Source organism: Kutzneria sp. CA-103260, from assembly GCF_018263855.1.
Taxonomy (GTDB): domain Bacteria; phylum Actinomycetota; class Actinomycetes; order Mycobacteriales; family Pseudonocardiaceae; genus Kutzneria.
The window spans coordinates 10,413,652-10,471,322 of record NZ_CP073318.1 but is presented as its reverse complement, the minus strand read 5'-3'; the positions used below and the strand labels follow the sequence as shown (position 1 = coordinate 10,471,322).

Here is a 57,671-nt window from a genome sequence, read left to right as displayed (position 1 = left end):
CGGCCCGGGCCAGCCCGCCGACGCCCTTGGCCACGAAGCCCCAGCTGGCCTTGGCCGGCGCGGAGCCGCCCCGCTTGGACGACGTCGCCTTGCCCCGGGGCTTGGTCGCGGGGCGGGGCTTGGACGTGCTCCTGCCACGCGTGGAGCTCCGCTTCGAAGTCGTCGTCCGGCCGGCCATGCCCCTACGGTAGCCCTTTCACTTCCGTCACATACGTCACGCCGGGACAAGTCGCTGATCAACACTGGCCCGGTGACGACCGCCCGACTCCGCGCCACCGTGGCCAGCCTGCTGTCCGCCATCGCCTTCGGCTTCTCCGGCCTGCCGGCCAAGGTCGCCTACGACGCCGGCTTCACGCCGTTGCAGGTCACGGCGGTGCGCATCGTGTTGACGGCGATCGTGCTGCTCGCCTTCGTCGTGCCGTTCACCGGCCTGCCCAAGCTGGGTTCGTGGCGGCTGGTGCTGGGCTACGCGGTGCTCGGCGTGATCGGCAGCCCGTTGCTGTACTTCGTGGCGGTGTCGCGGATCCCGGTCGGCGTGGCGATGGTGCTGGAGTTCCTGGCCCCGGTGCTGGTGGCGCTGTGGATCCGGTTCGTGCGGCGGACCCGGCTGCCGGCGTCGATGTGGTGGGGTACGGCGCTGGCCCTGATCGGCCTGGCGATGATCGCCCAGCTCTTCAACGGCGTCAGCTTCGACCTGGTCGGCACGCTCGCCGGCCTCGGCGCGGCCGTCGGCACGGCGGCGTACTACCTGCTCGGCGAGCATGCCGCCAAGGACGGCGACCCGATGGCCCTGACCACCGGCGGCATGGTCGTCGGCGCGGTGCTGATCAGCATCGTCAGCCCGCCGTGGACGCTGCCCTGGCACGCCATGACCACGCCGACGGCGCTGGGCCCGGTGTGGCTGGGTCTGGCGCTGTTGGCCCTGGTCAGCACCGCTTTCGCCTACGTCGCCGGCATCCTGGCGCTGCGGCACCTGCCGTCGGCGGCGGCCTCCGTGCTGGGTCTGGTGGAGCCGCTGGTCGCCACGCTGGCGGCCTGGCTGATCCTCGGCCAGGTGCTCAACGTCGTGCAGATCGTCGGCGCGGTGGTGCTGCTGGCCGGCGCCGCCATCGTGCAGGTCGCCTCCGGCCGTCGCATCGAACCCGACACCCCTCCAACGCTGTGAAGGGGGCATTCCTGGCGTTGAGCGCTAGGAATGCCCCCTTCCGAGCAGGATCAGACCGGGATGACCGTGGGGATGATCATCGGGCGGCGGCGGTAGGACTCGGCGACCCAGCGGCCGACGACCCGGCGCACAGCCTGGGCGATGCGGTGGGTGTCGGTGATGCCCTCCGCCTCGGTCCGGGACAGTTCCATCTCCACCAGCGGCACGACCTGGTCCAGCGCCTTGGGGTCGTCGGAGAAGCCCCGGCCGGAGATGGTCGGCGGGGCGACGGCCCGGCCGGTGGCGGTGTCCACGGCGACGGTGATGCTGATGAAGCCGCCTTCGCCCAAGATGAGCCGGTCGGACAGGGTGGACTCGCCGACGTCGCCGACGGACAGGCCGTCCACGTAGACGTGCCCGACCTCGACCCGGCCGGAGATGGCGGCCTTGCCGTCGACCAGGTCGACGACCACGCCGTCCTCGGCGATGACCACCTGCTCGGCGGCCACTCCGGTGCGGATGGCCAGCTCGGCGTTGGCCCGCAGGTGCTTCCACTCGCCGTGCACCGGCATGACGTTGCTGGGCCGCACTGCGTTGTACAGGAACAGCAGCTCGCCGGCGGCGGCGTGGCCGGACACGTGCACCTTGGCGTTGCCCTGGTGCACCACGTGCGCGCCCAGCCGGACCAGGCCGTTGACCACGCCGAACACGGCGGTCTCGTTGCCGGGGATCATGGAGCTGGCCAGCACCACGGTGTCGCCGGAGCGGATGGAGATCTGCCGGTGCTCGCCGCGGGCCATCCGGGACAGCGCCGACAGCGGCTCGCCCTGCGACCCGGTCGAGACGAACAACACCTCGTCCTCGGGCATCAGCATGGCCTGGTCCAGGTCGACCAGCAGCCCGTCGGGCACGTGCAGCAGCCCCAGCTCGGCGGCGATGCCCATGTTGCGAACCATGGACCGGCCGACCAGCGCGACCCGGCGGCCGTGCTTCACGGCGACGTCCAGGATCTGCTGCACCCGGTGCACGTGGCTGGCGAAGCAGGCCACGATCACCCGCTGCGTCGCCTTGCGGATCACCTGGTCCAGCACCGGCCCGATCTCACGCTCGGGGGTGACGAAGCCGGGCACCTCGGCGTTGGTGGAGTCGACCAGGAACAGGTCCACGCCCTCGTCGCCGAGCCGGTGGAAGCCGGCCAGGTCGGTCAGCCGGCCGTCCAGCGGCAGCTGGTCCAGCTTGATGTCGCCGGTGTGCAGCACCAGGCCGGCCGCGGTGCGGATGGCGATCGCGATGGCGTCCGGGATGGAGTGGTTGACCGCGAAGTACTCCAGCTCGAACGGCCCGTGCTGGGTGCGCTCGCCCTCGGTCACCTCGACCAGCCGCGGCGTGAGCCGGTGCTCCTTGCACTTGGCGGCCAGCAGCGCCAGCGTGAACTTGGAGCCGATCACCGGCACGTCGGGCCGGTTGCGCAGCAGGAACGGCGCGGCGCCGATGTGGTCCTCGTGGCCGTGCGTGAGGACGATGGCCTCGATGTCGTCGAGCCGGTCCTCGATGGCCCGGAAGTCGGGCAGGATCAGGTCGACACCGGGCTGCATGTCCTCGGGGAACAGCACGCCGCAGTCCACGATGAGCAGCCGGCCGGCGTGCTCGAACACGGTCATGTTGCGGCCGACCTCGCCGATGCCGCCCAGGGCGACGATGCGCAGGCCGCCGTCGGCCAGCGGCGGCGGGTTGTTCGAGGGTCGCGAAGGAATGATCACATCGGTCACGCGGCCACCTCCAGGCCGACGCCGCGCAGCACGGCGGCGAGAGTCTCGGTCTGCTCCGACGTCGCGGCCGGCAGCGGCAGCCGCGGCTCGCCGACCTCCAGGCCGGTCAGCCGCAGCGCGGTCTTGGCGAAGATCACGCCGCCGCCGATGGCGCCCATGGCGCGGTGCAGCGGCAGCAGTTCGGTGTGCACGGCCCGGGCGACGGCCAGGTCGCCGGCGTCGACGGCGTCCACCATGGCCCGCAGCCGGTCGCCCACGACGTGCCCGATCACGCTGACCATGCCGACCGCCCCCAGAGCGAGCCAGGCCAGGTTCAGCGGGTCGTCACCGGAGTAGTAGGCGAGGTCGGTGCCGGCCATGACCTCGCTGCCGGCCAGCAGGTCGCCCTTGGCGTCCTTCACGGCCACGATCCTGGGGTGCTCGGCCAGCCGGCGCAGCGTGTCGACCTCGATCGGCACGATCGTGCGCGGCGGGATGTCATAGAGCATCACCGGCAGGCCGGTGGCGTCGGCCACCGCCGTGAAGTGCGCGTACACGCCGGCCTGGGGCGGCCGCGAGTAGTACGGCGTCACGGTCAGCACGCCGTGCGCGCCGGCCTTCTCGATCATCTGCACCTGGCGCACCGAGTGCGCGGTGTCGTAGCTGCCGGCGCCGGAGACCACGGTCGCGCGGTCGCCGACCGCGTCCACCACGGCCCGGACCAGCTCGACCTTCTCGCTCTCGGTGGTGGTCGGCGACTCGCCGGTGGTGCCGTTCACCACGATGCCGTCATGGCCCCGGTCCACCAGGCGGTTCGCCAGCTCCTGGGCTTTGTCCAGGTCGAGTCCGCCATCCCGGTCGAACGGCGTGATCATGGCGGTGAGCACCCGGCCGAAGGGCGGTCTCGGTGCTGTGGTGGAACTCCCGGTCATGGCGATGACGCTACCGGAGACCCGCCCACGACCAGGACATGGAGGTCAGATGCCCGCAAGCGCGCGGACCGCGAGGCCCCGCCGCCGCACAGAAGAGTGCGAGCCCCGGCACCGATGTATCGCCCGCACGCCGGATTCGGACACCGCTAACACAAGAGAGCGCGAGGCCCCGCCGATGCTTCGCCTGGTTGGCGGATTTCGCCCGCCGCCACCCACGCGCCCCACCACCCAAGCCGGATGCGGCGGGCGAAATCCGGCAAGGGCGAGGCATCGGCCCCCAAAGGGGCCGAGCCCGCCCTGCCGGAGGCGGGGCAGAAAACTCAGATGCCTCGGTTGAGGCCTTTGACCCGTGCCACGGCCGACTGCTCGCCGTCGAACTCCAGGCGGACCTGGTCCCGGCCGGACAGGAACAGCACCAGTTCGCCGGGCTCGCCGGTGATGGTGACGGTGTTCGGGCCGCGCTTGGCCGCCACCTCGCTGCCGTTGGGCCGGCGCAGCACCACGCCGACCGGGCTGTTGCGGAAGGTGAGCTTGCTGCTGCGGGACAGCATCTTCCACAGGGCGGCGTCGCGGACCGGCTCGGGCGCCCGCGGCTCCCAGTCGGGCTGGGCCCGGCGCAGGTCCTCCAGGTGCACGAACAGCTCGACGGTGTTGGCCAGCTCATCGAAGCCGGGGATGCCGAACGGGGACAGCTTCGGCGGCCCGCTGCGGACCAGGTCGACGAGCTTGGGCCACGGCTTGGCGGCGTAGGAGTCCTGCACGCGCTGGGTGTGCGGGGCGAACGCCTTGATCATGATGCCGGGCGAGGCGTCGATCCGACGTTCCCGCACGGCCAGGTGCGCGGCCAGGTCGCGGGCGTTCCAGCCCTCGCACAGGGTCGGCGCGTCCGGGCCCAGGTCCTCGAACGCCTCGCAGATCAGCCGGCGCTCCTCGCTCGCGACACCCACGGCTCAGCCCTCCGTGACGAACGGGCTGGAGGCCACCTCGGTGCCGTCGGGCAGGGTGGAGATGGTGAAGTCCTCGAACACGTTGCCCGCGGCCGTCTTCAGCTGGCGCAGGCACTCGATGGCCAGCGCGCGGATCTCGACGTCGGCCGCCTCGCTGGCGCGCATCGCGATGAAGTGCCGCCAGGCCCGGTAGTTGCCGGTGACCACGATGCGGGTCTCGGTGGCGTTGGGCAGCACCGCGCGGGCCGCCTGCCGGGCCTGCTTGCGGCGCAGCGTGCCGCTGGGCACGTCGGCGAACTTCTTCTCCAGGCCTTCCAGCAGCTCGGTGTACGCCTTGACGCTGGCCTCGGCGGCGGCCAGGAACTTGGCGTGCAGCTCCGGGTCCTCGGCGATGACGTCGGGCTCGACCATCGCGGCGTCCCGCTCGGGCACGTAGCGCTGGGACAGCTGCGAGTAGGAGAAGTGCCGGTGCCGGATCAGCTCGTGGGTCAGCGACCGGGACAGGCCCGACAGGTAGAAGCTGACCGAGCCGTGCTCCAGCACGGACAGGTGGCCGATCTCGATGATGTGCCGGATGTAGCCGGCGTTGGTCGCGGTCGCCGGGTTCGGCTTGGACCAGGACTGGTAGCACGCGCGGCCGGCGAACTCGGCCAGCGCCTGGCCACCGTCCTCGTCGGTCGTCCACGGCACGTCCGCCGGCGGGAAGAACTCCGTCTTGGCGATGAGCTGCACCTTCAGCGGCACCGTCTCGGTCACGAGCCTTGTCTCCTACTCCACGGGCGGTTCTCCCGAGCGTAGACGACCGGGGCCGTGACATCATGGCGACACCACCAATGACGCCATCACCCTTGACTGACGTCAAGGGTGATGTCATCGTGGCGTCATGGATCTCACGCCGTACATCGCAACGTTGCGCGAGGACCTCACGACCGCCGCCGCAGCCGGGGACGACCAGACCCGACGCACCGCAGCCGTGCTGTCCGCCGCGCTGGAGCCGGCCGTCCGGCTGGCCATCATGAACGCGCTGTCCGACCTCGCCGCCGAGGTCACCGCGTCGCTCGACGACCACGTCGTCAGCCTGCGGCTGGACGGCCGGGACGTGCAGGTGGTGGTCACCGCCACCGCTCCGTCCGACGAGCCCGGTGCCGACGAGGAGGAGCCGGCCGCCGCCTTCGTGGGCGACCCGCAGGGCGACATCAGCCGCATCACCGTGCGCCTGATCGAGGAGCTCAAGGCCAAGGCCGAGCAGGCCGCGGCCGCGCAGGGACAGTCGCTGAACGCCTTCGTGTCGCAGGCCGTGCAGGGGGCGCTGAACAACCAGCGCCGCGGCGGGCACGGGCGGGGCCGCAACCGCGGCGGCCAGTGGTGGGACGGGAACCAGAACTGGGGCGGCCGCGGCGGGGACCGCGGCTGGCCGGGGTGGAACGACCAGGGCGGCCCGGGTCAAGGTGGCTCTGGGCAGGGACGTGGCGGCGGCCATGGCGGCTCCCGCGTCAGCGGCTGGGTCGAGGGCTGAGGGGTGGAGACGATGACCGAGAACGTGCCCGGCGACACCGGGCTCGTCCGCGAGGAAGAGTTCGAGGCGACCGGTCCGATCGAGATCGACGTCGCCGTCGGGGCCGGCCGGATCGAGGTGCGGCTGTCCGACCGGTCGGGCGTGCGGGTCGCCGTGCGCCACGACGACGACGCCGCCGACCAGTGGGTGCCCGGCCTGTCCGGGCTGCTCAACTGGGTCAACGGGCAGTTCGGCACGGGCACCGAGACCTCGCCCGACGACGCCGTGCGGCAGACCCGCGTCGACCTGACCGGCAGCCGGCTGGTCGTGCGCACGCCCAAGCCGCTGCCCATGCGCGGGGTGCCGCTGGCGATCGTCATCGAGGCGCCCAACGGCTCGCACGTGGAGTCCAAGAGCGGGTCCGCGTCCCTGGTCACCACCGGGTCGGCCGGGCGGCTCAACGTCATCAGCGGCACCGGTGACGTCAGCGTCGACCGCGCCGACGGCGTCGCCAGCGTCAACAGCGGCTCCGCCGCCGTCCGGCTCGGCCCGATGATGGGCGGCGTGCGGGTGAAGTCCGGCTCCGGGGACATCGAGGTGTCGTCCGTGGGCGGCCGCAGCGCCCTGTTCACCGGCTCCGGCGACGTGTGGCTGGGGGCCGTGCAGGCTGACGTCATGGTGCGCACCGGCACCGGTGACATCACCGTGGCCGACGCCGCCTGCGGCGCCATCGAACTCGTCACCGGGAGCGGGGAACTGCGGGTCGCCGTGCGGTCCGGCACCGCCGCCATGGTCGACCTCGTGTCGCACGCCGGTCAGGCCCGCAGCGAGCTGGACGTGTCGAACACGCCGCCCAGCAAGGAGTCCAAGCTCACTGTTCGGGGCCGCACCGGCTCCGGCAACGCCGTCATCACCACCGCGGTCGGCTGATTCGGGGTCGGTGTCCGCGTCTCGTCGGGGGGAGGCGGGCGCCGCGCGTCGGCCCTCGGCTCGGGGCCGCCCACGGAGGGGATGGGCGGGCCCGGGCCGGGCCGTTCCCGGAAATGGCTCCGCCCCCGGCGATGGCTCGGGGGCGGAGAAGCAGACCGGGGTGGAGAAATAGCCACAGCCTCGGGGTCGTCCATGAAAGATGGGCGGCCCCGAGGCTGTGTCTCCCCTCCCCCTACGCCGTCATCGTCGCACAGGAGGATTCCCCGTCACCAGGGATTTCACCCCCAGAGAACCGGCAAGTTTTTCCCGCCCGCGCCAAGACGGCCGGCCGGGAAATCCACCCGATGGGGATCAGACCAGGGCCCCGAGGCGAGACGCCAGATCACCCCGCTTTCCGACGATCACGCCGTCAAGACCGAGCCAGTCGGCCATCAGGCGCAGCTCGGCGGCGAGCTCGTGGGCGACCCGGGCGTGGTCGACGCCGGGCTCGGCGAAGGCGCCGGGCACCCGGAGCACGCCGGCGGCGCGGTCGGCCTTGAGGTCGACCCGGGCCACGAGGTCCTCGCCGAGCAGGAACGGGAACACGTAGTAGCCGTGCACGCGCTTGGCCTCGGGCACGTAGATCTCGATCCGGTAGAAGAAGTCGAACAGCCGCTCGGTCCGGCTCCGCTCCCAGATCAGCGGATCGAACGGGCAGAGCAAGGCCCGGGCTTCTACCCGCCGAGGGGTGCGGACGTCGACGTGCCGATACGCCTGGTGCCGCCAGCCCTCGACGGTGACGGGCTCCAGCACGCCTTCCGCCACCAACTCGGCGACGGCCTGCTGCGACCGCTGTGGCTTGAGCCGGTAGTAGTCCCGCAGGTCGGGCTCGGTGGCGACGCCGAGCGCGGCGGCGGACTTGGCGATGAGCTGCCGGGAGGCGTCCTCGGCCGACACCTCGGGCGCGGCCAGCACCTCGGGCGGCAGCACCCGCTCGGTGATGTCGTAGTGCCGCTCGAAGCCGCGCCGGGTGCCGGTGGTCAGCTCGCCGGTGGCGAACAGGTACTCGCAGGCCCGCTTCACGTCGGACCGGTGCCACCAACCACCCGGCGTCCGCTCGCGCTCGACCTTCAGCCCCATCTGCTCCTCCAGCGCGCCGGCGGTGATCGGGCCGAGCTCCTTCACCGCCGTCAGCACCTCCTCGGCCAGGTGGTGCCCGCCCGAGCTCTGCCAGTACTTGCTGGGGTGCTCCTTGTGCTGACGCATCCGCCACCGCAGCAGCGGCCAGTCCGCCACCGGCACGAGGCTCGCCTCGTGCGCCCAGTACTCGACCAGCAGCCGGGGCTTGCGGGCGCTGTGCGACCACGCCGCCTCCTCCAGCAGACTCACCGGATAGCCGCCGAGGCGGCTGAACATCGGGACGTAGTGCGCGCGCACCGCGACGTTCACGGAGTCGAGCTGGATCAGCTGGGTCCTGGCGAGCACCGCTTGTAGGTGTCGCCTGGTCACCGCGCCGGACGGCCGGGGCTGGGCGAACCCCTGCGCGGCGAGGACGGTCCGCCGGGCCGCCAGAGAAGACATGTTGAGCACGAAACTGATGCTGCCACGCACCCCTGACAAAACCGGACCGATAGGTTCTCCGCGTGGCTGAAGCGTCTGTACGACCTGCCGTCCCCGCCGACGTCGAGGAGATCGCCCGGATCCAGCGCGACACCTGGCGCGCCGCCTACGCGGAGCTGGTGCCCGAGGAGGTCCTGGCCGGCCTGGACAACGTGGCGGCGGTCCGCGAGCTGGTGGAGCAGGCCACGGCGGCGGTGCTGGTGGCGACCGAAGGCGAGTGGACGGTGGGCTTCTGCGTGGCCGGCCTGGCCCCGGACAGCGAGGTCGCCGAGGCTGACGGCACGTTGCCGCCGGACGCGGCGACGACGGGCCTGGTGGCGACGCTGCTGGTGGAGCCCCGCTGGGGCCGCCGGGGTCATGGCGGGCGGCTGCTCGCGGCGGCGGCGGAGACGCTGCGGAGCCAGGGCGCGACCAGGGGCGTGAGCTGGGTGCCGGAGGCGGACCGCGCGTCGCTGGCGTTCTACGCCTCGGCCGGCTGGCCGACCGACGGCGTGGTGCGGACGCTGGACGCCGGCGGCCGGCCGCTGCGGGAGGCCCGGGTGACCGGCTCTCTGGATCTGAAACTGATCAGTTCCTGAGCCAGGAACAACCTTTCAGGCGTGAGCGGAGTCGTACCCCCCGACCAGATCGGGCTTGGGGAAGGACATCCGAGTGCGCCTCATCGACTACCCCCGCCGGCACAAGCGGGGCGTGCGCCGGTGGCTGCCCTCGTGGAAGCTGGTGCTGGGGACCTCGGCGACGTTCGCGGTGCTGCTGGTGGCCGGCTTCTTCGTGGCGCTGGCCCAGACCGAGATCCCCAAGCCCAACGAGGACGCGGTGCAGCAGGCCACGATCTTCACCTACGCCGACGCGTCCACCCAGATCAGCCACATCGGCACCAACCGCCGGCCGGTCACCTTCGACCAGATTCCCCTGGTGGTGCGCCAGGCCGTGCTGGCGGCCGAGGACCGCACCTTCTACAGCGACCCGGGCGTCTCCCCGCTGGGACTGCTGCGGGCCCTGAAGAACGACCTGACCAGCAGCGGCGACGGCAACCTGCAGGGCGGCTCGACGATCACCCAGCAGTTCGTCAAGAACTACTACCTCACCCAGCAGCAGACGCTGTCGCGCAAGCTCAGCGAGGTGATGGTGGCGATCAAGCTGGACCAGGAGAAGTCCAAGGACTCCATCCTCACCGACTACCTGAACACCATCTACTTCGCCCGCGGCGCCTACGGCATCGAGTCCGCCTCGCTGGCCTACTTCGGCCAGAGCGTCTCGCAGCTGACCGATCCGGCCAAGGCCGCCTACATCGCCGCGGTCATCCAGTCGCCGTACTACTACGCGACCGCCGACAAGGACCCGAAGGCGGCGAAAGCCTTGCAGGAGCGGTGGAACTACGTGCTGGACGGCATGGTCGGCGAACACGAGCTGTCGGCCCAGCAGCGGGCGACGCTGACCTTCCCGACGCCGGTCAAGTACGAGCCAGACGACATGGGCGGTATGAACGGCTACATGGTCGACGCGGCCATGCAGAACCTGGACCGCATGCACGCGCAGGACCCCACCGTGCCGGACTCCAACACGGTGGCCCAGGGCGGCTACACCGTGGTGACCACGTTCCGCCAGGACTACATGCAGGCGGCCAAGAAGGCCGTCGACGACCGGATGTCCACTTTGGACCCGAACAAGCCCGCCGACCGCAACGTGCACATCGGCATGGCCTCAGTGGACGACAAAACGGGAGCGGTGCTCGGTTTCTACGGCGGCCCCGACTACCTCAAGCAGGGCTTCAACGACGCGTTCTCGGCTGCCGGCCCGCTTGGCGACGACGTGGAGGGCGTGCTGGGCAAGGTGGTGCCGGCCAACCACTACCAGGACGCCGGCATCGACTACATCCCCGGCACCAGGGCGCTGGCCACGACACCGCTGCGGGCCGCGGCGGCGATGAGCTCGATGTCCAGCTACCAGTACAACCAGCCCTTCGAGGTCTCCGAGATCATGCAGCACGGCGTGGTGGTCTGGCGGGCCCAGCCGCAGACCCAGAACTTCTGGGGCGACGAGAGCACGATCGCGCCGGTCCGGCAGGTGACGCCGTTCAAGAGCTCGCTGCGCGGCGCGGACGTGCCCAAGTGGTGGGCCTGGTCGATGCTGGACTACAACGGCGTGACCACGGCGGCCAACATGTTCGCCACCCCGCCGGACGGCAAGGGCAACCGCGCGCTGCTGGGCATGACCGGCGGTTATGAGGCGAACCTGGACCAGGCGCTCTACAACTACATCGGCGCTATCCGAAAGTAGTACCCAGGGTGGACTTAAGCCCACCGGAGATGGGCCCGTAGCACGACTCCGCCGCCACCGCCGCTCCGGTAGCCTCGTTCTGGTCAGAGATCATCCGACCGGGGGAGGGAAGCCGCCATGCTGATGTGGCTGGCGATCTCCCTCGGGGTGGCGGTCGGCTCGGCGCTGTGCCCCCTGGTCAGCGTGGAGCTGTTCCTGATCGCGATGGTCGCCGACGGGCACCACCCGCCGATCGCCTGCTGGATCCTCGGCGCGGTGGTGGCGGTCGGCCAGGTGGTCGGCAAACTGCTCTACTTCTTCGCCGCCCGCGGCCACATCAAGCTGCCGACCTGGTTGCAGCCCAAGCAGAAGTCGAGCCGGCAGACGTGGTGGACCACCGCCTGGGCGCGGATCAGCACCTGGTTCACCGCCCTGCAGGCCCGGTGTGAGCGTCATCCGAAGCTGATGATCGCCACCACCGGCGTGAGCTCCGTGGTCGGCATGCCCCCGTTCATGGCGACCACGGTCCTCGCCGGTGTGGCCCGGATGTCGGTGATCGCCTTCGTGGCGGTCACGCTGGCCGGCCGGTTCATCCGGTTCACCGCACTGGCAGCGTCACCGAACCTGCTGACCCACGTGCTGCCCCACTTCGTGTGATCAGGTCCTGGATGCCGACGACGGCGGCGCCCCGGGCCCACTCGTCGAACGGCAGCGGCCGCACCACCAGCTCGCACGCCGCCGCCGCGCCGAAGGCCTGCGCTGCCAGCGCCTGCCGGATCTGCTCGGCGTACAGGTCGTAGCCGCCGACGGCCTCGCCGGTGAGCACGATCCGCTCCGGCCCGACCAGGTTGGCCACCGCGGCCAGCGCCAGCCCGAGGGCCCGGCCGGCCCGTTCGAACACGGCGTGCACGGCCGGGTCGCCGGCCCGGCCCAGTTCGATCGCCTCCGGCATGGTCAGGTGGCGCCCGACCACCGCGGCACAGCCGGCCAGCACCACCCGGTCGGCGGCCAGCGCCTCCACGCAGCCCCGGCCGCCGCAGTAGCACTCGGGTCCGTCCACGTCGATGGCCACATGGCCGAGCTCGCCGGCCGGCAGCAGCACGTCGTTGACCACCAGCCCGCAGCCGATGCCGGTGCCCGCGGTGACCAGCGCGAACGAGGACACGCCGATGCCGGCGCCGAACCAGTGCTCGGCCACGGTCAGCGCCCGGACGTCGTTCTCGATCAGCGTCGGCAGCCCGGTGGCCGCCGAGACCAGATCGGCCAGCGGCACGTCGCGCCAGTTCAGGAACGGCGAGAAGCGGACCATGCCGGTGTCCCGCAGCACGTCGCCGGCCAGTGAGACGCCGAGGCAGGCCACCTCGTACCCGGCGGCCAGGTGGCAGGCGACCTCGGCGATCACCCCGACCACGTCGGCGACGGACGTCGAGGCCAGCGGCCGGTGCACGACGTCCCTGGTGCCGCCGCACAGGTCGGTGCGCACCGCGATGACCTCGTCGGCGGTGAGCTTCACACCGAGGAAAAACGCCCGGTCAGCGACCACCTGCACGGGCATCGCCGGCCGGCCGAGCCGGGCGGGCAGGCGCTCGTCGGGGCGCTCGGTGAGGTAGCCGGCGTCCACCAGCGGGCGCACCGCCTTGGTCACCGCCGCCGGCGACAGGCCGGTGCGCGCGGTGACCTCGACCCGTGAGATCGGGCCGTGCCGCAGCACCACGGCGAACACCTGAACCGCAGCCGGCACGACGTTGACCATAGCAAACATTATTTCCTTCAGAAATTAACGATCTTGACACCCGGCCGGCGCCGGAGTTTGCTGCCACCAACCCGTCGCCGCCGTGAGTTGAAGCCCCCAATCGATGCGGAGTGCACTGCCCATGCGCCGTTCTCGCTTGATCGTTCTGCTCGCCGCCCTGTGCACCGTGCTCGCGGGGTTCGCACCCGCCCAAGCAGCGAGAACGCCCGGCAAACCGGTGGCGAACACACCGTACCTGGGGTGGAGCAGCTGGAGCCTCCAGTCGACGAAGTACCCGGGCGTGAACACCCAGGGCGACTACAGCTGGCTGACCGAGCAGCACGTGCTCCAGCAGGCCCAGGTGATGGCGACCAAGCTCAAGTCGCACGGCTATGAGTACGTCAACATCGACGCCGGCTGGTGGCGCAAGTGGGACTGGACGCCCGAGTACGACCAGTACGCCCGGCCGCTGACCGACACCGCCCGCTTCCCCGACGGCATGGCCGCCACCGCCCGCAAGATCCACTCCATGGGCCTCAAGGTCGGCATCTACATGCCGGTGGGCATGGAGAAGGAGGCCTACAACGGCGGCAACTCGCCGATCTACGGCGCGCCCGGCTGCCACACCCGTGACGTGGTCTACTCGGACCTGCGCACCACCAACGGCTGGGACAGCTCGTACAAGCTGAACTTCGATAACCCCTGCGCCGGCAAGTGGATCGACTCCATCGCGCAGATGTTCGCCAAGTGGGGCGTGGACTTCCTCAAGCTGGACGGCGTCGGCCCCGGCTCGGACAAGTCCGGCCCCAACTACGACAACACCGCCGACGTGGCCGCGTGGTCCAAGGCCCTGGTCCGCACCGGTCGCAACATCCAGTTCCTGGTGTCCTGGTCGCTCAACCACGACAACATCGACACCTGGCAGCGCTACACCAACGGCTGGCGGGTCGACACCGACGTCGAGTGCTACTGCGACACCCTGGTCACCTGGCAGAACTCCCTGGTCAAGCGCTTCGACGACGTTGTGCCGTGGGTCGACGACGCCGGCCGCGGCGGCTGGAACAACCTCGACTCGCTCGACGTCGGCGTCGGCTCGATGGACGGCCTCACCAACGACGAGCGGCAGCTCTACATGACCTTCTGGGCCATCGAGGCCGCCCCGCTCTACACCGGCGACGACCTGACCAAGCTGGACTCCTACGGCCTTTCACTGCTCACCAACGACGAGGTCATCGCCATCGACCAGGCCGGCCGCGTGGCCAAGCCCGTCGTCGCGCACACCCCGCAGCAGACCTGGTGGATGCGCAACGCCGACGGCTCCTACACCGTCGCTCTGTTCAACCTGGACACCTCGCCCGCCGCCGTGACCGCCAACTGGTCCGACTTCGGCTTCCATGGCAAGGCGACCGTGCGCGACGTGTGGTCGAACCAGCAACTCGGCAAGTACACCGACTCGTTCAGCACCACCCTGGCCCCGCACTCGGCGAAGCTGCTGAAGGTCTGGCGCTGATCAGACCCCCGCGAGTCCCGCCCTCAGGCAACTGAATGTCGAGTTCCGAACTCGACACATGATTGCCCGAGAGCGGGACTCGCGGGGGCTAGGAAGTTTTGAGGCCGACGCCGCCGTAGAAGAGGAAGCGCTCGGGGTGGTCCTCGACCTCGCCCTCGTCGGGGCGCCACTCGGGGACGTAGACCGCGCCCGGCTCGACCATCTCGAAGTCGCCGAACAGGGCGGAGATCTGGGCGCGGGAGCGGTTGAAGGCGGTGTTGGTGCTCTTCGAGTAGAGGTTCACCAACCCCTCCTCCTGCTCCTTGGGCCGGTGGTCGCCGGTGGCGTGGCTGATGGCCAGCATGCTGCCGGGGGCGAGCTTGGCGCGGTAGCGCTCGATGAGCGGCCCGAGGTCGGCGGGTTCGGGCACGAAATGCAGGACGGCCAGCATCAGCAGCAACACGGGCTGGTCAAAGTCGATCATGTCGCGGACGGTCGCGTGGCTGAGGACCTCACCGGGCGAGCGGAGGTCGGCGTCGATCACCATGGCCTGGGGCACGTCGGCCAGCATCAGCTCGCTGTGGGCGACGGCGACGGCCTCGTTGTCCACGTAGACGGTGCGGCTGTCCGGACTGACCTGCAGGGCGATCTCGTGCACGTTGCCCGCGGTCGGAATGCCCGAGCCGATGTCCAGGAACTGGCGGATGCCCTGCTCGGCCGCGAAGGTCACGACCCGGCGCAGGAACTTGCGGTTGGCCCGGCTGGAGACCGTGACCCCCGGCAGCACCTGCTCGGCGCGCCGGGCGAACTCCCGGTCAGCGGCGAAGTTGTGCCCTCCGCCGAGAAAAGCGTCGTACACGCGTGCGGCACTCGGCTTGGTGACGTCGACCTCGGCCGGTACCCAACTCCGTAATCCCACAGCTGCCCCACGACTCTCTGCCCCCGGTAGACCTTACCGGAGATTCCGCCCTCAGCCACCTAGCTCGATCGCCTTGCGCATGGCCTCCCGCGCCCGGCCCCGGTCACCGGCCACGTCGTACGCGTGGGCCAGCCGGAACCACGCCCGCCAGTCCTCGGGGGACTGTTCCACCTCGACTCGTTGCCGAGCGAACCACTCATCGGCGGCGTCCCGGTCGACCCGGCCGGACGGCCGGCGCGGCAGCCCGGAGGTGTCGGGCAGGCCGCCCTCCGCCTCCAGCCGCTTGGCCAGCCGGTTGATCTTGATCCCGTTCTGCCACTGCACGACGACGTACCAGACGCCGATCAGCGGCAGGGCCAGGACGGCGACGCCCAGGCCGACACCGACGACGCCGCCGGCCTGGATCAGCAGCACGGCCCGGTCGGCGAGCAGCACGAAGTAGACGACCAGCGCGGCCGTCAGGGCGATCGCCGTCCACAGAGCCCTCATAACCGTGCCCTCATAGCCCGAGCAGCGAGTCCAGGCCGACGGTCAGCCCCGGCAACGTGGGCACGGTGCGCACGGCCAGCAGCACACCCGGCATGAACGACAGGCGGTCCATCGAGTCGTGCCGGATGGTCAGCGTCTCGCCCTCGCTGCCGAACAGCACCTCCTGGTGCGCGATCAGGCCGGACAGCCGGATCGAGTGCACCCGCACGTCGTCCACCAGCGCGCCGCGGGCCCCGTCGATCTCCTGGCTGGTGGCGTCCGGGCTGGCCGGCAGACCGGCCTCGGCCCGGGCTTCGGCGATCAGCTGCGCGGTGCGCGCGGCGGTGCCCGAGGGGGCGTCCGCCTTGCGCGGGTGGTGCAGCTCGATGACCTCGACGGACTCGTAGTACTTGGCCGCCAGCTGGGAGAACTTCATGGTCAGCACCGCGCCGATGGCGAAGTTCGGGGCGATCAGCACGCCGAGGCCGGGCGAGACGTCCAGCCAGCGGCGCAGCGTCGCCAGCCGCTCCTCGGTGAAGCCGGTGGTGCCGACCACGCAGTGGATGCCCGCGTGCACCGCGAACTCGAGGTTGCCCATCACCACGTCGGGGTGGGTGAAGTCGACGACCACCTCGGCACCCGCGTCGGTCAGCCCCTCCAGCTTGTCCCCCTGGTCGAGGGCGGCCACCAGCTCGGTGTCGGCCGCCCGCTCGACGGCGTTGCAGACCTCGGCGCCCATCTTGCCCTTGGCCCCGAGCACGCCAACGCGAAGAGTCACTTGATCACCTCATGCACCTCGGAGGGCAGGTCGTCACGGTGATCGTAGGGTCCGACCACGGACCCCGAGACGGGGCGTCGCAGCAGCTCCTTGGCCAGCACCGCGACCTGTTCCTCGGTGACCTCGTCGATCTTGGCCAGGGTCTGCTCCACGGTCAGGTGGTCGCCGTAGTTCAGCTCGCCCTTGCCGATGCGGGACATCCGGGAGCTGGTGTCCTCCAGGCCCAGCACCAGACCACCGCGCAGCTGGCCCTTGCCGCGGGCCACCTCGGCCGCGCTCAGGCCGCCCGAGGCCACGTCGTCGAGCACACCGCGGACCACGCCGGCGACCTCGCCCAGCTTGTCCGGGGTGCAGCCGGCGTACACGCAGAGGTTGCCGGTGTCGGCGTACGCGGCCGTGGACGAATACACCTGGTAGGCCAAGCCCCGGCGCTCGCGGACCTCCTGGAACAGCCGCGAGCTCATGCCGCCGCCCAGCGCCGCGTTGAGCACGCCCAGCACGAACCGGCGGTCGTCGTGCCGGTCCAGGCCGCGCATGCCCAGCATCAGGTGGGCCTGCTCGGTGTCGTCGGGGCACAGCACCAGCTCACGGCGCACCGGAATGCGGGCCCGGCCGGCGCGCGGCACAGCCGGCGCGACCTCGCCCTTGAGCCGGTCGCCCAGCAGCTTGCGGGTCAGCCGCAGCACCTGCGCGTGCTCCACGTTGCCGGCCACGGCCAGCACCATGCGCGGCAGCGTGTAGCGCTTCTTGTAGAAGTTGAACAGCGCGTCCCGGCTCATCGCCCCGATGGACTGCTCGGTGCCCAGCACCGGCCGGCCCAGCGGGTGAACGCCCATCAGGGCCTCGCAGAACGCCTCGTGCAGCAGGTCCTCGGGGTCGTCGTCGCGCATGGCGATCTCTTCCAGCACGACGCTGCGCTCGGTCTCCATGTCCCGCTCGGCGCAGACCGCGTGGAACACCACGTCGCTGACCAGGTCCAGGGCCAGCGGCAGGTCCTCGTCCAGCACGTGCGCGTAGAAGCAGGTGTGCTCCTTGGAGGTGAACGCGTTCAGCTCGCCGCCGACCGCGTCGATCTCCTCGGAGATGCCGGCCGAGGTGCGCCGATCGGTGCCCTTGAACAGCAGGTGCTCCAGGTAGTGCGCGGCGCCGGCGACCGGCGGCAGCTCGTCCCGGGACCCGACGTTGACCCAGATGCCCACCGACGCCGAGCGCACGCCGGGGATCTGCTCGGTGACCACGCGCAGGCCACCCGGCAGCACACTGCGCCGGACCGCGCCGCCGCCGGCGGTGCGCTCCAGGGTCAGCGTGCTGCCCGGACGTTGCAGATAGCCAGGACGGCCGCGGGAAACCCCCGCGGCCGTCCTCGTGGTGCGTGCGCTCACTGGGCGGCCGGCTCCGACTGCTCGGTGGCGGGGGCGGCGTCGGTGGACGCGGCGGCCGCCTCGTCCTCCTCCTTGACCAGCACCAGGCTGATCTTGCCGCGGTTGTCGATGTCGGCGATCTCCACGCGGAGCTTGTCGCCGACCTTGACGACGTCCTCGACCTTGGCGATGCGCTTGCCGTTGCCCAGCTTGGAGATGTGCACCAGGCCGTCACGGCCGGGCAGCAGCGAGACGAACGCGCCGAAGGCGGCGGTCTTGACGACCGTGCCCAGGAAGCGCTCGCCCACCTTGGGCAGCTGCGGGTTGGCGATCGCGTTGATCAGGCCGATGGCCGCCTCGGCGGACGGGCCGTCGGCCGCGCCGACATAGATCGTGCCGTCGTCCTCGATGGAGATGTCGGCGCCGGTCTGCTCGGTGATCGAGTTGATCATCTTGCCCTTGGGGCCGATGACCTCGCCGATCTTGTCGACCGGGATGTTGATCGCGGTGACCCGCGGCGCGAACGGGGACATCTCGTCCGGCCGGTCGATGGCCTCCTCGATGACCTCGAGAATGGTCAGCCGGGCGTCGCGGGCCTGGCCCAGCGCCATGGCCAGCACCTCGGACGGGATGCCGTCCAGCTTGGTGTCCAGCTGCAGCGCGGTCACGAAGTCCTTGGTGCCGGCGACCTTGAAGTCCATGTCGCCGAACGCGTCCTCGGCGCCCAGGATGTCGGTCAGCGCGACGTAGCGGGTCTCGCCGTCGACCTCGTCGGACACCAGGCCCATGGCGATGCCGGCGACCGGGGCCTTCAGCGGCACACCGGCGTTGAGCAGCGACATGGTGGAGGCGCAGACCGAGCCCATCGAGGTGGAGCCGTTGGAGCCCAGCGCCTCGGAGACCTGGCGGATCGCGTACGGGAACTCGTCCCGCTTGGGCAGCACCGGCACCAGCGCCCGCTCGGCCAGCGCGCCGTGGCCGATCTCGCGCCGCTTGGGCGAGCCAACCCGGCCGGTCTCACCGGTGGAGAAGGGCGGGAAGTTGTAGTGGTGCAGGTAGCGCTTGTGCGTCTCCGGGGACAGCGAGTCGATCTGCTGCTCCATGCGCAGCATGTTCAGCGTGGTGACACCCAGGATCTGGGTCTCGCCCCGCTCGAACAGCGCCGAGCCGTGAGCCCGCGGGATCAGCGCGACCTCGGCCGACAGCTGCCGGATGTCGGTCAGGCCACGGCCGTCGATGCGGATCTTGTCCCGCAGCACGCGCTGGCGGACCAGCTTCTTGGTCAGCGACCGGAACGCGGCGCCGATCTCCTTCTCGCGGCCCTCGAACTGCTCGGCCAGCTTCTCCAGCGCCGAGGCCTTGACCTCGTCCAACCGGGACTCGCGCTCCTGCTTGCCGGCGATGGTCAGCGCCTGGGCCAGCTCGTCGGTCACCGCGGCGGCCACGGCCTCGAAGGCGTCGGCCTGGTAGGGCAGGTACTGCGGGAACTCGGCGGTCGGCTTGGCGGCCTTCTCGGCCAGTTCCTGCTGGGCCACGCACAGCGCGCGGATGAACGGCTTCGCGGCCTCCAGGCCGGAGGCGACGACCTGCTCGTTGGGCGCCTGGGCGCCCGCGCCGACCAGGTCGATCACGTGCTCGGTGGCCTCGGCCTCGACCATCATGATGGCGACGTCGTCACCGACGATGCGGCCGGCGACCACCATGTCGAAGGTGGCCCGCTCCAGCAGCTCGTAGGTCGGGAAGGCGACCCACTGGCCGTCGATCAGGGCGACGCGCACGCCGCCGATCGGGCCGGAGAACGGCAGGCCGGCCAGCTGGGTGGAGGCGGACGCGGCGTTGATCGCGACCACGTCGTACAGGTCGGCCGGGTTCAGGCTCTGCACGGTGATGACGACCTGGATCTCGTTGCGCAGGCCGTCCACGAAGGACGGGCGCAGCGGGCGGTCGATCAGCCGGCAGGTGAGGATGGCGTCGGTGGAGGGACGGCCCTCGCGGCGGAAGAAGGCGCCGGGGATGCGGCCGACGGCGTACATCCGCTCCTCGACGTCCACCGTCAGCGGGAAGAAGTCGAACTGGTCCTTCGGGTGCTTGGACGCCGTGGTGGCGCTCAGCAGCATGGTCTCGTCGTCCAGGTAGGCGACGGCGCTGCCGGCGGCCTGGCGGGCCAGCCGACCTGTCTCGAAGCGCACCGTGCGCTTGCCGAACACGCCGTTGTCGATCACGGCGGTGGTCTCGTGGACCTCGAAATCGGTCATGTAGTTGGTTCTCCTCGTCAACCGGGAGACACCCGCGGTCCCTGGCGACGAGGCCGGTCTTCGATCGAAGTCCGCGGGATGCTCCCGGGGACCACTACCGAGGACCGGCGTACCCGTACTCGCCGTGCGCCGCTGGCGCCTGTCCCGTTGTTCTCTTGTCTTGGTTACTTGCGGAGAGGGGGAGCGACCGGTGGCCGCTCCCCCTCGCTGCTCATCGACGCAGGCCGAGCCGCTGGATCAGCGACCGGTAACGCTCGATGTCGGTCTTGGTCAGGTAGTTCAGCAGCCGGCGGCGGCGGCCGACCATCAGCAGCAGGCCACGACGGGAGTGGTGGTCGTGCTTGTGGAAACGCAGGTGCTCGGTGAGGTCGCTGATGCGCTTGCTCAGCAGCGCGATCTGGGCCTCGGGAGATCCGGTGTCCCCATCCTTCAAGCCGTACTCGGCGAGAATGGTCTTCTTCTGCTCGGTGGACAGTGCCACTGGTGTTCGCTCTTTCCTGTCGCGGTCGTCCCGTGAGGCCCCCTGGAGAGGGGTTGTCGGTACCGGCCGCCACGGACCGCAGCCGGACCCAAACACCGAGGTTAGCAGGTGTTCACGGGGGGCCGCGCAGCAGCACCGCGTCGAGGGCCGGATAGCGGTACCCGTTCGGGGTCCGCTCGCTTCCCATGAGCACCAGCTCGCTCGACGTCCACCAAGGACCTTTGTAACCCAGAAGTGGGACAGCGTCGATCGATTTGTCTCGCCCCCAGGCCACGGTCAGGTGCGGGATGAAGTCGTGCCGCTCGACGTGGCCGGGCGCGTGGCCCCGGACCGCGGCGGCCGCCGCGGTCAGCGCCTCGTCGGCCTCCACGCCGATCCACAGCACGTCGCCGAAGGTGCCGGCGGAGGCCAGCCGCAGCCGGATCGGGCTCAGGCCGGCGGCTCGCTCCCGCAGCCAGGCGGCGCGGGCCACCGGGTCGTCGCCGTCCCCGTGGAAGCAGAGTGTGATGTGCCACAGGTGCTGGGGAGTCCAGGTGGGACCGTCGACTGTGGCCAGTGCGGCGGCGAGATGCTCGGTCGCGGCGGCGTCGGGGACGAGCGCGGTGAAGAGCCTCAAACCTGGGGGAATGCCGCGCGGCGCAGGAGCTCGGCGAGCCAGGGGTGGGCGTCACGGACCGTGTCGGCGGCGCGGGTCAGCTCCTCCGGGCGGGCCACCCGGCGCAGGGCCTGCACGGCGGCGACGTCGGCGCGGCCGTCGTGCACGGGCAGGGCGTCGCGGTCCACGGTGGGGCGGGACTCCCGCACGTCGTCGAGCGCCTGCTGGATGGCCGGGCGGTCGCCGGCGGCCACGCCGGGGGTGAGGATCTTGCGCTCGAGCATGATCAGCCGGGCCAGCACGGCCGGGTTGCCGATCTTGGCCCGGCGGCCGCTCATCACCTGGCTCAGCATCGGCGCGCTGATGCCCAGCACGTCGGCCAGGTAGGCCTGGGAGATGTCGAACGCCACCACGAGGCGGCGCACCCGGTCGCCGAGCGGCTCGCCGTACCACTCACGTTGCAGCGCCAGGTTGCGCTGGACGATCTTGTGGTCCTCCAAGGGTCCCCCTTGCCCGCCGACAATGTCCGGTTTGCATTCGCACGCGGGCCGATCGTAGCTGATGGCGCGGGGTGGGACGGGCCGTTTCAGGCCAGCAGCCGGCGGGCCTGTTCCACGTCGGCCCGCATCTGCACGACAAGATCGTCGCTGGAGCTGAACTTCAGCTGGCCGCGCAGCCGGGCCACGAAGTCCAGCGCCACCCGCTGGCCGTAGAAGTCCTCGTTGACGTCCATCACGAACGCCTCCACCCGGCGCTCCCGGCCGGAGAAGGTCGGGTTGGTGCCCACCGACACCGCCGCCTCGCGCACCTTGCCGCCCTGGATGAAGCGGCACGCGTAGACGCCGTCGGCCGGCACCGCGGCGAACTTCGGGGTGGACAGGTTGGCCGTCGGGAAGCCGAGGTCGCGGCCCCGGCCGTCGCCGCGCACGACGATGCCCTCCAGCCGGTGCGGACGGCCCAGCGCGTGCTCGGCCGCCACCACGTCGCCGGCGTCGATGCAGGCCCGGATGTAGGTCGAGGAGTAGATCAGGTGGTCCTCGGTGACCAGGCTCTCCCCCTCGGCCGTGAAGCCGAAGCGGCTGCCCAGCGCCCGCAGCAGGTCGACGTCGCCCTGTGCGCCCTTGCCGAAGGTGAAGTTCTCCCCCACCACCACCGCCGCCACGTGCAGCTGCTCCACCAGCAGCTCGTGCACGAAGGCGTCGGCCGGCATCCGGGACAGCTCCGGGGTGAACGGCAGCACGCAGAACACGTCCACGCCGAGCTCCTCGACCAGCTCGGCCCGGCGCTGCAGGGTGGTCAGCTGGGCCGGGTGGCTGCCCGGGCGGACCACCTCGGACGGGTGTGGGTCGAACGTCATCAGCACGCTCGGCAGCTCCCGCTTCGCGGCCAGCTCCACCGCCCGGTTGATGAGTTCCCGGTGGCCGCGGTGCACGCCGTCGAACACGCCGATGGTCAGCACACAGCGACCCCAGCCGCTCGGAAGATGATCGAGTCCACGCCACCGTTGCACTGTGTGAGATTAGCGCCGCCTTCGGCGGCGCGGCGCAGCCGCTCTGATCCGGTGCCTTCGCTTGCCGGATTTCGCCCGCCGCGTCGGCCCCCGTAGTGGGGCGCGTCGGGTGGCGGCGGACGAAATCCGCCAACCACTCCAGGCACCGGCGCGGCTGCGCGCTCTCCAGGTCCGAGACTCAATCCACTGCGAGAACCACCAAGGGCTTTGCCACACCTTCGGTGTCCACGGCCAACGCCAGCGCCCGGCCGTCAGGGCCGAAGACCCCGTACGGGCCGTCGATGCCGGCAGCCGGCAGCTTGCGGCCGTGGGACAGGGCCGCCGCCGAGGGCAGGTCGATGTCGTGTCGCGGGAAGGCGGTGTTCACGGCGTCGGCGAGGTCCAGGGACAGCGCGGGCTCCTCCTCCAGCTGCTCCAGGGTCCGGGCGGTGCGCAGGTCGAACGGGCCGACCCGGGTGCGGCGCAGCGCCACCAGGTGGCCGCCGACGCCCAGCCGCCGGCCCAGGTCCCGGGCCAGGGCCCGGACGTAGGTGCCGGAGGAGCACTCGACCATGACGTCCAGCTCGGTCGCGGTCTCGTCGCGACGGACCAGCAAAAGGTCGAACCGGCTGACGGTGACCGGCCGGGCGGCGAGCTCGACCTCCTCGCCGGCCCGCACCCGGGCGTAGGCCCGCTTGCCGTCCACCTTGACGGCGCTGACCGAGCTGGGCACCTGCTGGATGTCGCCGGTGAGCTCGGCGATGCCGGCCCGCACCTCGCCCTCGTCCACCGCCGACCCGTCGGCCTCGAAGGTGATCTCGCCCTGGGCATCGTCGGTGGTGGTGGCCGCGCCGAGCCGGATGGTGGCCAGGTAGGCCTTGGTGTCCATGGCCAGGTGCCCCAGCAGCTTGGTGGCCCGCTCGACGCCCAGCACCAGCACGCCGGTCGCCATCGGGTCCAGCGTGCCGGCGTGGCCGACCTTGCGGGTGCCCAGGATGCGGCGGGCCCGGGCGACGACGTCGTGCGAGGTCAGCCCGGCGGGCTTGTCCACGACGACCAGGCCGGCGTTGGCCGTGGTGCCGGGGGTGCGCTGGCGGTTCTGCGGGCGGCGATGGCGAAGCGGTTGTGACACAGCGAAATATTGTGTCACGCCGCGACGGGCTCGATGACGTCGTCCCACCGCCGGCGGCGCAACCGCACCGGCACTTCCTCACCGCGGGCGGCGGCGTGCAGCACGATGGCGCGGGCCCGCCGCCACCAGATCGCCACCCGCCAGGTGCCCAGCGCCTGCACCGCCAGGATCGCCAGGAAAGCGACCCGGAAGGCGTTCTGCTCGCCGAGACTGTCGGCCAGACCGAGCAGCACGCCCACGGCCAGCGCGGCGATGGTGGTGGCGACGAAGCCGCCGACGTTGACCACGCCGGTCGCGGTGCTGACGATCCGGTTCGGGTTGTAGTCCTTGGCCAGCGCGAAGCCGACCGACGACGCGGGGCCGCCGAGGGCGAACAGCACGAAGGCGATCACCAGCAGCCACAACGGGATCCGGCCCGGCAGGGCCAGCAGCAGCGTCCACAGCACGCCCGAGGTGACCAGGTAGGCGGCGGCCAGCGGGACCCGCAGCTCGGGGTTGCGGCTGATCAGCGTGCCGACCATCGGGCTGAAGATCAGGCCGCCGATCACCAGCAGGCTCAGCACGGAGCCGGCGGTCTCCACGGACAGCCCCTGGGCCTGCACCAGGTACGGCACACCCCACAGCAGGCCGAGCGTGGTCGGCGCGACCATGGTGCTGAAGTGCACCCAGAACCCGAGGCGGGTGCCGGGGGTCCGCCAGGAGCTGGCGATGCTGCGCACGACCTCGCGCGGCGTGACCCGCTCGACCACCGGCGCGGGCACGCCGCGGGGCAGGTCGCGCAGGCGGGTCGCGGCGATCATGGCGTACGCCGCGGTGGCGGCGCCGGCGACCAGGAAGGTCAGTGTCCAGCCGGCGTTGTGCAGCGCGAGGGTGAGCGGCACCGTGGCGGCGAGGTTGCCGGCCGAGCCGATCATGGCCGACAGCGACATGACCACGGCGTACTGGCGGGCCGGGAAGTGCCCGCCGATCAGGCGCAGCACGCTGATCCAGGTCATGGCGTCGCCGAGGCCGAGCACGGCCCGGGCGACCAGGCCCAGCGGGTAGCTGTCGGCGACCGCGAACAGCACCTGGCCCAGGCCCATGAACACGGCCGCGGCGGCGAGCAGCTTGCGCGGGCCGAAGCGGTCCACCAGCAGGCCGGTGGGCACCTGCATGGCGGCGTACACGAACACCTGCAGCACGGTGAACGTGCTGAGCGCGGCGGGGCCGACGCCGAACCGGTCGGCGGCGGCCAGGCCGGCCACGCCGAGCGAGGATCGGTGGAAGACGGCGAAGAGGTAGACGACGACGGCGGTGATCCAGACCACCCAGGCTTGACGGGTGGCGCGCGAGGCCGGCACGGCTGTCCTTCCGGGGGATGCAGAGGTAGGAGGTCCACACCTTTAATCCGCGCGCGCGTACCCACTGTTAACCGCTTCAGACGTGCACTCCGTCACACGCCGGTGACGGCCCACCGCCCCGATTTCGTCCGCAGCACAACGGCGATCAGCCGCAGCACCATGAAGGCCGACAAACCGGCCCAAATGCCGAGCAGCCCCCAGTGGAACGCCAGCGACAGCCACACCAGCGGCACGAAGCCGACCAGCGCCGTGGCCACCGTCGCCGTGCGCAGGAAGGCCGCGTCGCCGGCACCGAGCAGCACGCCGTCCAGGGCGAACACCACGCCGGCGATCGGTTGCAGCAGCACGAAAAGCCACCAGGCGTGCGGGATCTCGGCCAGCACGCCGGGCGCGGAGGTGAACAGCCGCGGAAGGACGTCGTACAGCGCGCCGAACACCACCGACAGCGCCGCCCCGAACACCAGGCCGTAGCGGGTCACCTGCCAGGCCAGGGACTTCGCCTCGTCGTCACGGCCCGCGCCCAGCGCCGCCCCGACCAGCGACTGCGCGGCGATGGCCAGCGAATCCAGCACCAGGGCCAGGAAGTTCCACAACTGCAACACGATCTGGTGCGCCCCGACCGCGTCGGCGGAGGTGCGCGAGGCCACCGACAGCGCGGAGATGAAGGACAGCTGGAACGCCAGCGTGCGGATCACCAGGTCGCGGCCGAGGCCCAGCTGCGCCTTGATCAAGTGCGGCACCGGCTTCAGCGGCACCTTCTCCTTCACCAGCGCCGTCACGAACAGCGTGGCCGCCACCGTTTGCGCGAACACATTGGCCACGGCCGAACCCTCCAGGCCCCAGCCGAGGGCGTAGACCAGGATCGGGTTCAGCACCACCGAAAGCCCGTTGCCCAGCAGCACGTACACCAGCGGGCGCCTGGTGTCCTGGACGCCGCGCATCCAGCCGTTGCCGGCCATGGTGATCAGCACCATCGGCGCGCCGAACAGGGCGATGCGCAGCCAGCTCACGCCGGCGTCGGCGATGGGTCCCTTGCCCGCCAACAGATCCGCCACTGGCGTGGCCAGCAGCTGGCCCAGGATCAACACCGCCAGGCCGACGCCGACAGCCAGCCAGGTGGCCTGCACGCCCTCCTCGACGGCGTCGCCCCGGCGGCCCGCGCCGTGCAGACGGGCGGTTCGCGATGTGGTGCCGTAGGAGAGGAAGGTCAGCGCGCTGGAGACCTGGGAGAACAACAGGCCGCCCAGGGCCAGGCCGGCCAGTGGCAGCGCGCCGAGGTGGCCGACCACCGCCGTGTCGACGAGCACGTACAGCGGCTCGGCCGCGAGCACACCAAGGGCCGGAACGGCCAGGGAGAACACCTGTCGAGCCGAGCCCGCACGCACCGTCACCAGCACAATGTGCACCGAGCGTCCCTCGGCACGCGAATTATGTGATGGCACTTACGGATCCGTTGTCCCAGTATGTGGCCATGCGCATGCACGCCGACGAGATCGACACCGACCCCGGCCTGGTCCGGCGGCTGCTCGCCGCCCAGTTCCCGCGCTGGGCCGATCTTGCCGTCGAACGCGTCGAATCCGCCGGCACCGACAACGCCATGTACCGCGTCGGCACCGAGCTGGCGGTCCGCCTGCCGCGCATTCCGCGCACGGTCGACTACCTGCGCCGCGAACAGCACTGGCCCACGGTCCTGGCCCCGCAGTTGCCGGTCGAGGTGCCGGTGCCGGTCGCGCTGGGTGAGCCCGGCGACGGCTTTCCACTGCCGTGGACCGTCCTGCGCTGGATCCCCGGCAGCAACCCGGTCGTGGGCCGGCTTGCCGACCCCGAGGCTCTGGCCCTCGACTTGGCCGAGTTCGTCCAGGCCCTGCGCAAGATCGACCCCACCGGCGGTCCGGAACAGCAGCGTGGCGTGCCGCTCAGCACCCCCGGCCGCGATTCCGCCACCCGTGAGGCCATCGCCCAGCTGCACGACGACATCGACACCTCGCGGGCCCTGGCCATCTGGGACCGCGCCATCGCGTTGCCCGAGCCTCCCGGCGTCTTCTGGTCCCACGGCGACCTCGCCCCCGGCAACGTCCTCGTCCGGGACGGCCGCCTCTCCGCCGTGATCGACTTCGGTGGGGCCGGCGTCGGCGACCCCACCGTCGACCTCGTCATCGCCTGGAACCTGTTGCCGCCCAACGCCCGCCAGGTCTTCCGCACCGCCTTGGACGTCGACGACGACACCTGGGAACGCGGCCGCGCGTGGGCCATGTCCATCGCCCTGATCCAGCTGCCCTACTACCGTGACACCAATCCCGGGCTGGTGGCCCTGTCCCGGCACGTGCTGGCCGAGGTGCTGGCGTGAAACCCGTGACCACACAACGGCTTTCGCTGCACCGGGTGAGCATGGACGACCTGGACGAGTTCCTCGCCCTGCACGCCGCGCAGAGCACCCGGTCGCCCGCGATGATCACCCAGCTGCTGCGGGACTTCTGCGCGGTCTGGGACAGCGGCGAGCACGGCTACTGGAAGATCGTGTTCGGCGATCGGGTCGCCGGCTTCGGCGGCGTGAAGCCGAGAACGTGGCGCGGGCGGCCGGTGTGGAACCTGTACTACCGGATCTGGCCGGACCTGCAAGGCAAAGGCATCGCCACGGAGATGGCCGGCAAGGCCATCGCCGTGGCGGCCGAGCTGCACCCGGACTGGCCGGTGCTGGTGGAGACCCGCCCCGACAACGCGGCGGCGATCAAAGTCGCCGAGGGCGTCGGGATGACCAGGCATCCCGACGCCGACGGCTGGGCGGTGCTGCTGACCTAGCGGCCTTCAAGGGACTTCACGTTGCTGCCGAAGCTCCAGCCCTTCGAGCCGTCCCAGTTGACCGACCACGTCATCAGGCCCTTGATGCCGCTGACGCTCTTGTAGGCCTGGGAGACCAGGCTGGTGGACATGTAGCCGCCGCCGGCGCCGGCCTGCGCGGGCAGGCCCGGGACCTGCTTGTCGTAGGGAACCTTGATGGTGGTGCCCTGCACGACCAGGCCGTTGTTCAGGCACTGGGTCTGCACGGTGAAGCCCTGCACGGTGCCGGCCTGGTAGGAGTCGCCGGAGCAGCCGTACATGCTGCCGTTGTAGTACTGCATGTTCAGCCACCACAGGCGGCCGTTGTCGGCGTACTTCTTGATGATCGGCAGGTACGCGCCCCAGATGGAGCCGTAGGTGATGCTGCCGCCGGTGACGTAGGCGGTCTCCGGGGCCATGGTCAGGCCGAAGTTCGACGGCATCTGGGCCAGCACGCCGTCGATGATCCGGATCAGGTTGGACTGCGAGGCCGACAGCGACTTGATGTTGCCGCTGTTGGTCAGGCCGGTCTCGATGTCGATGTCGATGCCGTCGAAGTTGTACTGCTTGAGGATCGGCACGATGGTGCTGACGAACTTGTCGGCCACCGCCGACGAGCTCAGGTCGATGCCGGCGGCCGCGCCGCCGATGGACAGCAGCAGGGTCGCCCCGGCCGCCTTGGCCGCGCAGTTGTCGGCCGGCGTGCCGACCTTCACGCCGGCGTCCATGCCGTCCTGCCACAGCGCCGTGCCGTCCGAGCGGATCACCGGGAAGGCCTCGTTGATCACGTTGTAGCCGTGCTGCGCGATCCGGCTGTCGGTGACCGGTATCCAGCCCAGGCCCGGGTGCACGCCGTTGGCCGCCCCGTCCCAGTTCTCCCAGTAGCCCTGCAGCACCTTGCCGGCGGGCCGGGACTTCACCGCACACGTGTCCGCCTGGGGCGATGCGGGGTTCGCCTGGGCGGACGCCAGACCGAGCGCCGGGACGGCTAGCGCGGCGGCGAGAACTGCCGTCAGGGACCGCGATATCCGACCGAACATGGCCAGCTCCCATCGTCGAGTAATGGCGGCGGCCGGACTGCCGACGATACCCCCGAGCGGTCAGGTGGTCTAGACCAGATTCGGACATTCACCCCCGGCCGACAACACGGCCAGGCCCCAGCTCCCGGAGGCCGACGCATCGCCGCCGCAGCCACATGTGCGCCACATTCGACTCCCAGCGCCACATGTGGACCACATGTGGCGAAAAGTGGCGGCGGGCCGGGGCCCGGGTGGCGGTGGGGGTCAGGTGGCGGCGGGGGCGGTGGCGAGGGCGTCGCGGATGCCGGCGATGACCTCGTCGGCGGTGCCGCGGCCGGTGAAGCCGGCGGCCAGGCGGTGACCGCCGCCGCCGAAGCGGACGGCCACCGAGCGCACGTCGAGGCGGCCGACGGCGCGCAGGGAGACGGTCCAGTCGCCGGTGGGGGTTTCCTTGAGCACGGCGGCGACTTCGGCCTCGGCGGTGGAGCGCACGACGTCGATGACGCTCTCGACTTCCTCGGACCGCACGCCGGCAGAGTCGGTCTGGCGCACGATGGCATGCACGAAACCCAGTCCCTGGGCGGCATCGGGCTCCAGCCGGGCGGCGCCGAGCACGGCGGCGAGCATGCCCAGCCAGGCGAACGGATGGCTGTCCATCAGGCCCCGGATCAGGGCGGCGCCGTCCACCCCGGCCTCCAGCAGCCGAGCGGCCAGGCGGTGGGTCTCGGGCTTGGCGAAGCGGAACGACACGGTGTCGGTGGCGACGCCGGCGTACAGGCAGCGGGCGATGGGCTCGTCGATCTCGACGGCGAGGGCGTCCAGCAGCCGGGCCACGATCACCGCGGTGGCCTCGGCCCGGTCGTCGACCAGGTTGTGCGAGCCGTACCGGGTGTTGGAGACGTGGTGGTCGACCACGAGCGACACCGGGGCCGCGGCGACCCGGTCGCCGAGCGGACCGAGCCGGTCGACGCTGCCGGTGTCCAAGGCGACCAGCAGGTCCGAACGCGGAGGGACGTCAGTCGCGGGCACGAACAGGCCGGCGGAGTCCAGGGATCGCAGCGAGGCCGGGATCTCGGCGGGGTAGCCGAACGAGACACGGACGGTCGCCCCACGCCGTTGCAGGGCCAAGCCCAGCGCGAGGGCGCTGCCCAGGGCGTCGGCGTCGGGGTTGACGTGGGCCAGCAGCGTGACATCGGACGCCGCGGCCAGCAGGGCCGCGGCGTCCGCGACATCGACCTGATCGGATGCGCTCACACCGGCAAGCTACGTCACTCCGAGTCGGACTCCACCTCGCGGGGAGCCTTGTACGGGTCGGCCTCGCCGGCCGGCTGCGCGCCGGAGGCCAGCTGGGCCACCTCGGCGTCCGACTCGCGGGCCTTGGCCAGCAGCTCCTCGATCCGCTTGGAGTCGGTCGGCACGGTGTCGGCGACGAAGGCCAGGGTCGGCGTGAACCGCACCCCGGTCTGCTGCCCCACCATGGTCCGCAGCACACCGGACGCGCTGGTCAGCGCGGCGGTGACGGCGGCGTGGTCCGGAGCGGACTCCAGGTTGTCGCCGAGCACGGTGTAGTACACGGTCGCGTCGTGCAGGTCCGGGGTGACCCGGGCGTCGGTGATGGTGACCCGGGCCAGCCGGGGGTCCTTCACCTCGTGTTCCAGCGCGGACGCCACGATCTGGGCGATCCGCTTGGCGAGCCTGCGGGCGCGGGCCTGGTCGGCCACGGCGCTCCTCCTCATGAGTAGTGACAGAAACTAGTCGTCCTCGGGTCCCAGCAACCGCTGGCGCGCGGACAGGACCTGGAGCTCGGGACGCGAGGACACCAGCCGCTCGCACGCGTCGAGCACGTCTCGGACGTGCCCCGCGTCGGCGGCGACCACCGACACCCCGACCAGGGCGCGGCGGTGCAGGTCCAGGTGACCGGCCTCGGCGACCGAGACCTCGTACTTGCGCCGGATCTCGGCCAGCACCGGCCGGACCACGGAGCGCTTCTCCTTGAGCGAGTGGACGTCGCCGAGCAGCACGTCCATCTCGAGGGCACCGACGAACATGGGCATCACCGTGGGCGGACGCCGAACGGGGCCGGCCGACAGCCGGCCCCGTTGGCGCCACTTGTTCAGTTGCGGGGCTTCTCCCGCATCTCGTACGTCTCGACGATGTCATCGACCCGCAGGTCGCTGTAGTTGCCGAGGGTGAGACCGCACTCGAAGCCCTCGCGGACCTCGGTCACGTCGTCCTTGAAGCGACGCAGCGAGGTGAGGGTCAGGCTCTCCTGGATCACGACGTTGTCGCGGATCAGGCGGGCCTTCGAGTTGCGCTTGAGCTCGCCGGACATCACCAGGCAGCCCGCGATCGTGCCGACCTTGGAGGACTTGAAGACGTCGCGCACCTCGGCCCGGCCGAGCTGCACCTCCTCGTACTCCGGCTTGAGCATGCCCTTGAGGGCCTGCTCGATCTCGTCGATCGCCTGGTAGATGACCGTGTAGTACCGAACCTCGACGCCCTCGCGGTTGGCGAGCTCGGTGGCGCGGCCCTCGGCCCGGACGTTGAAGCCCAGGACGATGGTGTTGTCCGTCGCGGTGGCGAGGTTGATGTCGCTCTCCGTGACACCACCGACGCCGCGGTGCACCACGTGCAGCTCGACGTCGTCGCCGACCTCGATGTTCAACAGGGCCGCTTCCAGCGCCTCGACGGTGCCGGAGTTGTCGCCCTTGATGACCAGGTTGAGCTGGCTGGTCTCCTTCAGCGCGGCGTCCAGGTCCTCCAGGCTGACGCGCTTGCGGCGGGACGCGTTGAGGGCGTTGCGGGTGCGGGCCTGGCGGCGCTCGGCGATCTGCCGGGCCACCCGGTCCTCCTCCACGACCAGGAAGGTGTCGCCGGCCCCGGGCACCGAGGTCAGACCGATCACCTGCACCGGACGCGAGGGCAGCGCCTCGATGACGTCCTCGTTGTGCTCGTCGACCATGCGCCGGACGCGCCCGTAGGCGTCGCCGGCGACGATCGAGTCGCCCACCCGCAGCGTGCCGCGCTGCACCAGGACCGTGGCCACCGGGCCGCGGCCGCGGTCCAGGTGGGCCTCGATCGCGACGCCCTGGGCCTCCATGTTGGGGTTGGCCCGCAGGTCGAGCGCGGCGTCCGCGGTCAGCAGGATCGCCTCCAGCAGCTGGTCGATGTGCAGACCCTGCTTGGCCGAGATGTCGACGAACATGGTGTCGCCGCCGTACTCCTCGGCCACCAGGTTGTACTCGGTCAGCTGCTGGCGGATCTTCTGCGGGTTCGCGCCTTCCTTGTCGATCTTGTTCACCGCGACCACGATCGGCGCGTTGGCCGCCTGGGCGTGGTTGATCGCCTCCACCGTCTGCGGCATGACACCGTCGTCAGCGGCGACGACGATGACCGCGATGTCGGTGGAGTTGGCGCCACGGGCACGCATGGCGGTGAACGCCTCGTGACCCGGGGTGTCGATGAAGGTGATCAGCCGCGGCTGGCCCTCCAGCGAGGTCTCGACCTGGTAGGCGCCGATGTGCTGGGTGATGCCGCCGGCCTCGCCCTCGTGCACGTTGGCCTTGCGGATGGTGTCCAGCAGTCGGGTCTTACCGTGGTCGACGTGACCCATGACGGTCACCACCGGCGGCCGGATCACGAGGTCGTCCTCGCCACCGGCGTCCTCGCCGTAGGTGATGTCGAAGGTCTCCAGCAGCTCGCGGTCCTCCTCCTCGGGGGAGACCACGTTGACCACGTAGTTCATCTCCGAGCCCAGGAGTTCCAGGATCTCGTCGGAGACGGACTGGGTCGCGGTGACCATCTCACCGAGGTGGAACAGCACCTGCACCAACGCCGCCGGGTTCGCGTTGATCTTCTCCGCGAAGTCGGTCAGCGACGCGCCGCGCGGCAGCCGGATGGCCTCGCCGTTGCCCTTGGGCAGACGGACGCCGCCGACGCTGGGCGCCTGCATGTTGTCGAACTCTTGCCGCTTCTGGCGCTTCGACTTGCGGCCACGACGCGCGGGACCACCCGGACGGCCGAACGCGCCCGCGGCGCCGCCGCGACCGCCGGGACCACCCGGACGACCACCGCCACCGCCACCGCGGAAGCCACCGCCGCCGGCCGGAGCGCCGCCGCCACCGCCACCGGGACGGAAGCCGCCACCGCCGCCACCGCCCCCACCGGGACGGAAGCCGCCGCCACCGCCGCCGCCCCCACCGGGGCCACCGCGGAAGCCACCGCCACCGCCGCCGCCACCCTGGCCGCCGCGGAAGCCGCCACCGCCGCCGCCCCCACCGGGACCGCCACGGAAGCCACCGCCGCCGCCACCGGGGCCACGGCCGCCGCCACCCGGACCGCCGCCGGGACGACCGCCACCACCGGCCGGACGGGCCGGTCGGGGCGGCATCATGCCGGGGTTGGGCCGAGGCGGCATGTTGCCCGGAGTCGGGCGGGGACCACGGTCGCCACCGCGGTCGCCGGCCGGACGGTCGCCACGCGGGGCGCGGTCGGGCCGGCCGTCACCGGGACGCGGCCGGTCGCCGCCGCCCTGTGCGGGCGGGCCGGGACGGGGCCCAGCCGGCCGCGGCGCGGGCGCGTTGGAGCCCACACCGAACGGGTTGTTGCCGGGCCGCGGCGCGCGCGGACCGGGCTTGGGGCCCTGCTGGCGCGGCGGCACGGTGCCGCCGTCCTGCGCCGGCCGAGGGCCGGGACGCGGGCCGGGCTTGGCGCCCGGGCCCTGCTGCTGGGGCCTGGACTGCTGGGGCCGGGACGGAGCCTGCGGGCTCGCCGACGCGGCGGCCGGGGCCTGCTGCTGCGGAGCCGGCGCGGGGGCCGGGCTGGACAGCTGGGGCTGCGTCGGAGGCTTCGGAGCCTGCTGCTGCGGAGCCTGGGCCTGCGGGGCCGGGGTCTGCGGCGCGGCCGGAGCCGGGGCGGCCGACGCGGCGGCCGGGGTCTCCTGCTGGGCCGGGCGCGGGCCGGGGCGCGGCCCCGGACGCGGGCCGGGCATCGCCGGACGCTGGCCGGGCATGCCCGGCTTGGGAGTGGGCGCGCTCTGCGGCGCGGAACCGGACCCGGCGGGGGCCGGGCTGGTCTTGGCGGGCGGCGGACCAGGGCGCGGGCCGGGCTTCGGCGCGCCTCCCCTGGACTTGGTGTCGCCCTTCTCGTAGGCGTCCCGCAGCCGGCGGGCCACCGGGGCCTCCACGGTGGAGGACGCGGACTTGACGTACTCGCCCTGTTCGGCGAGCTTGTTCAGCACTTCCTTGCTCGTGACGCCGAGCTCCTTCGCGAGCTCGTGCACTCGGGCCTTGCCTGCCACTGCTCTCCTCGTCTAGGGAGGCCGGGCGGCAAGTACCCGCTCGACCTCGTCCTATCGTCGCGCGATCATGTCTTCAGCTTCACGGCTGACTCATGACGGGTCGACCTGCTTCCTCTACTCATTCGCCGCGGGGGGTTCCCGCGGCATTGCTCCCCAGCTGCACCGACTCGATGTGAGCGGTGAGGACAGCGAGATCGAGCGCCCCTTGGACCCGGAGGGCCCGTGGAAACGCCCGACGACGCTCGGCGGCTCGCAGGCATGCCGGATCGGGATGCATCCACGCGCCCCGACCGGCCAGCCTGCGCCTCGGATCCGGGACCACGGTCTCGTCCCTGACCACCGCGCGCAGCAGCTCGGAGTCCGACGCCTTGGCGCGGCACCCCACGCACGTCCGGACGGGGCCGGTGATCAGGGGTTCCGGTTCTCGACGACGAACCACCAGTGATTCTATCCCCTCGGACTCACTCTGCCGAACCGGATACCTGTCCGGTCGGCGCGACCACCTCGGCATCGCTGCGGATGTCGATGCGCCAGCCGGTCAGCCGAGCCGCCAGCCGGGCGTTCTGGCCCTCCTTGCCGATGGCCAGGGAGAGCTGGAAGTCCGGCACCACGACCCGGGCGGTCTTGGCTCGCTCGTCGAGCACCCGCACCGAGACAACCTTGGCCGGGGACAGGGCATTCCCGACGAAGGTGGCCGAGTCCTCGGAGAAGTCGATGATGTCGATCTTCTCGCCGGCCAGCTCGCTCATCACGTTGCGGACCCGGGCGCCCATCGGGCCGATGCACGCGCCCTTGGCGTTCACGCCGGCCACCGTGGACCGGACCGCGATCTTGGAACGGTGACCCGCCTCACGTGCCACCGCCGGGATCTCCACCGTGCCGTCGGCGATCTCGGGCACCTCCAGCGCGAACAGCCGCCGCACCAGGTTGGGGTGGGTCCGGGACAGGGTGATCTGCGGGCCGCGGGCGCCGCGGGACACGCCGACCACGTAGCACTTGATCCGCTCGCCGTGCTCGTAGCGCTCGCCGGGCACCTGCTCGGCCGGCGGCAGCACGCCCTCGGTGTCACCCACCTGGACCACGACCATGCCGCGCGAGTTGGCGCGGGCGTCGCGCTGCACCACGCCGGCGATGATCTCGCCCTCCTTGGCCGCGAACTCGCCGAAGGTGCGCTCGTGCTCGGCGTCGCGCAGGCGCTGCAGGATGACCTGGCGGGCGGTGGTGGCCGCGATCCGGCCGAAGCCCTCCGGGGTGTCGTCCCACTCCTCGTTGACCACGCCGTCCGGCCCGATGTCCTGGGCCAGCACCCGGACCAGGCCGGTCTTGCGGTCGATGTCCACCCGGGCGTGCGCGATGTGGCCGTCGGTGTGCTTGTAGGCGGTCAGCAGCGCGGTCTCGATGGCCTCGATGACGGTCTCGAAGGGGATGTCCTTGTCCCGCTCGATCGCCCGGAGGGCGGCGATGTCGACGTTCATTCGGACTCCTCCTGACAGCCGCGCTCCAACAGCGCCAACTCCTCGACCGGCGGCTGCCGGAACTCCACTTCCACCACGGCCCGCTCGACGGAACCGTGCGCGACCTCCCGCAGCTGGCCGTCGACCAGCAGCTGGACCGTCTCGTCGGTGACCTTGCCGACCCGGCCGAGGAACTCGACGCCGTCGGCCTGGCGCACCTTGACCAGCCGGAACTTGGCCCGCCGCCAGTGGCGGGGCTGGGTCAGCGGCCGGTCGGTGCCGGGCGAGGTCACCTCGAGCGTGTACGGGCCGGCGAGCACGTGGTCGTGCTCGTCGAGCGCGGCGGCCACCACCCGGCTGGCCTCGGCGATCTCGTCCAGGCCGACGCCCTCCTCGCCGTCGACGACCACCTTGACCAGACGGCGACGTCCAGCCTGCTGCACGTCGAGCAGCTCAAGGTCGAAGCCGATCGCCGAGACGGCCTCCCGGACGACCGGTTCGAGCTGCGCGGTTATCTCCCCGCGCGGCGCGCTGGACACGTTCTCACTCCCCTGGTCGCTGTGTTGCTGCTGTCACCACGCGGACGTGACGACATCGACCGGCGACTTGCTCACCGGTCGTGGTCGCCAAGCGTATCTCGTCACTGAGCCGTCCAGACGCACGCGGACCGGAGTGGGTCGGGTGATTGCTGGCAAGATGACTCACCGTGACCCCTCTGCTCGGCCGCCGGGCCCTGTTGCGCCTCGGCGCGCTCGCGGTCCTCGCCGCGCCCGCCGTCACCGCGTGCACGTCGGAGCCGTCCGCCCCGCCGCCCCCGGACCCGCTGGCCGAGCTGGCCGACGCCGCCGCCGCGGACGCCGCCACGGCCCGCGGACTGGCCGCCCAGTACCCGGCGCTGACGGCCAAGTTCCAGCTGGTCGCCACCAACCGGGACGCCCAGGCCGTCGCGCTCCGCAAGGAGATCGACCGGGCCACGCCGCCGCCCAGCACCTCCTCGTCCGCCGCCCCGAGTACCCCTCAGGCGGCCACCTATCCCAACCAGGCGGCCGCCGTGGCCGGCATGATCGCCTCGCTGGCCGCCGCCCAGGACAAGGCCACCCAGGTGGCGCTGGCCGCGCCGACCTATCGTGCCGGGCTGGTCGGCTCCGTCGTCGCCGGCTGCGCGTGCCTGAAGGAGCTGCTCTCGTGAGCCTGCCGCCCGAGACCGTCGACGCCCTGCAGCGGGCGCTGGCTGCCGAACACGCCGCGATCTGGGTCTACGGCCTGGCCGGAGCCTTCCTGCCGGCCGCGTCGGGCGCCGCCCTGACCAAGGGCGCCGAGGTCCACACCGTCCGCCGCGACGCCACCATCACGACCCTGAAGAGCGCCGGCGCCACGCCCAAGTCCGCCGAACCGGGCTACGGCACGCCGCAGCCGCTGACCAACCAGTCCTCGGCGTTCACGCTGCTGGTGGCGGCCGAGACCGACACGGTGTCGGCCTGGCGGTCGGTGCTGGAGAACACGTCCGATTCGGGGGTCCGCAAGACCGCCCTGGACGCGCTGACCGACGCCGCCGTGCGGGCGATGACCTGGCGCCAGTCCGGCGGCCAGACCCCGTCGACGCCACCGCTGCCCGGCCAGAGTTGACCGCGACATGCCGCGCGTTCCGCGCGGGGCGAGGCCGCTCGTGACCGGTGCCTTCCTTAGCCGGATTTCGCCCGCCGCATCCGGCTGAGGCGGTGGGCGCGCCGGGTGGCGGCGGCCGAAATCCGGCGACAGTCCAGGCACCGGCGCGGCCTCGCACTCTCCTGCGTTGGCGGCCCGCTACTTGCCGGCGAGGCGGAGGGCGTCGGTGCTGATGTCCTTGAGGGCCGGCTTGTCCTGGTGGCCGTCGACGAACGCGGTCAGCGTGATCGTGGTGACGCTGCCGTTGGTGGTCGACGCGTAGCCGCCGTCCTGGATCTGGGCGGTGGTCGGCAGGTTCGCCGCGGTCACGCCGCCGTCCTTGACCAAGTCGTTCAGGTTGCCGGTCTGGTCGCCGTTGGTCAGCTGTCTGAGCTGTTCGGCGTCGGCGCCGTTGCCCATCTTGACGTCCACCACCGACACCACGGCCGTGGTCCCGCCGGACACCGTCGTCGAGTACAGCGACCGGACCAACTGCTGGCACGGGTGCTGCTGGAGGAACGTCTGGGTCTTGCCGAAGGCGTGGGTGGCGCAGTTGGCGTCGGTGGCCGGCCCGGCGACCCGGGTGAAGGTGTACTTGCCGGCGACGGTGTTGTTCTGGGCCGAGGCGGCCGAGGCCACACCGGCCACGTGCGAGGGCTGCACGGCCCAGAAGATCAGGCCCGACAGCACCGCCACGCCGACCAGCCCCAGGCCCTGGAGCAGCAGCTTGTTGCGCTTCTCGGGCGGCATCGAGCCCCCGCCGCTCGGCTGCGGCGGGTCGTAGAACTCCGGCGGCAGCTGGAACGGCGAGGTGTCAGACGGCCCGGCCGTCGTGGGGGCGGCCCGCCAGGTCGCCTGATCTTGGGGGTACGACTCCGACACACCAGCACCGTAACGGGTGACCGATTCCGACACGATTCGGATGGCAACATCACGATCTGTCACCGAATCAGGATCCGCTCCAGCAGGTCGACGTCCTCCTCGGTGTTGCTCAGGCAGAACGACAGCCGCACCCGGCCGGCCCGCACCGCGTGCCGGACGCCGGCGGCGGACAGCCGGTCGGCGTCCGCGTCGACGGAGACGATGGCCGAGTCGCCCGGCGGCCGGCCGAGCCGGTCCAGGAAAAGGTTGGCCAGGCCGATGTTGTGGTCGCGGACGGCGGCCAGGTCCAGCGAGGCCAGCCAGGGCAGTGAGACGGCCGCGCCGACATGGGAGAACCAGACCGGCGAGAGGTCGAACCGGCGGGCGTCGGCGGCCAGCCGCAGCGGCAGGCCGTAGACGGTCTGCCAGGGCTGCTCGCCGGCGTACCAGTTGGCGTTGATCGGCACGGCTCGGTCCACCACGTTCGGGTGAACCGCCATCCAGGCGGTGCCACGGGGACTCATCAGCCACTTGTAGCCGGCGCCGACCACGTAGTCGGCCCAGCGCAGGTCGCCCAGCGGCAGCCAGCCCAGGGCCTGGGTCACGTCCAGCAGCACGGTCACACCCTCGCTGTTGCGGCGCACGGCGTCGAGGTCGAGCCGCCGACCGTCGCTGGACTGCACGACACTGGCCGCCAGCACGTCGTGGTCGCGCATCGCGTCCGGGATCTCCTCCAGCGGCACCTCGGTGACCTTGACCCCACGCTGCCCATGCGCCGCGAACGGGAAGGGGACGCTGGTGAAGTCGCCGGCCGGCACGAGCACGCGAGCGCCGTCCGGGACGGCCGCGGCGGCGATGCCCACCAGCTGCGAGACGCTGGCCCCGATGGCCACCAGGGACGGATCGGTGCCGACCAGCGCCGCGAAGGCGGCCCTCGCGGCGGCCACCGGCTCGTCGAAGGCCGTGGACACGTCGGCCCCGCTCCGCCACCGGCGCACCGCCGCCTCCACCGCGTCGGCCACAGCCGTCGGCGGCACGCCGATGCTGGCGGTGTTGTGATAGCCGGCGGGGATGTCGAAGGTCTGGCCGAAGGCTTCGCGCATTCCACCAAGCTACGGCTCCCGACACGCGGAGAGTGCGAGGTCGCGCCGGTCACGAGCTACCTCGCCCCGCGCGGCACGCGCGGAGAAAGTACGTTCACGTGCCGTGCGAAGTGTCGAAATTACGATCAGGACCGGATCGGCCGAGGTGGTGTACGACCTGACCGGCGACTGCGAGCGATTTCTCGCCGATGAGGGGGCCGTGGACGGGTTGCTGCATGTCTGGGTGCCGCACGCGACGGCGGGCCTGGCGGTGCTGGAAACCGGGGCCGGCAGCGACGACGACCTGTTGGCCGCGCTCGCCCGGGTGCTGCCCCATGACGAGACGTGGCGGCACCGTCACGGCACGCCAGGACACGGGCGCGACCACGTTCTACCTGCGTTTCTGCCGCCGTACGCGACGATCCCGGTGCTGGCCGGCCGGCTGGCGCTGGGCACCTGGCAGTCGATCTGCCTGGTCGACACCAACGTGGACAATCCGGTCCGAAACGTCCGGTTCTCCATGCTCCGGGGTTGATCCCCTTCGGCCATCTCCCCCATACGAGGGTGATACGAATCACGCGAACATGCAGAATTGTCCCGCGGAATTCGCATTGCCGGTTAACCCTGCCTTTTCGTCTCTTGCCCGAAACGACCCTGGACTGGCACTCTTGACGCCGATGTTCAATCCCGTACCCCACCCTGATGAGGTGCCGTGACCGGCCGGCGCGAACGCACGCGGGGGACAGCGGAGGACCCTGGCCGAGCCACGCTGGTCGGCCGCGCCGATGCCCTGCGCCTGGTGGACAAGACGCTCGACCGCGCCGGCAAGGGCACGTTCCAGCTGTTGGAGCTGGTCGGGGAGCCCGGGGTGGGCAAGTCGCGGCTGCTGGCCGAGGCGGTGTCGGCGGCCCGCGGCCGGGCGATGCTGACGCTGCTGGGCCGGGCCTCGGAGTTCGAGCGGGACGCCCCGCTGGCGGCCATCGCCGACGCGCTGGACGACCACCTGGAGACGTTGCCGGAACGGCAGCTGACCCGCCTGTCCGAGGGCGAGCGGCGGCTGCTGGGTTCGGTGTTCGCCGGCATCGGCGCGGACGTGCCGGCCGAGGCGCCCGACCGCTACCGGCTGTTCCGAGCGGTGCGGGGCCTGCTGGAGCTGCTGGCCGAGTCCGGCGGCCTGGTGCTGGTGCTGGATGACGTGCACTGGGCCGACGAGAGCTCGGTGGAGCTGCTGGACCACCTGCTGCGGCACGCGCCGCGCGGCCGGATCGTGGTGGCGGTGGCCTACCGTCCGGGCCAGGCCTCGCCGCAGCTGTCGGCCGCGCTGGGGCTGGCCCAGCCGGCGCGGCGGGTACGGGTGGACGTCTCGCCGCTGACCGAGCAGGAGACCGAGGAGCTGCTGGGGCCGGAGGTGAACCGGACCCGCCGGCAGTGGCTGTACGAGGCCAGCGGCGGCAACCCGTTCTACCTGGAGGCCTTGTCCCGGATGAACAACGGCCGGGTGCCGGCGCCGCGGGACACGGCCAGCGAGGCCTTCGCGTCGATGACCGCCGAGGTGCCGGACGCGGTCCGCGCCGCCCTGCTGCTGGAGCTGACCAGCCTGAGCGCGCACGGGCAGTTGGTGGCCAAGGCCGCCGCCGTGGTCGGTGACGAGTTCGAGCCGGCGGCGGTGGCCGCGGCCGGGGAGATCGCGGAGTCGGACGCGCTGACCGCGCTGGACGAGCTGGTGGCCCGGGACGTGGTGCGGCCGGACGCCGCCCGGTTCCGGTTCCGGCATCCGCTGGTGCGGCACGCGGCGTACGCGTCGGCCAAGGCCGGCTGGCGGATGGGTGCGCACGGCCGGGCGGCGCACTTCCTGCGCGGCAAGGGCGCGCAGCCGCAGATGCTGGCCCACCACGTGGTGAACTCGGCCCCGTTCGGCGACCTGGTGTCGGTGAGCGAGCTGGCCTCGGCGGCGCAGGCGGTGGTGTCCCGCGCGCCGGCGACGGCCGCGCACTGGCTGGGCAACGCGCTGCGGCTGCTGCCGGAGAACGAGGCGACCCGGCCGACGCGGTGCAATCTGCTGCTGGCGCTGGCCAACGCCCAGCTGAGCAGCGGCCAGCTCAGCGGCGGCCGGGAGACCGCCCGCGAGGCGCTGGCGCTGCTGCCGGTCGAGGACCTGGCGCGCCGGGCCGTCGCGGCCCGGCTGTGCGCCACGATGGAGCGGATGCTGGGCTCGCGGGAGGCCGCCAAGGCGGTCCTGCTGGCTGAGCTGCGCAAGCTGCCCAACCCGCTGGTGGTCGAGGCCGCGCCGCTGTACCTGCGGCTGGCCGTGGAGTACATCGGCACCGGCGAGGCCGCCGAGTGCGCGCGGATGCTGGCCGAGATGGCCAAGCTGGACCACCTGGACCCGGCGACCGCGTTCGCCACCGCGGCGCTGGGCGTGATGCCGGCCTACATCACCGGCGACATCCCGGGCGCGCTGGACCTGCTGGACGAGGTCGACCGGCTGATGTCCCAGCTGACGGTGCCGGAGATCGCGCCGTGGATGGACATCACCGCGTGGCTGTGCTGGGCCGAGATGATGGTCGGCCGGCACGCGCCGGCGCTGACCCGGCTGGAGCGGGCCATCGAGATCGCCCGGGCCACCGGGCAGCAGTTCGTGCTGGCCTACCTGCTGGCGGCCAAGGCCTTCGCACTGGGCCGGCTGGGCCGGCTGGCCGAGGCCCAGCCGATCGCTGAGGAGGCGTGCGACATCGCGCGGCTGGTCGGCGCCCCCGAGGCGCAGACGATGGCGCTGACCGCGCAGTCGCTGGTGCTGGCCTGGTCGGGCGAGTACCCGGCGGCGCTGAAGGCGGCCAGTGAGAGCGCGCGGAACAACCAGCAGCCGAGCAAGGTGTACTGGTCGGTGCTGTCCGGCTGTGCCCGCAGCCTGGTGCTGATCTACTCCCGCGACCTGGAGGCCGGCCGGCCCGCGGTGCTGGCCGCGTGCGAGGAGTTCGAGTCCGAGGGCGTGCGCGACGAGACACTGCTGCTGATCTGCCTGGAGGCGATGGCCCACGCCGAGGCCATCGCCGGCAATCCGAGCGCCGCGCTGCCGCTGGTCGACCGGGCCGACGCGATCCGGCACCCCGACCACGAGGTCAACGTGGCGGTCGCCGACCTGATCCGGGCCCACGCGCTGAGCGTGGCCGACCCGGCGGCCTCGGCCAAACTGGCCCTCCAGTCGGCCGAGACGCTGGCCGGCCTGGACTACCGGCTGGAAGAGGGCCGGGCGCGGCTGCGGGCCGGGCAGAGCCTGGCCACCTCCGGCGACCGGGCCGCCGGCCTCAAGCAGCTGGCCACGGCGGCGGAGCTGTTCGCCACGGCCGGGGCACGAGGGCTGCACGCCCAGGCCGCCGAGGCCCAGCGCCGGCTCGGCCAGCGGGTGCCGGTGCCGCGGGCCGGCCGCCGGCAGGAGCTGCCGTTCGGGCTGTCGCAACGGGAGTTCGAGGTGGCGCGGCTGGTCGTGGACGGCCGGACCAACGCCCAGATCGCCGAGCGGCTGTCGCTGAGCCTGCGGACCGTGGAGACCCACCTGACCCGCATCTTCAGCAAGACCGGGGTGCCGGCCCGCGGCGGCCTGGGCCGGGTGCTCGGGCCGTATCTCGACCAGAGCTGACCGACCTCGGTAACTGACCGACCTCCGTCAAAATCGGTCACGCTGCGGACATGGGCCGACACCAGGGCGTACCTCGTTCAGCCCCAGCTCACGGCCGTCGAACACCGAATGTCGTGGTTTACCACGATGGAAAATCGGATGCTGGTCCGTCAGGGTGACGGTCGACCATCCACCTAGTCGCTGGGGGGCGCGATGAACCGAGAGATTCCGCTGTACACCCTCAACGGGGTGCGCGACGCGGACGTGAGCGTTCACCCGGTGACGACGACTGACGGCCTTGGCCTGAACCTGACCCGCTTCCGCCGGGAGACCACCGACGACGTGGTGCTGCTGGTGCACGGCCTGACCTCGTCGATGGACATGTTCGTCATGCCGGAGCACCGCAACCTGGTCACCCACCTGCTGGACAACGGGTTCGGCGAGGTCTGGGCGCTGGACTCCCGGATGAGCAACCGGCTGCCGTACAACAAGTCGGCGCACCGCTTCACCCTCGACGACCTCGCCCGGCACGACTACCCCGCGGCCCTCACCGAGCTCCGCCGCCACGTCGGGGGGCGGCGGATCCACGTGGTCGCGCACTGCCTCGGCTCCGTGTCCTTCCTGATGAGCCTGTTCGGCGGGTCGATCGGGGACATCGCGAGCATGGTGTGCAACAGCGTCGGCCTCACGCCGCGAGTGCCGCTGTGGTCGACCGTGCGCCTGGTCGCCGGCCCGGACGTCATCGAGTACGGGCTGAACCAGCCCTACCTGGACCCGCAGTGGTCCAGCGGGCCGGCGTTCACCACCGGCTGGGCGGTGTCCAAGCTGATGTCGGTGCTGCACCCGGAGTGCGCGGTGCCGGCCTGCCACATGCTCAGCGCGATGTGGGGCAGCGGCTGGCCGGCCATGTACGAGCACCGCAACCTGCTGCCGGTCACCCACCAGCGGATCGGCGACATCTGCCAGGCCAGCGGGGTCAACTACGACCGGCACGTGCGCAAGATGATCTTCGCCGGGCACGCCGTGGCCTACGACACCGGCGAGGACTACACCGCCGACCTCGGCTCCGTGACCACCCCGCTGCTGCTGCTCACCGGCACCCACAACCGGGTGTTCATCGACTCCCAGCAGGTGTTCCACCGCCGGCTGGAGGAGGCCGCGCCCGGCCGGCACGAGCTGCGAGCGCTGCCCGGCTACGGGCACCTGGACCCGTTCATCGGCCGGCACGTCGACCTCGAGGTGTTCCCCCACATCGTGGACTTCCTGAAGCGGGCGGCCGGCTGATGGGCGGCCCGCGGGGATCTGTGGTGGAGACCGCCGACGTGGTGGTCGTGGGCTCCGGCTTCGGCGGCTCGGTCGCCGCGCACCGGCTGGCCGACGCCGGGCTGTCGGTGGTCGTGCTGGAGCGCGGCCGGGCCTGGCCGCCCAACAGCTTCGCCCGCACGCCCGAGGAGATGCGGCACAACTTCTGGAACCCCGAGCAGGCCGACTACGGGCTGTTCGACGTGCTGGAGTTCCGCGGCTTCGACTCGGTGGTCTCGGCCGGGCTCGGCGGCGGGTCGCTGATCTACGCGAACGTGTTGCTGCGCAAGGACGAGCGCTGGTTCGTCCAGGATTCGGAGCTGCCCGGCGGCGGGTACGAGACGTGGCCGGTCACCCGCGAGGACCTGGACCCGCACTACGACACCGTCGAGGCGATGCTCACGCCGAGCCGCTACCCGTTCGACGACCCGCAGTTCGCCGGCGTGCCCAAGACCGAGGCGTTCCAGGAGGCCGCGGCCGCGCTGGGGCTGGACTACCAGCTGCCGCCGCTGGCCGTGGCCTTCGCGCCCAAGCCGGGCGCCCAGCCGGGCATCGCGCTGCCGATCATCGAGCCGTCCTACGGCAACCTGCACGGGCAGCCCCGGCGGACCTGCCGGCTGTGCGGCGAGTGCGACTTCGGCTGCAACGACGGCGCCAAGAACAGCCTCGACCACACCTACCTGTCCGCGGCCAAGGCGGCCGGCGCCGACCTGCGCACCATGTGCGAGGTGCAGGCCATCCGCCCCGGCGGCCCCGGCTACCAGGTCCGCTACCTGCTGCACGCCATGGACGGCAGCTCGGTGTCCAAGCGCATCGACTGCGAGCGCCTGGTGCTGGCCGCCGGCTCGTTCGGCACCACCCGGCTGCTGCTGGGCAACCGGGCCCACCTGCCCGGGCTGAGCGCGGCCCTGGGCACCCGGTTCAGCGGCAACGGCGACATGCTGTCGTTCGCGCTGCACGCCCGCCGTGACGGCCGGCCGCGCCCGATGCACGCCAGCCGCGGCCCGGTGATCACCAGCACCATCCGCGTGCCCGACGAGCTGGACGAGGGCGGCGGCATCGGTCGTGGCTTCTACATCCAGGACTCCGGCTACCCGGTGATCCTGGACTGGCTGGTGCAGAACATGGACGTGCGCGGGGACCTGTCCCGGCTGGCCGGCTTCAGCATGAACCGGCTGCGGGCGGCGCTGCGCTGGGCCGGCCCGGACCACCTTGAGCACGGCATCGGCCAGCTGATCGGCAGCGGCTCGCTGTCCAACTGCTCGCTGCCGCTGCTGGGCATGGGCCGGGACGTGCCCGACGGCGTGATGCGGCTGCGCGACGGCGAGCTGGACGTGTCCTGGACGACCGCGACCAGCCGGGACTACATCGACCGGGTTCGGGACACGATGCGGGCCATCACCGGCGCGCTGGGCGGGGAGTACCTGGACAACCCGCTGTGGTTCCGCAAACGGTTGGCGGTTGCCCATCCGCTCGGCGGCGCGCCGATCGGCCGCCACCCGGGCGAGGGAGTCTGCGACTCTTATGGGGAGGTGTTCGGGCACCCGGGGCTGTACGTCGCCGACGGGGCCGCGATGCCCGGACCGGTCGGCGCGAACCCGTCGCTGACGATTGCGGCGATGGCCGACCGTCTCTGCGATCATCTGTTGCTCACGCGTGGCATGTCGGGGAGGTCTGCTACGCGTGGTGGTCGGCGTCGTTCAGGGGGAACGACGCAGGCCACACCGGCGGCACCGGCCCGTCTCAGCGGGGGTCGGACCGGTGCAGCCGCCCTCTCGTTCACCGAGGAGATGGCCGGCCAGGTCACCCTCGGTGAACGAGAGGGGCAAACTTCGCTGCGGATCCGCGTGACCGTGGCGATCGAGGACATGGACGCCTTCCTGGCCGACCCGCGGCACGAGGCTCGCGCCCGGGGCTTCGTCGACTGCCCGGCGCTGGGCGGACGGCTGCTGGTGTCCACCGGGCGGGTCGAGCTGATGGTGACCGGGGAGGGCGGTGGCCGTCGCCGGATGCGCTACCGGCTGCCGTTCACCGACGGCGGCGGCCGTGAGCTGGTGTTGAGCGGGCACAAGGAGCTGCGGGCCGGGGCGCCGACGGCGATCTGGCCGGACACCACCACCCTGCACACGAAGGTGTTGTCGGACGGCGTCGTGCTCGGGGCCGGCGAGCTGCGGCTGGGGCGGATGGCCTTCCTGCGGGAGTTGACCACCATCCGGGCCAGTGGGCGGTCCGCGCTGGAGCGGTTCGGCACGTTCTTCCTGGGCTCGCTGTGGCAGGTCTACCGCCCGAGGCTGACGTCGTGAGCATCGCCCTGGTGCTGTCCGGCGGCGGGGCCTGCGCGGCGTACTTCGGCGCAGGCGTGGCCCAGGGCCTGGCCGACGAGGGGCTGCGGCCGACCGTGCTGTCCGGCACCTCCGCCGGCGGGCTGAACGCCGGGCTGCTGGCCGCCGGCGTGTCGCCGGCGCAGCTGGTGGAGCTGTGGATCTCCGTGCAGGGGCACGACGTGTACAAGCCGCGACTGGACCTGTGGCGGCTGCTGCGGCCGGCCGGCCTGGTGCGGCTGCCCACCAGCGACTTGATGGGGTACGCGCTGGACTCCGTCGGCTGGACGTGGCTTCTGGACACCGCCCCGGCCCGGCGGACCTTGACCACCGTGCTCGGCGGGGAACGGCTGCGGATCACGCCTGACGTTCAGGTCGTGGTCGCCGCCGTGGAGGAGTGCAGCGGCGAGGTCGTGCACTTCACCAACTCCGCGCCGGCCGGCTCCGGTTTCACCGAGGTGCCGCTGACCGTCGACCACCTGATGGCCGGGGCCGCCGCGCCGATCCTGTTCCCGCCGGTGGAGATCGACGGCCGCCGCTACGTGGACGCCGGCATGGTCGCCAACACGCCGTTGCAGCCGGCCCTGGCCTACCAGCCGGACACCGTCGTGGTCGTGACCTCCTCGTGCGGGCGGCAGGCCGGCACGCCCGCCTCGCTCGGCGACGCGCTCGGGCTGGCCTTCGAGAACGTGGCCCGGTTCGCCGTGCTGCGGGATTACGAGCACACCAGGGAGGTCGGCGAGCTTCGGCCGGGCAGCGGGCCCCGGCTGGTGCTGGTCGAGCCCACCGATGAGTTCGAGGTGTCCGGCTTCGCCCGGTTCGACCCGGACGTAGCCAGGACCGTCGTCGCGCACGGCCGGGAACGGGCCCGCGCGGCGTTGGCCACCGTCACCTCAGGGGGATAATCATGACCGCGTTCTCGACGTCACGGTGGCCCCTGTCCGCCGCGCAGGACGGGATCTTCTCGGCGCACCAGGCGGATTCCGGCGGCGCCGCGCACAACGTCGCCGAGTACGTCGACATCGCCGGGCCGGTGGACCCCGACCGGTTCGCGGCCGCCACCCGACAGGCCGTGGCCGAGGCCGAGGCCCTGCACATGCGGTTCGCCGTGGTCGGCTCGCATCCGTGCCAGGACGTCGTCTCCGTGCGGCCGTGGCGCCTGGAGACCGTCTACCTCTCCGCCGACGCCGACCCCGTCGCGGCCGCCTTCGCGTGGATGCGGGCCGACCTCGCCAACGCCGTGAACCTCTTCGACGGGCCCCTGTTCCGACAGGCCCTGCTCGTCCTGGGCCCGGACCGGTTCTTCTGGTACCACCGCAGCCACCGAATCGCACTGGACCGCTACGGGCTGTTTCTGTTGGACCGCAGGGTTTCCGAGCTGTACAACGGCGTGGCCGGCGAACCGTTCGACCCCTTACGACCCGTGGTCGACGAGGACGCCGCCTACGCCCTGTCGGCCGGCTGGCGGAGCGACCGCCGCTTCTGGCTCGACCGCTTCGCCGACGCGCCCGTGCCCGTCAGCCTCGCCGAGGGCACCGCTCCCCCGTCCGCCGGCGCACTTCGCCGCACCGTCTCCCTGCCCCGCACCGCCCTCGAGGACTGGGTCGAGGTCGCCGGCCGATGTCACACCAGCTGGTCCGCCGTCGTCATCGCCGCCGTCGCCGCGTATCTGCGGCACGTCACCGGCACCTCCGAGGTCGTCCTGGGCCTGCCCCGCATGTGCCGCCGCCGCACCGCCGCCCTCAACGTGCCGTGCTCGACCTCCAACACCATGCCCCTGCGGGTCCTCACCCCACCCGGCGCCTCCCTGGCCGAACTCGCCGGCGACGTCGCCGAGGAGGTCAAGGTCTGCCAGCCGCACGAGCGCTACCGCTCCGACCTCCTGCGCCAGGAACTCCACGTGCCACGCCTGTTCGGGCCCGTCGTCGACATCAACCCCATCAGCTACGAGCTCTCCTTCAACGGCCACCCCGCCGTCGCCACCACCCTGTCCTCCGGTCCCGTCGAGGACCTCACCATCACCGTCCACGGCGGACAGGCCGGCGCCGGCCCCCGCATCGACTTCGACGCCAACCCCGCCCTCTACTCCGCCGACGACCTCACCGTGCACCAGCAGGCCTTTTTGGACCTGCTGGAGACGGCCCCGGCTTTTGCCTGATGTCATGAAGGGCCCCATCCTCTCGTTGAACGTCAGGATCGGTCCCTCGATCTTGGTCAGTCACCACCCGTCTTGCGCATCACCACATTCGAGGACGGGCCGTAGTAGTACGCCCGGACCCGGTAGGACGCCTGCTTCTCGTCCGGCAGGGTGATCAGCGCGAAGGAGTTGATGTTCTTGTCTACGACGGCGACGACGGAGTAGTCGGGGGCGCCGGCGGGTTTGTCCTCGACGAGGTAGCCCTCCTCGTCGCTGGCGTTGTCGGTCCAGGTGAGCTGGATGCCGTTGGACTGAAGGACTTTCGCCTTCAGGTCGGTGGGGGCGGCGGCCGGATCGGCGGAGTGGATGGAGTGGGTGACGGAAGGGCCGCCGGGGAGGGTGGCAGGGGCGGGCCAGTCCTTGGTGTCGTTGCCGGCGGAGCCACCGGGGACGGCGACGGCGACGGAGTTCGACGCGGGACCGTAGTAGGGGCGGAGGCGGTAGTAGAAGGAGGTCTGGGGCATCAGGGACGGATGGACGTAGTCGGACTGCCCCAGGGGCATGAACTGGAGCGTCGTCCACGGACCGTCGGCGGCGGTGGCGAACTCCAGGATCCGCCCGGCAGCGGCCGGATCGGCTCCGGTCCAGGTCAACCGGATGTCCACGGGCGAGGTCATGGTGGCAGCCAACACGGTGCCGGGGGCGGCCGCGGTGGAGCAGGCGGTCAGCGCCGCCCCGACGACGGCGCAGCAGAGCGCGAATGCACGGTTCACGGGTTGCCTCGGCGGGAGAAGGGGGACCGCCCGCCCGTCCGGGGCGGGCGGCCGAGGGCTCACTTCGTCCAGAACTTGACGTTGCTCCAGGTCACGGAGATCGGCCCCTGGCCGCTCGCCGTGCGGTAGGCGCCGATCTTGTCGTAGTAGCTGCCGCTGGGGCTGGAGACGGTGTTCTTGAGCGACCCGTTGATGTAGGTGCGGTGCGAGGTTCCGACCTGGTTGACGGTATTCACCCGCACCGAGGTGCCGACGGTGGCGCCACTGGAAATGGTGGCCCCGCCCTCGACGTCGTACAGCCGCCCACCGGCCTCGACGGCAAGCAGGAAGTACGGCCCACTGCCGCCGAACGTCTGCTTCAGACTGATCCGACTGCCACCCATGCTGTTAATTTTGAAATAGCCCTCGAACTGGTGGGTGCCACCGCTGTAGGTGTCGTAGCGGCGCTCGGCGCGCTGCTCGCCGCTGGAGTTCGAGCAGGTCAGCTTGAACGTCGACCCGCTGACCGAGCCGCAGCCGACCTGCTGGACCTTGTAGCCGGGACTCCACGTCTTCCAGGTGCCGCTTTCCACCTGGGCATACGCGTTCGGCGCCAGAACGAGCAGGGATGCGGCGGCGAGAATTCCGCCGAGCATGCGAATCCTTCGAGACACGCACGTCCTCCTCAACCCGGATCCGCTCGCAATTCGTCAGGGTCGAGCGGAACCACGGGAAAGTGGTTTTCGGCGGAGGCGAAACGAGTGTAAGCGCTATCACGTCGGCCCGACAAGACCCGCCGGTAAACACCGCCACCACCTGGGCGGCCGGTCACGGTAATCTCGGTGGGTGCTGGTCCTGCTCCCCCCGTCCGAGACGAAGTCCGACGGCGGCGCCGGCGGCCCGCTCGATCTGGACGCGCTGTCCTTCCCCGAGCTGACGCCGCTGCGCCGCAAGCTGGCGGACGCCCTGGTCACGCTGGCCGGGGACGTGCCGGCGAGCCTGCGGGCACTGGAGCTGTCGGAGCGCCAGCACCACGAGGTGCACCGCAACGCGGCCCTGCTGACTTCGCCGACAGCGCCGGCGCTGTCGCGGTACACGGGCGTGCTCTACGACGCACTGGACCAGAAAAGCCTTACCAAGACGGAGAAGTCCCGCGCGGACGGCCGCCTGGGGGTGGCCTCGGCGCTGTTCGGCGTGGTGCGCGCGGGCGACCCGATCCCGGCCTACCGGCTGTCCGGCGGCAGCACGCTGCCCGGGGTGGGCGCGCTGGGGGCGCTGTGGCGGCCGGAGCTGGAGCCGGTGCTCAGGGCGGCCGACGAGCTGGTGGTGGACATGCGCTCGGGCGCCTACGCCGCACTGGCCCGGGTGCCGGCGGCGGTCGTGGTGAAGGTGATCATGCCCAACGGGAAGACGGTCAGCCACCACAACAAGGCCTACAAGGGCCGCCTGGCCCGGGTGCTGGCGACGGCCCAGCGGGAGCCGTCGACGGTCGCCGGACTGGTGCGCACCGGGACCGCCGCGGGCCTTATCATCCGACAGACCGGCGACCGTGCGGTTGACCTCGTGGTGATGGACTAGTCCGGGCTACAGTCGTCTGATTCACGGCTGGAGAGGCGTCATGACGGGCGATGAGGGGCAGGGTGGGGCGCTGTACCCCGGCCTGGCGGACCTCGCGCGGCAGTGGACCAGCTCGGTCCTGCCGACCAGCAACGTGCCGCTGTCCCGCGGCGAGCTCCAGGTCATCCTCACCGGCTTCGCCGAGCTGCTGACCAGCGCGCTGAGCGCGGAGCAGTTCGACCACACCCAGGCGGCCGAGGTGGGCCGCGGCCTGGTGGCCACCCAGCTGGTCGGCCCGAAGGCGCTGGACGCCACCATCCGGGTGCTGGGCCGGGAACTTCGGCCGGCCGCGGCCGACGACGACCGGCTGGTCGACCTGCTGGGCGCGGTCGCCGCCGGTTACGTGGACGCCCTGCGCGAGCACATCTTCCAGCAGCAGGAGACCCTGAAGAAGGCGGTGTTCCGGGCCCGGGACGCGGCCGAGAAGGCGTTGCGGGCCAGCGAGCGCCGGTTTCGCACGGTGTTCACCGAGTCGGTGGTCGGCATCGCGATCGGCGACATCCAGGGCCACATCGTCAGCTCCAACCTGGCCATGCAGGAGATGCTCGGCTACAGCGCCGACGAGCTGCGCCAGCGCACGCCGTACGACCTGATGCCGCGCAAGGACGCCGAGGAGGTCTCGGCGGCCTACCGCAAGCTGATCGCCGGCGCGTTCACCTCGCTGCGCTCCGAGCAGCAGATGCTGCGCAGTGACGGTGAGCCGGTCTGGGTGCACATCGCGGTCACCCTGATCAAGGACGAGAACGGCCAGCCGGACTACCCGGTGGTGATGATCGAGGACATCTCCGACCTGCACCTGCTGCAGGACCGCTGGTCCCACCAGGTGGCCCACGACCCGCTGACCAACCTGCACAACCGGGCGCTGTTCGTGTCCAAGGTGGAGACCGCGGTCGGCGGGCTGGCCCCGGGCGAGCGGATCGGGCTGGCCTGTTTCGGCATCGACGGCATGTCGGTGATCAACGCTGGTGTGTCCGACCAGGTCGGCGACAAGATCCTCAAGACCGCCGCGGACCGGCTGCGGGCCGTGGTCGATGACGACACGGGCCTGCTCGGCCGGGTCGACGGCGACCGGTTCGCGCTGCTGGCGGTGCGGTCCACCACCCAGACGATGATCGACACGGTGGAGCAGGCGATGGCCCGCATCTCCGAGCCGATCGCCGCCGGCGGCCGCGAGTACTCGGTCACGGCCAGTGTCGGCGTCGTGGAGCGGGCGGCCGCCGGCGCGGACCCGGCCCAGCTGCTGGCCGACGCCGAGCTGGCCATGCACTGGGCCAAGCAGGACGGCCGGGCCCAGTGGACGCTGTTCGAGGCCGACCGGGGCAGCCGCCAGCGCCGCGACTTCGTGCTGGCCGCGCAGCTGCCGGCGGCTCTGCGCGACGGCCAGTTCACCGTGGAGTTCGAGTCGGTGGCGCGGATCGGCGACCGCGGCCTGGCCGGCCTCTCGGTGGTCGTCTCCTGGGACCATCCGGACCAGGGCATCCTGTCGGCCAAGGACTTCCTGCACCTGGCCGAGCGCACCGGGCACATCCTGCCGCTGGGCAGCTGGGTCCTGCGGCAGGCCTGCGACCAGGCGAAGGCATGGCACGACGAGCACGGCGACCTGACGCCGCAGGTGTCGGTGGCGTTGGCCAACCGGATGGTCGGCGACCAGGACCTGGCGGCGCTGCTGCTGGCCGTGCTGGACGCCAGCGGCGCGCGGGCCGACCAGCTGACTCTCGAGGTGGACCACAGCATGCTGTGGGATGCCGACGGCGATCCGGCCGAGGTGCTGACCGTGCTCAGCGACATGGGGTTTCGCGTGCTGGTCAGCGGCATGACCGCGAGCTGCTGCCCGCACGGCTTCACCGACCTGCCGGTGCACGGCATCAAGCTGGCCCCGGAGTTCGTGGCCACCCTCGGCGAGGACGACAAGCCGGACCCGGCGGCCGAGCGGGCCATCGGCGGCGTGGTGTCCGCGGCCCAGCTGGCCGAGCTGCCGGTGTACGCGGTCGGCGTGCACCACGAGCGGCACGCGGCCGCGCTGCGCGAGCTGGGCGTGGAATTCGCCCAGGGCGACCACTTCGGGCCGCCCTCGCTGCCCTACGAGGTGGAGCCGATGATCATCGCCGGCACGGTGGACCCGGACTGGTGACACCCGGTCCGGTGATGCCGGCGGCGCGCTGTCGTCACTACGATTCGCCCGTCGATCAAGGAAGAGGTGGCGCTGTGGTGGACCGGCCGGACTGGGCTCCCAAGGGTGTCGACACGGAGAAGGCCAGCGCGGCCCGGTTGTACGACTTCTACCTGGGCGGCAGCTACAACTTCGAGGTGGACCGCGAGCTCGGCCGCAAGGTCGCCGAGGTCGCCCCGGGCGTCTACGACTTCGCGCTGCTCAACCGGGCCTTCCTGCGCCGGGCGGTGCGCTACTTCCAGAGCCAGGGCATCGACCAGTTCCTGGACATCGGCTCGGGCATCCCGACCGCCGGCAACGTGCACGAGGTCGCCCAGAAGGCCAACCCGGACGCCCGCGTGGTCTACGTGGACAACGAGCCGGTCGCCGCGGCGCACAGCGAGCTGCTGCTGGAGGGCAACCCGAACGCGGTGGCCATCGAGGCCGACCTGCGCGACCCCGACCACATCCTGCACCACGAGAAGACCCGGCGGCTGCTGGACTTCAGCCGTCCGATCGGGCTGCTGACGGTCGCCGTCTACCACTTCATCCCGGACTCCGACGACCCGCTGGGACTGCTCGCGCGCTACCGCGCCGCGCTGCCCAGCGGCAGCTACGTCGCGCTGTCACACGTGACCACGGACGTGATGAGCACGCAGATCGAGCAGCTGATCGGCCTGTACCGCAACAGCCAGAACCCGGTGATCGCGCGGACCAAGGCGCAGTTCACCGCCATGTTCGACGGATTCGACCTGGTGGAGCCGGGAGTGGTGTTCACGCCGGAGTGGCGCCCGGAGTCCCCGGAGGACGCCGGCGAGCACCCGGAGGAGGCCGCGGTGTACGCGGCGGTGGGGCGCAGGCCGTAAATCGGTTGCCCGGTTGTCCAGGTCGGCGGCATGATGCCGCCGACCTGATTTGTGTCCAGCGTGGATCGACCCGGAGGAGGTGCCCTGTGGCAACGACTGTCGTCTGGGGCGTGGCCTGCACCCGTCCCGGCGTCCCGCTGAGGTCCGCGTAGCGAGAACTCTCTCGGTGGGGCGTCTTCCCAGTACTTTCTCGAGGAGACCTCACCAGTGCGCGAGCACGATTTCGACTTTTCCATGCCCGACAGTGTCAATTTCTCTGAACGGCGCCGCGGCAAGCGCCGGTTCGACGACGACGAGCCCCGTCCCGCCCGCCGCGGCCGGCTGACCGAGGAGGCCAGGGGGCTGCTCGACCAGCAGCGCACCGAGGCGGAGGCGGGCGATCCGCTGCCCGACGGTGCGGACCGCTGGTCCACCTGGGGCACCGGCGATCTGGGGCCGGAACCCCGGCCGGACTGGGTGATCACCGACGCGGCCGCGGTGGACCACGAGCTGGGGCCGGTGAAAACCGGCAAGGAGGCCGACGTGCACCTGGTGCGCCGGTCGCTGCCCGGCTCGGGCCGGGCCACGCTGCTGGCGGCCAAGCGGTACCGCAGCAACGACCACCGGATGTTCCACCGTGACGCCGGCTACCTGGAGGGCCGCCGGATGCGGCGGTCCCGCGAGATGCGGGCGATCGAGACGCGGACCACGTTCGGCCGCAACCTGATCGCCGAGCAGTGGGCCGTCGCCGAGTTCGCCGCCCTGTGTCGCCTGTGGACGGTCGGCGCCCCGGTGCCGTACCCGGTGCAGCGCACCGGCACGGAGCTGCTGCTGGAGTTCCTCGGCGACCCCGATGGGGCGGCCGCGCCCCGGCTGGCCCAACTCCGGCCGGTCGGTCCGCACCTGCGGGAGCTGTGGTTCCAACTGGTCGACGCGCTGCGGGCGCTGGCCTCGATGGGCCTGGCCCACGGCGACCTGTCCGCGTACAACCTGCTGGTGCACGACGGCCGGCTGATGCTGATCGACCTGCCCCAGGTGGTCGACGTGGTGGCCAACCCGAACGGCGCGGAGTTCCTGGCCCGGGACGTGCGCAACATCACGTCCTGGTTCACGTCCCGGGGGCTGCCGGCCGAGCTGGCCGACGTCGAGGAGCTGACGGCGGATCTTCTGGCCGAGGCGGGAATGATCTGACCGGCCCAGCGGTTGTGGGGTGTGGTCGTACGAAGAAACGGCCACACCCTGGTAACCCGCATCACTGGCCGGCTGGAGCTGGCCGTCCCGATGATCAGATATAGTTGTCGAGCACCGCTGTGGCGCGAAGCCACGCGCCCACCTGATCGCGGTGCGCCCCACCCAACCATCGGCGCAGACCTTGTCGCGCCGGGCCCGTCCTTGTGAATCACCGCGGCTTCGCGCGGCGCCTCCCCGTGACGTGCCAACGTTCCGGAAGGTTATTTGTGCCCGCACCATCGTCCGACCGCCGTTACGGCAACTCTTCTTCCCGCGGCGGCAACGGCGGTTACCGTCGGCGTCCGAACCGTCGCAGCAGCAAGCCCGTCGAGGCCTACCAGCCGATCATCGCCGAGGACATCCCGTCCACCCTGCCCGAGGGCCCGCTGCCGACGTTCGAGGAGCTGGGGCTGGCCAAGCCCCTGCTGGACGCGCTGACCGCCAACGGCATCACCGAGCCGTTCCCGATCCAGGCCGCCACCCTGCCCGACACCATGGCCGGCCGCGACGTGCTCGGCCGCGGCCAGACCGGCTCCGGCAAGACCCTGGCCTTCGGCCTGGCCCTGCTCAGCCGGCTCAACGGCGGCCACGCCAAGCCGCTGCACCCCCGGGCCATCGTGCTCGTCCCCACCCGTGAGCTGGCCATGCAGGTCAGCGACGCCCTCACCCCGTACGCGCGGGCGCTGGGCCTGTGGTGCCGCACCGTCGTCGGCGGCACCTCGTTCACCCGTCAGGCCGACCAGCTGCGCCGCGGCGTCGACCTGCTGATCGCCACCCCCGGCCGGCTGTCCGACCACGTGCGGCAGGGCACCTGTGTGCTGTCCGACGTGGAGTTCACCGCGCTGGACGAGGCCGACCAGATGGCCGACATGGGCTTCATGCCGCAGGTCCGGGCGATCCTGGACCTGGTCGCCCCGGGCGGGCAGAAGCTGCTGTTCTCGGCCACCCTGGACCGGGACGTGGACAAACTGGTCCGCGAGTACCTGGACAACCCGGTCGTGCACTCGGTGTCGCCGCCCACCGGCAGCGTCACCACCATGGAGCACCACCTGCTGATGGTCTCCAACGACGACAAGCCGGACGTGATCAACGAGGTGGCCGCCCGCGAGGGCCGCACGATCATGTTCGTGCGCACCAAGCACCACGTGGACCGGCTGGCCAAGAAGCTGCGCTCGATCGGCGTGCACGCCGGCGCGCTGCACGGCGGCAAGGCCCAGAACGCCCGCACCCGGGTGCTCAACGAGTTCCGGGACGGCACCACCCCGGTGCTGGTCGCCACCGACGTCGCCGCCCGCGGCATCCACGTCGACGACGTCAGCCTGGTCGTGCACGTCGACCCGCCGGCCGACCCCAAGGACTACCTGCACCGGGCCGGCCGCACCGCCCGCGCCGGGCAGTCCGGCACCGTCGTCACCCTGGTCACCCACGACCAGCGGCGCGCGGTGCACGGCCTGACCTCGCGGGCCGGCGTCAAGCCGACCAGCACCAACGTGCGCCCCGGCGACGAGGAGCTGATCCGCATCACCGGCGCCCGCGTGCCCAGCGGCGAGCCGGTGCCGGAGTTCGTGCCGAAGAAGCGCACCCCGCGCCCGGCCGGCGTCGGCGGCGGCGGCGGTCAGCGCCGCAGCTGGGGCGACCGCGGCGAGCGGTCCTCCGCCGAGCGTGGCGGCCGCAGCTGGGGTGAGCGTCGCCACGGCGGCGAGCGCGGCAGCCGCGGCGAGCACGGTCACGGCGGCCCGCGCGGCGAGGGTCGCAGCTATGGCGGCGAGCGCCGCCGCAGCTACAACCACTGAGCTAGCACCCGCTAAACCCCCGCGAGTCCCGCTCTCGGGCAGCCATGTGTCGAGTTCCGAAACTCGACATTCAGTTGCCTGAGAGCGGGACTCGCGGCTTTTCAGGTGAGGTGGTCGCCGAGGGCGGCTACGGGGCCGATGACGACGATGGCCGGGGGGCGGATCTCGTCGGCGGTGACGCGGTCGGCGACGTCGGACAGGACCGTGCGGAGGACCCGCTGGGAGCGGGTGGTGCCCTCCTGGATCACGGCGACGGGGGTGTCGGCGGGGCGGCCGGCGAGCAGGGCGTCGGCGAAGGCGCGGATCCGCTCCACGGCCATGAGCAGCACCAACGTGCCGCGAAGCCGGGCCAGGGCTGGCCAGTCGACCAGGGAGCGCGGGTCGTCGGGGGCGACGTGGCCGGAGACGACCACGACCTCGTGGGCCACGCCCCGGTGCGTCACGGGCACGCCGGCGACGGCGGGCACGCCGAAGGCGCTGGTCACGCCGGGCACGATGGTCACCGGGACGCCGGCCTCGGCGCAGGCCAGCAGCTCCTCGAAGCCCCGACCGAACAGGTACGGGTCGCCGCCCTTGAGCCGGACCACGAACTTGCCGGCCTTGGCCTCCTCGATCAGCGTCGAGTTGATCACGTCCTGGC

Annotated in this window: 54 protein-coding genes (2 of these 54 only partly in view); 22 read left to right on the top strand and 32 right to left on the bottom strand. The window is 71.7% G+C overall.

The window, feature by feature from the left end; all coding sequences use genetic code 11:
• Nucleotides 1-178 carry the start of an FtsK/SpoIIIE family DNA translocase gene (locus JJ691_RS47090; protein WP_211765871.1) on the bottom strand. The gene continues 2,252 nt to the left of window position 1, outside the view, so 178 of the gene's 2,430 nt are visible here — the first part of the coding sequence; it begins with the start codon at nt 176-178; the stop codon falls past the left edge of the window.
• 72 nt (nt 179-250) lie between these two features.
• Between JJ691_RS47090 and JJ691_RS47085 the strand changes: the two genes are divergently transcribed.
• Nucleotides 251-1,165, top strand: a complete 915-nt coding sequence (locus JJ691_RS47085; RefSeq protein WP_211765870.1) for an EamA family transporter — start codon at nt 251-253, stop codon at nt 1,163-1,165.
• 50 nt (nt 1,166-1,215) lie between these two features.
• Here JJ691_RS47085 and JJ691_RS47080 read toward each other — a convergent pair whose 3' ends face one another.
• The 4 genes from JJ691_RS47080 to thyX form a co-directional block, all read right to left on the bottom strand.
• A complete protein-coding gene (locus tag JJ691_RS47080; RefSeq protein WP_211765869.1) occupies nt 1,216-2,913 on the bottom strand; it encodes a ribonuclease J in 1,698 nt (565 codons plus the stop codon).
• On the bottom strand, nt 2,910-3,824 hold the full coding sequence (dapA, locus tag JJ691_RS47075) for a 4-hydroxy-tetrahydrodipicolinate synthase (protein ID WP_211765868.1): 915 nt from the start codon (nt 3,822-3,824) through the stop codon (nt 2,910-2,912). Before dapA ends, JJ691_RS47080 begins: the two co-directional genes overlap by 4 nt.
• Before the next feature lie 320 nt (nt 3,825-4,144).
• Nucleotides 4,145-4,771 carry a TIGR03085 family metal-binding protein gene (locus JJ691_RS47070; protein ID WP_211765867.1) on the bottom strand — a complete coding sequence of 209 codons (627 nt, stop codon included), beginning with the start codon at nt 4,769-4,771 and terminating at the stop codon, nt 4,145-4,147.
• A 3-nt stretch (nt 4,772-4,774) separates the two neighbouring features.
• On the bottom strand, nt 4,775-5,527 hold the full coding sequence (gene thyX / locus JJ691_RS47065; protein ID WP_211765866.1) for an FAD-dependent thymidylate synthase: 753 nt from the start codon (nt 5,525-5,527) through the stop codon (nt 4,775-4,777).
• Between the two features lie 127 nt (nt 5,528-5,654).
• Here thyX and JJ691_RS47060 point away from each other — a divergent pair, with 127 nt between their 5' ends.
• The gene (locus tag JJ691_RS47060) at nt 5,655-6,287 is read left to right on the top strand and encodes a toxin-antitoxin system HicB family antitoxin (protein WP_211765865.1); all 633 of its coding nucleotides are present in this window, start codon (nt 5,655-5,657) and stop codon (nt 6,285-6,287) included.
• A gap of 12 nt (nt 6,288-6,299) precedes the next feature.
• Nucleotides 6,300-7,196, top strand: a complete 897-nt coding sequence (locus tag JJ691_RS47055; protein WP_211765864.1) for a DUF4097 family beta strand repeat-containing protein — start codon at nt 6,300-6,302, stop codon at nt 7,194-7,196.
• A gap of 351 nt (nt 7,197-7,547) precedes the next feature.
• On the opposite strand, the gene JJ691_RS47050 is transcribed toward JJ691_RS47055, so the two are convergent.
• The gene (locus JJ691_RS47050) at nt 7,548-8,756 is read right to left on the bottom strand and encodes a winged helix-turn-helix domain-containing protein (RefSeq protein WP_211765863.1); all 1,209 of its coding nucleotides are present in this window, start codon (nt 8,754-8,756) and stop codon (nt 7,548-7,550) included.
• Nucleotides 8,757-8,818: 62 nt separating this feature from the next.
• On the opposite strand from JJ691_RS47050, the gene JJ691_RS47045 reads away from it, so the two are divergent.
• From JJ691_RS47045 to JJ691_RS47035, 3 genes are all read left to right on the top strand, one after another.
• Complete coding sequence (locus JJ691_RS47045) at nt 8,819-9,373, top strand: GNAT family N-acetyltransferase (protein ID WP_211765862.1); 555 nt, start codon at nt 8,819-8,821, stop codon at nt 9,371-9,373.
• A gap of 73 nt (nt 9,374-9,446) precedes the next feature.
• Nucleotides 9,447-11,075 (top strand): transglycosylase domain-containing protein, encoded by a 1,629-nt coding sequence (locus JJ691_RS47040; RefSeq protein ID WP_211765861.1) that lies wholly within the window; start codon nt 9,447-9,449, stop codon nt 11,073-11,075.
• 117 nt (nt 11,076-11,192) lie between these two features.
• Nucleotides 11,193-11,711: a hypothetical protein gene (locus JJ691_RS47035; RefSeq protein WP_211765860.1), complete on the top strand. Its 519-nt coding sequence runs from the start codon at nt 11,193-11,195 to the stop codon at nt 11,709-11,711.
• On the opposite strand, the gene JJ691_RS47030 is transcribed toward JJ691_RS47035, so the two are convergent.
• Nucleotides 11,653-12,795: an ROK family transcriptional regulator gene (locus tag JJ691_RS47030; RefSeq protein ID WP_249227478.1), complete on the bottom strand. Its 1,143-nt coding sequence runs from the start codon at nt 12,793-12,795 to the stop codon at nt 11,653-11,655. The two genes, JJ691_RS47035 and JJ691_RS47030, sit on opposite strands and share 59 nt — an antisense overlap.
• A 148-nt stretch (nt 12,796-12,943) precedes the next feature.
• Between JJ691_RS47030 and JJ691_RS47025 the strand changes: the two genes are divergently transcribed.
• On the top strand, nt 12,944-14,296 hold the full coding sequence (locus JJ691_RS47025; protein WP_211765859.1) for a glycoside hydrolase family 27 protein: 1,353 nt from the start codon (nt 12,944-12,946) through the stop codon (nt 14,294-14,296).
• Between the two features lie 88 nt (nt 14,297-14,384).
• Here the strand turns inward: JJ691_RS47025 and JJ691_RS47020 are convergent, their stop codons facing one another.
• From JJ691_RS47020 to JJ691_RS46965, 12 genes are all read right to left on the bottom strand, one after another.
• Entirely contained in the window at nt 14,385-15,194 is an 810-nt protein-coding gene (locus JJ691_RS47020) for an SAM-dependent methyltransferase (RefSeq protein ID WP_211765858.1), read from the bottom strand.
• Between the two features lie 51 nt (nt 15,195-15,245).
• Complete coding sequence (locus JJ691_RS47015; RefSeq protein ID WP_211765857.1) at nt 15,246-15,683, bottom strand: tetratricopeptide repeat protein; 438 nt, start codon at nt 15,681-15,683, stop codon at nt 15,246-15,248.
• 10 nt (nt 15,684-15,693) lie between these two features.
• The gene (gene dapB, locus JJ691_RS47010) at nt 15,694-16,440 is read right to left on the bottom strand and encodes a 4-hydroxy-tetrahydrodipicolinate reductase (protein WP_211765856.1); all 747 of its coding nucleotides are present in this window, start codon (nt 16,438-16,440) and stop codon (nt 15,694-15,696) included.
• Nucleotides 16,437-17,765, bottom strand: a complete 1,329-nt coding sequence (locus JJ691_RS47005) for a M16 family metallopeptidase (RefSeq protein WP_442912810.1) — start codon at nt 17,763-17,765, stop codon at nt 16,437-16,439. The genes dapB and JJ691_RS47005 overlap by 4 nt, the downstream gene beginning before the upstream one ends.
• Before the next feature lie 53 nt (nt 17,766-17,818).
• On the bottom strand, nt 17,819-20,056 hold the full coding sequence (locus JJ691_RS47000; protein ID WP_211765854.1) for a polyribonucleotide nucleotidyltransferase: 2,238 nt from the start codon (nt 20,054-20,056) through the stop codon (nt 17,819-17,821).
• 211 nt (nt 20,057-20,267) lie between these two features.
• Nucleotides 20,268-20,537 (bottom strand): 30S ribosomal protein S15, encoded by a 270-nt coding sequence (rpsO, locus tag JJ691_RS46995; RefSeq protein ID WP_116174156.1) that lies wholly within the window; start codon nt 20,535-20,537, stop codon nt 20,268-20,270.
• Nucleotides 20,538-20,649: 112 nt separating this feature from the next.
• Nucleotides 20,650-21,153 (bottom strand): 2'-5' RNA ligase family protein, encoded by a 504-nt coding sequence (locus JJ691_RS46990; protein WP_211765853.1) that lies wholly within the window; start codon nt 21,151-21,153, stop codon nt 20,650-20,652.
• Nucleotides 21,150-21,632 (bottom strand): helix-turn-helix domain-containing protein, encoded by a 483-nt coding sequence (locus tag JJ691_RS46985; RefSeq protein ID WP_211765852.1) that lies wholly within the window; start codon nt 21,630-21,632, stop codon nt 21,150-21,152. The genes JJ691_RS46990 and JJ691_RS46985 overlap by 4 nt, the downstream gene beginning before the upstream one ends.
• 86 nt (nt 21,633-21,718) lie before the next feature.
• Nucleotides 21,719-22,642 carry a bifunctional riboflavin kinase/FAD synthetase gene (locus tag JJ691_RS46980; protein WP_211765851.1) on the bottom strand — a complete coding sequence of 308 codons (924 nt, stop codon included), beginning with the start codon at nt 22,640-22,642 and terminating at the stop codon, nt 21,719-21,721.
• 178 nt (nt 22,643-22,820) lie between these two features.
• Complete coding sequence (gene truB / locus JJ691_RS46975; protein ID WP_211765850.1) at nt 22,821-23,753, bottom strand: tRNA pseudouridine(55) synthase TruB; 933 nt, start codon at nt 23,751-23,753, stop codon at nt 22,821-22,823.
• A gap of 14 nt (nt 23,754-23,767) precedes the next feature.
• Entirely contained in the window at nt 23,768-25,093 is a 1,326-nt protein-coding gene (locus JJ691_RS46970; protein WP_211765849.1) for an MFS transporter, read from the bottom strand.
• A gap of 92 nt (nt 25,094-25,185) precedes the next feature.
• Nucleotides 25,186-26,484: an MATE family efflux transporter gene (locus JJ691_RS46965; protein ID WP_249227477.1), complete on the bottom strand. Its 1,299-nt coding sequence runs from the start codon at nt 26,482-26,484 to the stop codon at nt 25,186-25,188.
• Nucleotides 26,485-26,564: 80 nt separating this feature from the next.
• Here JJ691_RS46965 and JJ691_RS46960 point away from each other — a divergent pair, with 80 nt between their 5' ends.
• Both JJ691_RS46960 and JJ691_RS46955 read left to right on the top strand, forming a co-directional pair.
• Complete coding sequence (locus JJ691_RS46960) at nt 26,565-27,440, top strand: aminoglycoside phosphotransferase family protein (protein WP_211765847.1); 876 nt, start codon at nt 26,565-26,567, stop codon at nt 27,438-27,440.
• A complete protein-coding gene (locus JJ691_RS46955; protein ID WP_211765846.1) occupies nt 27,437-27,892 on the top strand; it encodes a GNAT family N-acetyltransferase in 456 nt (151 codons plus the stop codon). The genes JJ691_RS46960 and JJ691_RS46955 overlap by 4 nt, the downstream gene beginning before the upstream one ends.
• Here the strand turns inward: JJ691_RS46955 and JJ691_RS46950 are convergent.
• The 8 genes from JJ691_RS46950 to rimP all read right to left on the bottom strand — a co-directional run bounded on the left by JJ691_RS46950 (nt 27,889) and on the right by rimP (nt 36,221).
• A complete protein-coding gene (locus JJ691_RS46950) occupies nt 27,889-28,950 on the bottom strand; it encodes a chitinase (RefSeq protein ID WP_211765845.1) in 1,062 nt (353 codons plus the stop codon). The two genes, JJ691_RS46955 and JJ691_RS46950, sit on opposite strands and share 4 nt — an antisense overlap.
• A 243-nt stretch (nt 28,951-29,193) precedes the next feature.
• Nucleotides 29,194-30,183: a DHH family phosphoesterase gene (locus JJ691_RS46945; protein WP_211765844.1), complete on the bottom strand. Its 990-nt coding sequence runs from the start codon at nt 30,181-30,183 to the stop codon at nt 29,194-29,196.
• Nucleotides 30,184-30,197: 14 nt separating this feature from the next.
• Nucleotides 30,198-30,650 carry a 30S ribosome-binding factor RbfA gene (rbfA, locus tag JJ691_RS46940; RefSeq protein ID WP_211765843.1) on the bottom strand — a complete coding sequence of 151 codons (453 nt, stop codon included), beginning with the start codon at nt 30,648-30,650 and terminating at the stop codon, nt 30,198-30,200.
• Nucleotides 30,651-30,680: 30 nt separating this feature from the next.
• On the bottom strand, nt 30,681-30,977 hold the full coding sequence (locus JJ691_RS46935; protein ID WP_211765842.1) for a DUF503 domain-containing protein: 297 nt from the start codon (nt 30,975-30,977) through the stop codon (nt 30,681-30,683).
• Between the two features lie 65 nt (nt 30,978-31,042).
• Nucleotides 31,043-34,228, bottom strand: coding sequence for a translation initiation factor IF-2 (gene infB, locus JJ691_RS46930; protein ID WP_211765841.1), 3,186 nt, complete (start codon nt 34,226-34,228; stop codon nt 31,043-31,045).
• Between the two features lie 118 nt (nt 34,229-34,346).
• On the bottom strand, nt 34,347-34,739 hold the full coding sequence (locus JJ691_RS46925; protein ID WP_249227476.1) for a YlxR family protein: 393 nt from the start codon (nt 34,737-34,739) through the stop codon (nt 34,347-34,349).
• Nucleotides 34,690-35,703 (bottom strand): transcription termination factor NusA, encoded by a 1,014-nt coding sequence (gene nusA / locus JJ691_RS46920; RefSeq protein WP_211765840.1) that lies wholly within the window; start codon nt 35,701-35,703, stop codon nt 34,690-34,692. Before nusA ends, JJ691_RS46925 begins: the two co-directional genes overlap by 50 nt.
• Nucleotides 35,700-36,221 carry a ribosome maturation factor RimP gene (gene rimP / locus JJ691_RS46915; RefSeq protein WP_211765839.1) on the bottom strand — a complete coding sequence of 174 codons (522 nt, stop codon included), beginning with the start codon at nt 36,219-36,221 and terminating at the stop codon, nt 35,700-35,702. Before rimP ends, nusA begins: the two co-directional genes overlap by 4 nt.
• Before the next feature lie 167 nt (nt 36,222-36,388).
• On the opposite strand from rimP, the gene JJ691_RS46910 reads away from it, so the two are divergent.
• Both JJ691_RS46910 and JJ691_RS46905 read left to right on the top strand, forming a co-directional pair.
• The gene (locus JJ691_RS46910) at nt 36,389-36,871 is read left to right on the top strand and encodes a hypothetical protein (RefSeq protein ID WP_249227475.1); all 483 of its coding nucleotides are present in this window, start codon (nt 36,389-36,391) and stop codon (nt 36,869-36,871) included.
• The gene (locus JJ691_RS46905) at nt 36,868-37,308 is read left to right on the top strand and encodes a ferritin-like domain-containing protein (protein WP_211765838.1); all 441 of its coding nucleotides are present in this window, start codon (nt 36,868-36,870) and stop codon (nt 37,306-37,308) included. The genes JJ691_RS46910 and JJ691_RS46905 overlap by 4 nt, the downstream gene beginning before the upstream one ends.
• A 177-nt stretch (nt 37,309-37,485) precedes the next feature.
• Here the strand turns inward: JJ691_RS46905 and JJ691_RS46900 are convergent, their stop codons facing one another.
• Together JJ691_RS46900 and JJ691_RS46895 are read right to left on the bottom strand one after the other, a co-directional pair.
• Entirely contained in the window at nt 37,486-38,208 is a 723-nt protein-coding gene (locus JJ691_RS46900; protein WP_211765837.1) for a hypothetical protein, read from the bottom strand.
• A 59-nt stretch (nt 38,209-38,267) separates the two neighbouring features.
• Nucleotides 38,268-39,290: an aminotransferase class V-fold PLP-dependent enzyme gene (locus tag JJ691_RS46895; protein ID WP_211765836.1), complete on the bottom strand. Its 1,023-nt coding sequence runs from the start codon at nt 39,288-39,290 to the stop codon at nt 38,268-38,270.
• A 103-nt stretch (nt 39,291-39,393) separates the two neighbouring features.
• On the opposite strand from JJ691_RS46895, the gene JJ691_RS46890 reads away from it, so the two are divergent.
• The 6 genes from JJ691_RS46890 (at nt 39,394) to JJ691_RS46865 (ending at nt 48,666) form a co-directional block, all read left to right on the top strand.
• A complete protein-coding gene (locus JJ691_RS46890; protein WP_211765835.1) occupies nt 39,394-39,804 on the top strand; it encodes a YjbQ family protein in 411 nt (136 codons plus the stop codon).
• Between the two features lie 177 nt (nt 39,805-39,981).
• On the top strand, nt 39,982-42,906 hold the full coding sequence (locus JJ691_RS46885) for a helix-turn-helix transcriptional regulator (RefSeq protein WP_211765834.1): 2,925 nt from the start codon (nt 39,982-39,984) through the stop codon (nt 42,904-42,906).
• 192 nt (nt 42,907-43,098) lie between these two features.
• Nucleotides 43,099-44,169 carry an alpha/beta hydrolase gene (locus JJ691_RS46880; RefSeq protein WP_211765833.1) on the top strand — a complete coding sequence of 357 codons (1,071 nt, stop codon included), beginning with the start codon at nt 43,099-43,101 and terminating at the stop codon, nt 44,167-44,169.
• Nucleotides 44,170-44,192: 23 nt separating this feature from the next.
• Entirely contained in the window at nt 44,193-46,490 is a 2,298-nt protein-coding gene (locus JJ691_RS46875) for a GMC oxidoreductase (protein WP_211765832.1), read from the top strand.
• The gene (locus JJ691_RS46870) at nt 46,487-47,413 is read left to right on the top strand and encodes a patatin-like phospholipase family protein (protein WP_211765831.1); all 927 of its coding nucleotides are present in this window, start codon (nt 46,487-46,489) and stop codon (nt 47,411-47,413) included. The genes JJ691_RS46875 and JJ691_RS46870 overlap by 4 nt, the downstream gene beginning before the upstream one ends.
• A gap of 2 nt (nt 47,414-47,415) precedes the next feature.
• Nucleotides 47,416-48,666: a condensation domain-containing protein gene (locus tag JJ691_RS46865; RefSeq protein WP_211765830.1), complete on the top strand. Its 1,251-nt coding sequence runs from the start codon at nt 47,416-47,418 to the stop codon at nt 48,664-48,666.
• 56 nt (nt 48,667-48,722) lie between these two features.
• Here the strand turns inward: JJ691_RS46865 and JJ691_RS46860 are convergent, their stop codons facing one another.
• Together JJ691_RS46860 and JJ691_RS46855 are read right to left on the bottom strand one after the other, a co-directional pair.
• A complete protein-coding gene (locus JJ691_RS46860) occupies nt 48,723-49,418 on the bottom strand; it encodes a fibronectin type III domain-containing protein (RefSeq protein ID WP_211765829.1) in 696 nt (231 codons plus the stop codon).
• 59 nt (nt 49,419-49,477) lie between these two features.
• Nucleotides 49,478-50,053 (bottom strand): hypothetical protein, encoded by a 576-nt coding sequence (locus tag JJ691_RS46855; protein WP_211765828.1) that lies wholly within the window; start codon nt 50,051-50,053, stop codon nt 49,478-49,480.
• Nucleotides 50,054-50,243: 190 nt separating this feature from the next.
• Between JJ691_RS46855 and yaaA the strand changes: the two genes are divergently transcribed.
• The 5 genes from yaaA (at nt 50,244) to JJ691_RS46830 (ending at nt 57,031) form a co-directional block, all read left to right on the top strand.
• The gene (yaaA, locus tag JJ691_RS46850; RefSeq protein WP_211765827.1) at nt 50,244-50,975 is read left to right on the top strand and encodes a peroxide stress protein YaaA; all 732 of its coding nucleotides are present in this window, start codon (nt 50,244-50,246) and stop codon (nt 50,973-50,975) included.
• Nucleotides 50,976-51,015: 40 nt separating this feature from the next.
• Complete coding sequence (locus JJ691_RS46845) at nt 51,016-53,145, top strand: GGDEF domain-containing phosphodiesterase (protein WP_211765826.1); 2,130 nt, start codon at nt 51,016-51,018, stop codon at nt 53,143-53,145.
• A gap of 77 nt (nt 53,146-53,222) precedes the next feature.
• Entirely contained in the window at nt 53,223-54,029 is an 807-nt protein-coding gene (locus JJ691_RS46840; RefSeq protein WP_306291340.1) for an SAM-dependent methyltransferase, read from the top strand.
• Nucleotides 54,030-54,236: 207 nt separating this feature from the next.
• Nucleotides 54,237-55,199, top strand: coding sequence for a serine protein kinase RIO (locus JJ691_RS46835; protein WP_442912566.1), 963 nt, complete (start codon nt 54,237-54,239; stop codon nt 55,197-55,199).
• A 266-nt stretch (nt 55,200-55,465) separates the two neighbouring features.
• Nucleotides 55,466-57,031, top strand: a complete 1,566-nt coding sequence (locus JJ691_RS46830; RefSeq protein ID WP_211765825.1) for a DEAD/DEAH box helicase — start codon at nt 55,466-55,468, stop codon at nt 57,029-57,031.
• 101 nt (nt 57,032-57,132) lie between these two features.
• Here JJ691_RS46830 and cobA read toward each other — a convergent pair whose 3' ends face one another.
• A protein-coding gene (cobA, locus tag JJ691_RS46825; RefSeq protein ID WP_211765824.1) for a uroporphyrinogen-III C-methyltransferase crosses the window boundary here: on the bottom strand, nt 57,133-57,671 show its final stretch. 676 nt of this gene lie beyond the right edge of the window; the window shows 539 of its 1,215 coding nt (coding positions 677-1,215); the start codon falls outside the window, past its right edge; its stop codon occupies nt 57,133-57,135.

Coding starts and splice junctions, on each gene's coding strand:
- JJ691_RS47000 (WP_211765854.1), bottom strand. CDS start 20,056: ATGACCGATTTCGAGGTCCACGAGACCACCGCCGTGATCGACAACGGC.
- JJ691_RS46950 (WP_211765845.1), bottom strand. CDS start 28,950: ATGTTCGGTCGGATATCGCGGTCCCTGACGGCAGTTCTCGCCGCCGCG.
- JJ691_RS46895 (WP_211765836.1), bottom strand. CDS start 39,290: ATGCGCGAAGCCTTCGGCCAGACCTTCGACATCCCCGCCGGCTATCAC.
- JJ691_RS46865 (WP_211765830.1), top strand. CDS start 47,416: ATGACCGCGTTCTCGACGTCACGGTGGCCCCTGTCCGCCGCGCAGGAC.
- JJ691_RS47060 (WP_211765865.1), top strand. CDS start 5,655: ATGGATCTCACGCCGTACATCGCAACGTTGCGCGAGGACCTCACGACC.
- nusA (WP_211765840.1), bottom strand. CDS start 35,703: ATGAACGTCGACATCGCCGCCCTCCGGGCGATCGAGCGGGACAAGGAC.
- JJ691_RS47015 (WP_211765857.1), bottom strand. CDS start 15,683: ATGAGGGCTCTGTGGACGGCGATCGCCCTGACGGCCGCGCTGGTCGTC.
- JJ691_RS46845 (WP_211765826.1), top strand. CDS start 51,016: ATGACGGGCGATGAGGGGCAGGGTGGGGCGCTGTACCCCGGCCTGGCG.
- JJ691_RS46855 (WP_211765828.1), bottom strand. CDS start 50,053: ATGCTCGGCGGAATTCTCGCCGCCGCATCCCTGCTCGTTCTGGCGCCG.
- JJ691_RS47055 (WP_211765864.1), top strand. CDS start 6,300: ATGACCGAGAACGTGCCCGGCGACACCGGGCTCGTCCGCGAGGAAGAG.
- JJ691_RS47050 (WP_211765863.1), bottom strand. CDS start 8,756: ATGTCTTCTCTGGCGGCCCGGCGGACCGTCCTCGCCGCGCAGGGGTTC.
- JJ691_RS46935 (WP_211765842.1), bottom strand. CDS start 30,977: ATGTTCGTCGGTGCCCTCGAGATGGACGTGCTGCTCGGCGACGTCCAC.
- JJ691_RS46925 (WP_249227476.1), bottom strand. CDS start 34,739: ATGCCGAGGTGGTCGCGCCGACCGGACAGGTATCCGGTTCGGCAGAGT.
- JJ691_RS47035 (WP_211765860.1), top strand. CDS start 11,193: ATGCTGATGTGGCTGGCGATCTCCCTCGGGGTGGCGGTCGGCTCGGCG.
- JJ691_RS46880 (WP_211765833.1), top strand. CDS start 43,099: ATGAACCGAGAGATTCCGCTGTACACCCTCAACGGGGTGCGCGACGCG.
- dapA (WP_211765868.1), bottom strand. CDS start 3,824: ATGACCGGGAGTTCCACCACAGCACCGAGACCGCCCTTCGGCCGGGTG.
- JJ691_RS46960 (WP_211765847.1), top strand. CDS start 26,565: ATGCGCATGCACGCCGACGAGATCGACACCGACCCCGGCCTGGTCCGG.